The sequence below is a fragment of the Porphyromonas somerae DSM 23386 genome, assembly GCF_000372405.1.
In the GTDB taxonomy this organism is placed as follows: domain Bacteria; phylum Bacteroidota; class Bacteroidia; order Bacteroidales; family Porphyromonadaceae; genus Porphyromonas_A; species Porphyromonas_A somerae.
Map to the genome: position 1 here is coordinate 1 of NZ_AQVC01000011.1, position 57,671 is coordinate 57,671.

The 57,671-nt window shown below is 42.7% G+C and carries 51 protein-coding genes (1 of these 51 running past the window's edge); 11 read left to right on the top strand and 40 right to left on the bottom strand.

Features of this window, described 5'->3' with window-relative positions:
• Nucleotides 1-527 precede the first annotated feature (527 nt).
• The 3 genes from A3GK_RS0103155 to purB all read left to right on the top strand — a co-directional run bounded on the left by A3GK_RS0103155 (nucleotide 528) and on the right by purB (nucleotide 3,624).
• The gene (locus tag A3GK_RS0103155; protein ID WP_018028036.1) at nucleotides 528-740 is read left to right on the top strand and encodes a hypothetical protein; all 213 of its coding nucleotides are present in this window, start codon (nucleotides 528-530) and stop codon (nucleotides 738-740) included.
• Between the two features lie 337 nt (nucleotides 741-1,077).
• The gene (locus tag A3GK_RS0103160) at nucleotides 1,078-2,262 is read left to right on the top strand and encodes a MalY/PatB family protein (protein WP_018028037.1); all 1,185 of its coding nucleotides are present in this window, start codon (nucleotides 1,078-1,080) and stop codon (nucleotides 2,260-2,262) included.
• A 15-nt stretch (nucleotides 2,263-2,277) separates the two neighbouring features.
• Nucleotides 2,278-3,624 carry an adenylosuccinate lyase gene (gene purB, locus A3GK_RS0103165; protein ID WP_018028038.1) on the top strand — a complete coding sequence of 449 codons (1,347 nt, stop codon included), beginning with the start codon at nucleotides 2,278-2,280 and terminating at the stop codon, nucleotides 3,622-3,624.
• A 71-nt stretch (nucleotides 3,625-3,695) separates the two neighbouring features.
• Here the strand turns inward: purB and tpiA are convergent, their stop codons facing one another.
• From tpiA to pepE, 4 genes are read right to left on the bottom strand one after another with little or no spacing between them, the layout of a single operon-like run.
• Nucleotides 3,696-4,451 (bottom strand): triose-phosphate isomerase, encoded by a 756-nt coding sequence (tpiA, locus tag A3GK_RS0103170; protein ID WP_026161680.1) that lies wholly within the window; start codon nucleotides 4,449-4,451, stop codon nucleotides 3,696-3,698.
• Nucleotides 4,452-4,453: 2 nt separating this feature from the next.
• Complete coding sequence (locus tag A3GK_RS0103175; RefSeq protein WP_018028040.1) at nucleotides 4,454-5,713, bottom strand: BT_3928 family protein; 1,260 nt, start codon at nucleotides 5,711-5,713, stop codon at nucleotides 4,454-4,456.
• Entirely contained in the window at nucleotides 5,700-6,263 is a 564-nt protein-coding gene (locus tag A3GK_RS0103180) for a DUF1599 domain-containing protein (RefSeq protein ID WP_018028041.1), read from the bottom strand. The genes A3GK_RS0103175 and A3GK_RS0103180 overlap by 14 nt, the downstream gene beginning before the upstream one ends.
• Before the next feature lies 1 nt (nucleotide 6,264).
• Nucleotides 6,265-6,975 (bottom strand): dipeptidase PepE, encoded by a 711-nt coding sequence (gene pepE / locus A3GK_RS0103185; protein ID WP_018028042.1) that lies wholly within the window; start codon nucleotides 6,973-6,975, stop codon nucleotides 6,265-6,267.
• Nucleotides 6,976-7,597: 622 nt separating this feature from the next.
• On the opposite strand from pepE, the gene A3GK_RS10965 reads away from it, so the two are divergent.
• The gene (locus A3GK_RS10965) at nucleotides 7,598-8,116 is read left to right on the top strand and encodes a helix-turn-helix domain-containing protein (RefSeq protein WP_018028043.1); all 519 of its coding nucleotides are present in this window, start codon (nucleotides 7,598-7,600) and stop codon (nucleotides 8,114-8,116) included.
• 708 nt (nucleotides 8,117-8,824) lie between these two features.
• Here the strand turns inward: A3GK_RS10965 and A3GK_RS0103195 are convergent.
• The 18 genes from A3GK_RS0103195 to A3GK_RS0103285 form a co-directional block, all read right to left on the bottom strand.
• On the bottom strand, nucleotides 8,825-10,159 hold the full coding sequence (locus A3GK_RS0103195; RefSeq protein WP_018028044.1) for an MATE family efflux transporter: 1,335 nt from the start codon (nucleotides 10,157-10,159) through the stop codon (nucleotides 8,825-8,827).
• A gap of 82 nt (nucleotides 10,160-10,241) precedes the next feature.
• A complete protein-coding gene (locus A3GK_RS0103200) occupies nucleotides 10,242-12,872 on the bottom strand; it encodes a valine--tRNA ligase (RefSeq protein ID WP_018028045.1) in 2,631 nt (876 codons plus the stop codon).
• Nucleotides 12,873-12,907: 35 nt separating this feature from the next.
• Nucleotides 12,908-13,774 carry a hypothetical protein gene (locus A3GK_RS0103205; protein ID WP_018028046.1) on the bottom strand — a complete coding sequence of 289 codons (867 nt, stop codon included), beginning with the start codon at nucleotides 13,772-13,774 and terminating at the stop codon, nucleotides 12,908-12,910.
• The gene (locus A3GK_RS0103210) at nucleotides 13,771-14,775 is read right to left on the bottom strand and encodes a glycosyltransferase family 2 protein (RefSeq protein WP_018028047.1); all 1,005 of its coding nucleotides are present in this window, start codon (nucleotides 14,773-14,775) and stop codon (nucleotides 13,771-13,773) included. The genes A3GK_RS0103205 and A3GK_RS0103210 overlap by 4 nt, the downstream gene beginning before the upstream one ends.
• Nucleotides 14,772-15,704, bottom strand: coding sequence for a lysophospholipid acyltransferase family protein (locus A3GK_RS0103215; protein ID WP_040575915.1), 933 nt, complete (start codon nucleotides 15,702-15,704; stop codon nucleotides 14,772-14,774). Before A3GK_RS0103215 ends, A3GK_RS0103210 begins: the two co-directional genes overlap by 4 nt.
• Nucleotides 15,688-17,049 carry a tRNA (N(6)-L-threonylcarbamoyladenosine(37)-C(2))-methylthiotransferase MtaB gene (gene mtaB, locus A3GK_RS0103220; RefSeq protein WP_018028049.1) on the bottom strand — a complete coding sequence of 454 codons (1,362 nt, stop codon included), beginning with the start codon at nucleotides 17,047-17,049 and terminating at the stop codon, nucleotides 15,688-15,690. Before mtaB ends, A3GK_RS0103215 begins: the two co-directional genes overlap by 17 nt.
• Nucleotides 17,050-17,092: 43 nt before the next feature.
• Nucleotides 17,093-17,359: a hypothetical protein gene (locus tag A3GK_RS10345; RefSeq protein WP_018028050.1), complete on the bottom strand. Its 267-nt coding sequence runs from the start codon at nucleotides 17,357-17,359 to the stop codon at nucleotides 17,093-17,095.
• Entirely contained in the window at nucleotides 17,340-19,043 is a 1,704-nt protein-coding gene (locus A3GK_RS0103230) for an MATE family efflux transporter (protein WP_018028051.1), read from the bottom strand. The genes A3GK_RS10345 and A3GK_RS0103230 overlap by 20 nt, the downstream gene beginning before the upstream one ends.
• Entirely contained in the window at nucleotides 19,036-20,271 is a 1,236-nt protein-coding gene (locus A3GK_RS0103235; protein WP_018028052.1) for an S-adenosylmethionine:tRNA ribosyltransferase-isomerase, read from the bottom strand. The genes A3GK_RS0103230 and A3GK_RS0103235 overlap by 8 nt, the downstream gene beginning before the upstream one ends.
• Before the next feature lie 117 nt (nucleotides 20,272-20,388).
• Nucleotides 20,389-20,736 carry a 50S ribosomal protein L20 gene (rplT, locus tag A3GK_RS0103240; RefSeq protein ID WP_018028053.1) on the bottom strand — a complete coding sequence of 116 codons (348 nt, stop codon included), beginning with the start codon at nucleotides 20,734-20,736 and terminating at the stop codon, nucleotides 20,389-20,391.
• 109 nt (nucleotides 20,737-20,845) lie between these two features.
• Nucleotides 20,846-21,043: a 50S ribosomal protein L35 gene (gene rpmI, locus A3GK_RS0103245; RefSeq protein WP_018028054.1), complete on the bottom strand. Its 198-nt coding sequence runs from the start codon at nucleotides 21,041-21,043 to the stop codon at nucleotides 20,846-20,848.
• 90 nt (nucleotides 21,044-21,133) lie between these two features.
• Complete coding sequence (infC, locus tag A3GK_RS0103250) at nucleotides 21,134-21,706, bottom strand: translation initiation factor IF-3 (RefSeq protein WP_018028055.1); 573 nt, start codon at nucleotides 21,704-21,706, stop codon at nucleotides 21,134-21,136.
• 54 nt (nucleotides 21,707-21,760) lie between these two features.
• A complete protein-coding gene (gene thrS, locus A3GK_RS0103255) occupies nucleotides 21,761-23,734 on the bottom strand; it encodes a threonine--tRNA ligase (RefSeq protein WP_026161681.1) in 1,974 nt (657 codons plus the stop codon).
• A gap of 251 nt (nucleotides 23,735-23,985) precedes the next feature.
• Complete coding sequence (locus tag A3GK_RS0103260) at nucleotides 23,986-25,017, bottom strand: nucleotide-binding protein (protein ID WP_018028057.1); 1,032 nt, start codon at nucleotides 25,015-25,017, stop codon at nucleotides 23,986-23,988.
• 564 nt (nucleotides 25,018-25,581) lie between these two features.
• A complete protein-coding gene (locus A3GK_RS0103270; protein ID WP_018028059.1) occupies nucleotides 25,582-26,364 on the bottom strand; it encodes a nucleotidyl transferase AbiEii/AbiGii toxin family protein in 783 nt (260 codons plus the stop codon).
• A gap of 38 nt (nucleotides 26,365-26,402) precedes the next feature.
• Entirely contained in the window at nucleotides 26,403-27,020 is a 618-nt protein-coding gene (locus tag A3GK_RS0103275; protein WP_018028060.1) for a type IV toxin-antitoxin system AbiEi family antitoxin domain-containing protein, read from the bottom strand.
• Nucleotides 27,021-27,408: 388 nt separating this feature from the next.
• On the bottom strand, nucleotides 27,409-28,152 hold the full coding sequence (locus A3GK_RS0103280) for a nucleotidyl transferase AbiEii/AbiGii toxin family protein (RefSeq protein WP_018028061.1): 744 nt from the start codon (nucleotides 28,150-28,152) through the stop codon (nucleotides 27,409-27,411).
• Nucleotides 28,149-28,715 (bottom strand): type IV toxin-antitoxin system AbiEi family antitoxin domain-containing protein, encoded by a 567-nt coding sequence (locus A3GK_RS0103285; RefSeq protein WP_018028062.1) that lies wholly within the window; start codon nucleotides 28,713-28,715, stop codon nucleotides 28,149-28,151. The genes A3GK_RS0103280 and A3GK_RS0103285 overlap by 4 nt, the downstream gene beginning before the upstream one ends.
• A 253-nt stretch (nucleotides 28,716-28,968) precedes the next feature.
• On the opposite strand from A3GK_RS0103285, the gene A3GK_RS0103290 reads away from it, so the two are divergent.
• Genes A3GK_RS0103290 through gcvT form a run of 6 tightly spaced genes read left to right on the top strand, consistent with a single transcriptional unit; the run spans nucleotide 28,969 to nucleotide 36,112 of the window.
• Nucleotides 28,969-30,270, top strand: a complete 1,302-nt coding sequence (locus A3GK_RS0103290) for a pseudouridine synthase (protein WP_018028063.1) — start codon at nucleotides 28,969-28,971, stop codon at nucleotides 30,268-30,270.
• Between the two features lie 18 nt (nucleotides 30,271-30,288).
• Nucleotides 30,289-31,686, top strand: coding sequence for an asparagine--tRNA ligase (asnS, locus tag A3GK_RS0103295; RefSeq protein ID WP_018028064.1), 1,398 nt, complete (start codon nucleotides 30,289-30,291; stop codon nucleotides 31,684-31,686).
• 11 nt (nucleotides 31,687-31,697) lie between these two features.
• Nucleotides 31,698-32,372, top strand: a complete 675-nt coding sequence (locus A3GK_RS10970; protein ID WP_018028065.1) for a DUF4827 family protein — start codon at nucleotides 31,698-31,700, stop codon at nucleotides 32,370-32,372.
• 6 nt (nucleotides 32,373-32,378) lie between these two features.
• The gene (gene glmM, locus A3GK_RS0103305) at nucleotides 32,379-33,761 is read left to right on the top strand and encodes a phosphoglucosamine mutase (RefSeq protein WP_018028066.1); all 1,383 of its coding nucleotides are present in this window, start codon (nucleotides 32,379-32,381) and stop codon (nucleotides 33,759-33,761) included.
• Between the two features lie 2 nt (nucleotides 33,762-33,763).
• The gene (pepT, locus tag A3GK_RS10355; protein ID WP_018028067.1) at nucleotides 33,764-35,008 is read left to right on the top strand and encodes a peptidase T; all 1,245 of its coding nucleotides are present in this window, start codon (nucleotides 33,764-33,766) and stop codon (nucleotides 35,006-35,008) included.
• Nucleotides 35,009-35,017: 9 nt separating this feature from the next.
• Complete coding sequence (gcvT, locus tag A3GK_RS0103315; protein WP_018028068.1) at nucleotides 35,018-36,112, top strand: glycine cleavage system aminomethyltransferase GcvT; 1,095 nt, start codon at nucleotides 35,018-35,020, stop codon at nucleotides 36,110-36,112.
• An 84-nt stretch (nucleotides 36,113-36,196) separates the two neighbouring features.
• On the opposite strand, the gene A3GK_RS0103320 is transcribed toward gcvT, so the two are convergent.
• Nucleotides 36,197-37,582 carry a TIGR00341 family protein gene (locus tag A3GK_RS0103320; RefSeq protein WP_018028069.1) on the bottom strand — a complete coding sequence of 462 codons (1,386 nt, stop codon included), beginning with the start codon at nucleotides 37,580-37,582 and terminating at the stop codon, nucleotides 36,197-36,199.
• Nucleotides 37,583-37,893: 311 nt separating this feature from the next.
• Between A3GK_RS0103320 and msrB the strand changes: the two genes are divergently transcribed.
• The gene (gene msrB / locus A3GK_RS10360; protein ID WP_051052302.1) at nucleotides 37,894-38,907 is read left to right on the top strand and encodes a peptide-methionine (R)-S-oxide reductase MsrB; all 1,014 of its coding nucleotides are present in this window, start codon (nucleotides 37,894-37,896) and stop codon (nucleotides 38,905-38,907) included.
• A 6-nt stretch (nucleotides 38,908-38,913) separates the two neighbouring features.
• Here msrB and A3GK_RS0103330 read toward each other — a convergent pair whose 3' ends face one another.
• The 17 genes from A3GK_RS0103330 to A3GK_RS0103410 form a co-directional block, all read right to left on the bottom strand.
• Nucleotides 38,914-40,764 carry an ABC transporter ATP-binding protein gene (locus A3GK_RS0103330; RefSeq protein WP_018028071.1) on the bottom strand — a complete coding sequence of 617 codons (1,851 nt, stop codon included), beginning with the start codon at nucleotides 40,762-40,764 and terminating at the stop codon, nucleotides 38,914-38,916.
• Between the two features lie 186 nt (nucleotides 40,765-40,950).
• The gene (gene rplI / locus A3GK_RS0103335; protein WP_018028072.1) at nucleotides 40,951-41,505 is read right to left on the bottom strand and encodes a 50S ribosomal protein L9; all 555 of its coding nucleotides are present in this window, start codon (nucleotides 41,503-41,505) and stop codon (nucleotides 40,951-40,953) included.
• Between the two features lie 48 nt (nucleotides 41,506-41,553).
• Nucleotides 41,554-41,832 (bottom strand): 30S ribosomal protein S18, encoded by a 279-nt coding sequence (gene rpsR / locus A3GK_RS0103340; RefSeq protein ID WP_018028073.1) that lies wholly within the window; start codon nucleotides 41,830-41,832, stop codon nucleotides 41,554-41,556.
• A 20-nt stretch (nucleotides 41,833-41,852) separates the two neighbouring features.
• The gene (rpsF, locus tag A3GK_RS0103345) at nucleotides 41,853-42,233 is read right to left on the bottom strand and encodes a 30S ribosomal protein S6 (RefSeq protein WP_018028074.1); all 381 of its coding nucleotides are present in this window, start codon (nucleotides 42,231-42,233) and stop codon (nucleotides 41,853-41,855) included.
• 89 nt (nucleotides 42,234-42,322) lie between these two features.
• Nucleotides 42,323-43,147, bottom strand: a complete 825-nt coding sequence (locus A3GK_RS0103350; protein WP_018028075.1) for a patatin-like phospholipase family protein — start codon at nucleotides 43,145-43,147, stop codon at nucleotides 42,323-42,325.
• Nucleotide 43,148: 1 nt separating this feature from the next.
• Nucleotides 43,149-44,372, bottom strand: coding sequence for an aminotransferase class V-fold PLP-dependent enzyme (locus A3GK_RS0103355; RefSeq protein WP_018028076.1), 1,224 nt, complete (start codon nucleotides 44,370-44,372; stop codon nucleotides 43,149-43,151).
• A 10-nt stretch (nucleotides 44,373-44,382) separates the two neighbouring features.
• The gene (locus A3GK_RS0103360; protein WP_018028077.1) at nucleotides 44,383-45,102 is read right to left on the bottom strand and encodes an RsmE family RNA methyltransferase; all 720 of its coding nucleotides are present in this window, start codon (nucleotides 45,100-45,102) and stop codon (nucleotides 44,383-44,385) included.
• Nucleotides 45,092-45,727, bottom strand: coding sequence for a hypothetical protein (locus A3GK_RS0103365; protein WP_018028078.1), 636 nt, complete (start codon nucleotides 45,725-45,727; stop codon nucleotides 45,092-45,094). Before A3GK_RS0103365 ends, A3GK_RS0103360 begins: the two co-directional genes overlap by 11 nt.
• Nucleotides 45,728-45,826: 99 nt before the next feature.
• Nucleotides 45,827-46,531 carry a hypothetical protein gene (locus A3GK_RS0103370; RefSeq protein ID WP_018028079.1) on the bottom strand — a complete coding sequence of 235 codons (705 nt, stop codon included), beginning with the start codon at nucleotides 46,529-46,531 and terminating at the stop codon, nucleotides 45,827-45,829.
• A 121-nt stretch (nucleotides 46,532-46,652) separates the two neighbouring features.
• Nucleotides 46,653-47,525: a sigma-70 family RNA polymerase sigma factor gene (locus tag A3GK_RS0103375; protein WP_018028080.1), complete on the bottom strand. Its 873-nt coding sequence runs from the start codon at nucleotides 47,523-47,525 to the stop codon at nucleotides 46,653-46,655.
• A 226-nt stretch (nucleotides 47,526-47,751) separates the two neighbouring features.
• A complete protein-coding gene (locus A3GK_RS0103380; protein WP_018028081.1) occupies nucleotides 47,752-50,982 on the bottom strand; it encodes a S41 family peptidase in 3,231 nt (1,076 codons plus the stop codon).
• A 95-nt stretch (nucleotides 50,983-51,077) separates the two neighbouring features.
• Complete coding sequence (cbiB, locus tag A3GK_RS0103385; RefSeq protein WP_018028082.1) at nucleotides 51,078-52,031, bottom strand: adenosylcobinamide-phosphate synthase CbiB; 954 nt, start codon at nucleotides 52,029-52,031, stop codon at nucleotides 51,078-51,080.
• Nucleotides 52,025-53,059 carry a threonine-phosphate decarboxylase gene (locus A3GK_RS0103390; RefSeq protein ID WP_018028083.1) on the bottom strand — a complete coding sequence of 345 codons (1,035 nt, stop codon included), beginning with the start codon at nucleotides 53,057-53,059 and terminating at the stop codon, nucleotides 52,025-52,027. The genes cbiB and A3GK_RS0103390 overlap by 7 nt, the downstream gene beginning before the upstream one ends.
• Nucleotides 53,049-53,918: a cobyric acid synthase gene (locus tag A3GK_RS0103395; protein WP_155799421.1), complete on the bottom strand. Its 870-nt coding sequence runs from the start codon at nucleotides 53,916-53,918 to the stop codon at nucleotides 53,049-53,051. The genes A3GK_RS0103390 and A3GK_RS0103395 overlap by 11 nt, the downstream gene beginning before the upstream one ends.
• 25 nt (nucleotides 53,919-53,943) lie before the next feature.
• The gene (locus A3GK_RS0103400; RefSeq protein ID WP_018028085.1) at nucleotides 53,944-54,750 is read right to left on the bottom strand and encodes a 5'-nucleotidase, lipoprotein e(P4) family; all 807 of its coding nucleotides are present in this window, start codon (nucleotides 54,748-54,750) and stop codon (nucleotides 53,944-53,946) included.
• 9 nt (nucleotides 54,751-54,759) lie between these two features.
• Nucleotides 54,760-56,607: a TonB-dependent receptor gene (locus A3GK_RS0103405; RefSeq protein WP_018028086.1), complete on the bottom strand. Its 1,848-nt coding sequence runs from the start codon at nucleotides 56,605-56,607 to the stop codon at nucleotides 54,760-54,762.
• A 9-nt stretch (nucleotides 56,608-56,616) separates the two neighbouring features.
• A protein-coding gene (locus A3GK_RS0103410) for a tetratricopeptide repeat protein (RefSeq protein ID WP_162138131.1) crosses the window boundary here: on the bottom strand, nucleotides 56,617-57,671 show its 3' portion. It continues 1,960 nt past the right edge of the window; the window shows 1,055 of its 3,015 coding nt (coding positions 1,961-3,015); its start codon lies off the right edge, out of view — the gene reads right to left on this strand; its stop codon occupies nucleotides 56,617-56,619.

A 57,671-nucleotide genomic window follows, 5' to 3' on the forward strand; every position in this document is an offset into this window, starting at 1 on the left:
TACCTCCGAATAAGAGTATCCACCACCAGAACTACTTCTTACTCCCAGCTCTTTATCGCACAGCTCAAGAATCTTTTTGTACTCCTTGGACTGTAAAATGAAATTTAATCCGCCAAAACGCTGTGCTCTCTCAGAAATTACTTGTATATTTGCCATACCCTAACGGGGTGTTAGATATTGTTATTCAGTTATTTATGTCAAGATAAAGATAACAATTTCTAACGACAAAGGGTGAGAAATCGCAAGAAATCTCACCCTTCTTTTTTACCCCTCACTCGACTTGCGGAATCTAGGTCTTAGGCACAATCACTAATGGATAGTTGAAAGATCGGATGGTGTGGATATTGGTGAGGTGAAGTCGAGTATTAATGTGTAATCGAACAGTCGTGGAGATGTGAGCTTGGGGAGATTTGCAGTGATATGGGGCTTAAAGTTGGTTCTATTAGATTAAGAGAAAGAAAGAATGACGATTATTCAACAATTGGGGCTGTAGTCTAAAACACATTGTATCTTGCTGATTTAAAAGTGTGATTGATTATTTTGAAGCAGTAGCAAAAGGGTTTACTGCTATAAGAAGGGGCAAGATTAAAGCAAATGGCAAGCCTACATATCTTTTAGAGATGTCAGATGGTAAAAGCAAGACCTTGTTTGTTGAGTTATCTGACAATGGTGGATATTATGAGGTTAACAGTGCTGGTGTATTTAGACCAGAATACGCAAAAAACAAAGAACTGATTTGAACCGAACCCGCCGTTGGTAACAGCGTAACTATCGACACTGCTGAGTCTGACACACAATCAAAGGGTAGTAATGCCATTAACGGGAATGCTCCACAAATCGGTTCTTCTGAAAGCAAAGGTAGTGATAATGTAGGAGATGTACAAGTAGAATTTAGGGATAAAGAGACTGGCGAGCTGATGTGTGAGAAAAAAAGAGATTTGAACCAAAAAAGGTGGGTGAATAGGTGTTATCTGAAAATAATTGGTCTTCTAACAGCTTATGCAACCTTAAATCTATTGTGGGTCAATAATTATTGGTAATTTTGAAGCAACTAGTTATGACTTATAGATATTAGAGATGCCACAGTTTAGTTTTGATCAACCGATTGAGCGAAAGGGTACCAATAGCGCGAAGTATGACGGCTTTGGTACCTTTCAAAGCGACTATGATTCAGTCATTCCGCTATGGATCGCTGATATGGATTTTGCAACACCACCTTTTGTTGCCGAGGCGATCAAGAAGCGTCTGGAGCATCCGATTCTTGGCTATGGTACTATTCCCAACTACTATTATGAATCTATATGCAATTGGTTTCAACTAAAATATGGATTCAAACCCGCCGATAATGAGATTAAGTATATCCCAGGCATTGTCTCTGGGATTTATAAGTTGCTTGAATGCTTAACGGATAAAGGTGATCAAATACTCATCACCCCACCAGTTTACTATCCTTTTGCACAGGTAATCATCAATAGTGGACGGAAAGTGGTAGAGGCACCTTTGCAGTTACACAATGAGAGATATGAATTGGATTGGGATAAGCTGGAGTGGGGCATGCAAGAGGCAAAAGTATTCCTGCTCTGTCATCCCCATAACCCTGGTGGTAGGGTTTGGCGCCATGAAGAACTGGAAAGGATTGCAGATTTGGCCATTAAATACGATACGATAGTCCTTAGTGACGAGATTCATGCAGACCTTACGTATAAAGAATTTGTGCATATTCCTTTTCCATCTGTCTCTGAAGCTGCTAGCAAAGTAGGCATTTCGCTTATGGCTCCTTCTAAAGCTTTTAATATGCCTGGGGTTGTTGGGTCTCATCTATATATTATGGATGAAATATTAAGAGATAGGGTCTATTCATATATTGATAATAATGGACTTGGTATTGGTGATTGCTTTACTTATGATGCAATAGCTGCGGCTTATAAACAAGGAGCTGAGTGGCTTGATGAATGTACTGAGTATATTCAAGGTAACGTAGCATATGTACAAGACTACTTAGCCAGGCATATACCGAAGATTAAAATGATAGTACCTGAGGCCTCTTTCCTTATTTTCTTGGACTGTAGGGGATTAGGATTATCTAGCACTGAAGGACTCAATGAGTTTTTTATTAAGCGGGCTGGGCTTTTCTTAAATGATGGAGCTATGTTTGGTACAGGAGGAGACTATTTTATGAGATTGAATATTGGTTGTCCTCGCCAATTGCTTACGCAAGTGATGGAACGACTTAAAAGTGCTGTAGAGAAATTAAATGTATAATAATATAAGGGAATTATGAATTCACTAAAAGCAATATCGCCAATTGATGGACGATATAGAAAGCAGGTTAATGAGCTAGAGAATTACTTCTCAGAGTATGCCTTAATGAAGTATCGTATTAAGGTGGAGGTGGAGTACTTAATAGCTTTATCAAATGAGCTACCTGAAAGACTATCTTTACTACAACAAGATGAGATTAGAGATGAATTGCGAAAGCTATACGAAGGCTTTTCTACTGAGGATGGGCAGCGTGTAAAGGAAATTGAGTCTGTCACAAACCACGACGTAAAAGCAATTGAGTATTTCATTAAGGAACGACTTAGTGATGAAAAGTATGCCCCTGTACTAGAGTTTGTACACTTTGGGCTTACCTCACAAGATATCAATAATACTTCACAGCCAATGATGCTTCGAGATGCTCTTGAAGATGTTTGGTGTCCAATGTTGGAGGAGATTATTGCCGAACTTACTGAGAAGGCAAATGAATGGAGAGAGATACCAATGCTGGCTCGTACTCATGGGCAACCTGCTTCTCCCACAACACTTGGCAAAGAGATTTACGTATATGTTTATCGTCTTTCTGAGCAATTAAAACTACTTCAGTCTGTACCACAAAGTGTCAAGTTTGGTGGAGCTACAGGAAATATGAATGCCCATCACATTGCTTATCCTGAGATTGATTGGCGGCAGTTTGCCCATACCTTTGCAGAAGAGTACCTGGGCATGGAGCTAGAGGAGTATACCACACAAATCTCAAATTACGACAATCTCGCAGCATTGCTGGATAGCATCAAGAGGATTTGTGTGATACTTATTGATTTTGCAAGGGATATGTGGACCTATATCTCTGAAGAGTATTTCAAGCAAAAGATAAAAGAGGGTGAAGTAGGCTCTTCTGCAATGCCTCACAAGGTGAACCCTATAGACTTTGAGAATGCTGAGGGTAATCTAGGAATAGCCATTGCCTATTGTGAGCATTTGGCTCATAAGCTACCAATATCACGCCTTCAGAGAGACCTCACAGATAGCACCGTGATGCGAAATATCGGAATGCCTATTGCTCACAGTTTGATCGCTTTTAATAGTCTTAAGAAAGGAATAAATAAGCTATTATTGCACGAGGAGTCTATACTTGAGGATCTAGATAATGCACTCCCTGTAGTGGCAGAAGCGCTTCAGACCATTTTGCGTAGAGAGGGGTATCCTAATCCTTACGAAGCTCTTAAGGGGCTTACAAGGAATAATGAGGTGCTCACACGTGAAAAGCTGGATCGTTTCATAGATAATCTTGATATCTCTGACGAGCTCAAGAAGGAAATGAAGCAAATTACGCCACGAAGTTATACTGGAGTATATTGCTAATTAATCATATTAAAAGAGGGTTTGGAGATGTCTCTCCAAACCCTCTTTTTGTTAGTTATAAGATGGGGTGATTAAAACCCTTCAATTACTGGTAGGAACTTCTCTGCTGAGAGTGAGGCTCCACCAATAAGTCCACCATCTACATCAGGTTTGCTAAATAACTCCTTAGCATTGCCACCATTGGCACTTCCGCCATACAGAATGGTAGTATTATCAGCAATAGACTTGCCATACTTATCTGCTATTACCTTACGAATATCTGCATGGATCTCTTGGGCTTGATCACTCGTGGCAGTTTTGCCAGTGCCAATGGCCCAAACAGGTTCGTATGCCAATACAATATTCTTGAAATCACTTTCAGATAGATCAAATAAAGCCTCTTTTACCTGACGCTCTACCACCTCAAAGTGTTTACCCGCCTCACGCTCTTCGAGTACCTCTCCAATACAAAATATTGGCTTTAGCTGATTAGCTAGAGCAAGCTCTACTTTCTTCTTAAGAATAGCAGAAGTCTCATGGTAGTATTGCCTGCGCTCGCTATGCCCAAGGATTACATAAGTGGCACCAGTAGAGGCAACCATTTCAGCAGATACCTCACCAGTAAATGCGCCTTTTGACTCGCTAGCACAGTTCTCAGCAGCTACCTTGATAGGGCTACCAGCTACAGCCTTTGCTACCTCGCTAAGGTGGGTAAATGGTACGCCTAGAATCACCTCGCAGTTAAGGTTTTTACCTTCAATAGAGCTACGCACATCTTTGGCTAGCTGAATGCCCTCAGGGAGTGAGGTGTTCATTTTCCAGTTGCCGGCAACAATGTTTTTTCTCATAATCATTTCTCTTTCTTACGTTTTACAATATTTATCCTTCTAATAATTCCACCACAGAGGGTGATAAGTATATATAAAGCTGATAGTATCCCAATAAAACCAAACTTATCAAATCTGCTATATATCGGATGGTCTTGGCTAGGTAAATTACTTCTAATACCTTCTTTATTTAATGCAGATTTAAAGTCACTACCTGATAGTTTGTCTACAATTTTTCCTGCTTTAATCAGCAAAACCCCTGGATTGCTACGCACAATAGTAATTGCAGTGGTTTTATCCAGAAAAAAGATTTCAGCAAACCTCTTCTCAAGCTTTGTATACCTTGGATCGCTCCAGATATCAGCTGTATTGCCCATAGCAAGGAGTAGGGGGTATGGAGACTTTTCAACCATCTCTTCAAGCATTTTGAGTTGAACCGCTGTTATATCAGGGGAAATAACTAAAATAGCTTCGCTCTCTTGATAAGCCAAGTCCTCCATCGCATTACTGCCATCTTCTCTAGTGAGTACAAAGTCAGCACCTGGAGGCCTAGTTGCCTCTTTGATAACTTCAATCTCGTCCCTCACAAAGATCCAAGTGGAGTCTAAGCCATTGAGTTCATCAATTCCGAATACCTTTTCAACGCCATCTTTTTGGTAGACAAAGTTGTAGATGTATTCTCCTTCCGATCCACCAGTAGTGGTCAGTTCCATAAGGTCGCTTCCAACCTTATATGGCCGGAAGTCTATAATGGGAAGGTGTTTGATGTTTACAAGGTTAAAGCCGAGAAAAACAATTACTCCTGCAATTAGGGCATAGTTGTTGCCCTTCACATCTAACCATTGGTACCAATGGTCTGTATTGAAATAGAGATAGATAATAAATGAAAGGAGTACTACATTTTTCCAGAAGGTCGCTTTGTTGCTAATGATGATGGCATCGCCAAAACAACCACAGTCTATGACAGGATTGAAAATATAGATATAGAGGGTGAGCAGAGTCATAGCACCCATTAATGCGAGTGCTACAAACTTCGTCTTTGTAGGTCTAAATCCTAAGAGAAGAGCAATGCCAAGTGCACTCTCAAAAAGATTAAGCGCTACAGAAAAGACAAGGTCTACACTAGGATTGGAATGGATGCCGAAGCTGCTAAAGTACTCTCCAATTTTTATTGCGGTACCCACTGGGTCTATACCTTTCATAAGTCCAGAAAAGACAAAGACCAAGCCCACTATAATCTGAAGAGTGGTAGTCAATATTTTTTTTGACTTAATCCATTGCATCACATCCTTCACTAATTTTTATTAGAGCGAAAATGGCGTAATTGATCATGTCAAGGTAGTTGGCATCAATACCTTCGCTCACTTTTGTAGCTCCTTGATTATTTTCTATCTGCTTAGTCCTAAATATCTTTTGAAGGATGATATCGGTAATGCTGGAGATACGCATACTACGCCACGCCTCACCATAGTCATGGTTTTTGGAAAACATCAGTTCTTTAGCCTTAGCAGCATACTCACCATACCACTGAAGGAGTAGATCCTTATCTTCAGTAGGTTGGTCAGTATATCCTTTTTCTAGCTGAACCAATCCCATAATCGCATAGTTAACGATCCCTATAAACTCATATTTAAGAGCCTCTCCGACCTTGTTTTCCCTCTTTTCCTGCACAGATCTTATCCTTTGAGCTTTAATATAGATTTGATCTGTGATAGCAGTAGGGCGCATTACACGCCAAGAAGCACCATAATCCTTGAATTTGTGGATAAAAAGCGTCTTGCAATTTGAAAGCACCCCTTCAAATTGTTCCTCCGTCTTTTTGTAATCTGCCATTTTATTCCATTAAAAATTGAATGTCATCCGCTGTGCTATACTCAGTAATCTGTTTACCCTTTTTGAATACACGAAGTGTCCTAACGCCAATAAGCTTTATCTTGCCATTTTCCACTAAAAAACGACAGCCTTCCCTCAACCCTGCTACATACATTGTGGGATTGGCTTCAATATATTCAAGAATACGGACCTCTCGTGTCTCACCTCCGTGATCAGAAGGGTGGGTATCAAGGTAGTGAGGATTAATCTGGAATGGAACTAAATTGAGGACATTAAAGCTCAATGGCTCTACAATCGGCATATCATTCGTAGTACAGATAGTAGGGCATGCGACATTGCTACCAGCACTCCAACCTACATAGGGAGCACCACCATCTATTACCTTTTTTCTAATCGCTTCTATAAGACCTTGCTCTTGCATCATCTTTGCAAGCTGAAAAGTATTACCTCCGCCTACCATTATGGCACCAGCTTCTTCTACAGCTTTAATAGGGTCATCAAAGGTATGAACGCCTTTGACCTCAACACCTACGCCCGACAAAGCTTTATTGACCTTATCAACATAGGCATCAAAGCTAAAGGTCACTCCTGCGAAAGGGATGAAAACCACATTCTTCTTCTGATTGCCAAGAAATGTTGCGATATCTTGTGCTGGCTTCTCTAGATACTGTTCACCAGGGGAAGCAGAATTGCTGATTAATAAGAGTCTCATAATTAAAGCATATTTATGGATTAAACATTCTTCTACAAAGATAACAATTTCTTTGCCCTCTTCAAATGCCTAAGTCACTTGCCGCAAATAAACAAGATAAATTCACATTGTAAATAAATATATGTGTGAATAAATCCATTTTCATTCACATCTGAAATCTATTGAGTATATAATTATGAATGAAAGTCCCATTGTTAATTTATCGTATAGATAACCATTTCTTTACCCGAGCTAGAAATTAAGCAATTTAAGCCAATGCGAAAACACGCGTTATTTCACTTCTACCCGATTAAGAACAAATGTATAACTATATGATTTCCAATATATTTTCAATATTATATACAACTATTCTAAGACGTATATGAATACAAAAACCAATGTAATGCGAACGCATCAATGACGGGGCCGCCTAAATCCCACAAGCACTTAATTGCTAATCTATTATAAATATAACATATATTCATTATAGGCTTTAGCAGTTGCATTAAGCTGAAGTGGTCGATTTCATATTTATCTGGGTTGTTTATTTGATATATTTAGTTTAACTTTGCAGTGAATTCACAATTCACATTATACACATTTCAAGTGTATTTATATTGTAAATCTCAATTCACAATACTCTATGGATGAGAGAGAGGAAAAATTAGTAGAGCAGGGGAGAAGAGTAGAGTCCATTATCAATGATGAAGGACTTACTCAAGCTGAATTTTCAGAATTAACTGGGATAAAAACTTCTACGTTAAATCACGTCATTAAGGGGCGAAATAATATTAGTCCAATGGTGATGTATCAAATTCTCTCTGCATTTCCCATTTATAATGAGGAGTGGATTCGTAGTGGTCAAGGAGAACGAACTAAAGATATTAATTCAACGAGTAATACTAATGTTGCTTCAGGAGAAGCTCTTTCGCATGATAACCTTTCCCAGCCCTCTTTCGTCGGGTCGAATTCTCAGCGAACTCTATTTAGTGCTAATTCTGAGCCATTAAGAAATAATACTGCGGAGCCTAATCAGGATAATTCAACTTCTACTACTATTGATAAACAGACAGTAATGTCTGAGGTGAAAAGAAGTATCACCAAAATAATCGTTTATTACGATGATAATACATTCGAAACCTTTACTCATTCCACTGAGTAAGCTATATATCCTACTAATCATATTTCTTCTTCCTATATTAATATGCAATTAAGAATTGAAATTAATTGGGGGTATATAATTACTTATGCAAGTAGGGTAAAAGTTGAGATGCAACTAAGTAATCGGCGAGTTGCAACTAAGCATTTGACGAGTTGCATCTCGCCGATTGCTTAGTTGCAGCTCAACTGACGCTTATATAAAGCATTGGGTTTCAGTATGTTAGGAAGAGAGTTTCAGAAGCCCTCTTTTAGCTACTTTTTTCACTTATTTTCAGTTGGAAAAGTTCAGGAAAGTTACAGTGTTCTTTGTTTGGGAAAATAGATTTGGCGCTGGTATCGCTCCAGAAAATAGGAGCCTCCATGGTTGTATCTCTTATAAGTAACACCAGACATATTAACGTTCCATTGAGCATTCTCTACTGAGAAATAAAAGTCTATTACAGAAATAGGTCTTCTGCGCTAAAAGAGATATTATGCCTCTGTTATTCTTGCAGATAAAGATATAGATAGTGCTTAAATAGGGCAATTATATGGAACATTCCATCTCCTTCCTGCTGTTATTATAATAGGTGTTATGTTAAGTAGACTATTGTCAATTATTTGTGGAGCCTACAATTCCAGGCAATTAAAAGGAGATGAACGACCACATATTCTTAGTGAATAACCCTAAAAGAGTATAAGGAATGCTCTTAGATGTGTGTTGTTATGATTATTTCTCTATAAGTCGCTTCATAGACTTATAGCTCATTAGTGTAATGGAAAGGAAGTAGATGATTTCAACTGTAAAGCACATTGCCACTGTGCCATTAAGCAAGTAGACAACTGTAGCGCCATAAATCAGATAGAAAGATGCATTGAGCATCTCTATCTGGAATACCCTACGCGTATTACCACTTGAGCTAACCGCATTGAAAAACATATTACCTGCTGATGCTATTAATGCAGCTGTGGCAAGCACCCTCAGGGTTGGTACAGAGGATTGGATTAAGTCCGTATTGTCTGTAAAAATACGCAATGGTATCTCAGGGAAAAGCTGTACGAATGTAAAGAAGATCAGCATGGTGCCAAATGAAAGCTTTATAGCTCTCAATAAATAGCTCCATAGCTCATCTATCATACCAGCACCAACAATATGACCGACTGTAGTGCGAACTGCTGTGCCATACGAATTGAGTGGTATAAAGAAAAGCACGTACAGCTGTCTTGTGATAGATGCCACTGCCAGCTGACGCTCTCCCAAACTTTCAATCATAAAGAAGAAGATTGCCCATGCGGCTTGGCTCACAAAGGCCTGTAGCATAAGGTAATAGCTAAGCCCAAATAGTTGCTTTGAGAGGCCTTTGTCCCATACCATCAGATTTGCCTTATTAAGGCCAAAGAAGTTTCCATCTAGTCTCCACAATGTATACAAGAAATAGAAGACAAGCGAAGAAAATTCCGCTATCACACTTGCTAGAGCAGCACCTTTAACCCCCATTTCTGGGAGGCCAAAATTGCCAAAAATAAGACCGTAATCAAGGGTAATATTGACTATGGACATTACCACTGAATTAAGGGTCAATACCTTAGTACGTGATATGCCAACGAAAAAAGAACGAAAGGTAGAGGCAAGAAAGGCAAATGGAAAGCCAAAGCTACGATAAGTCCAATAGTCTACAGCACTATTAGCCACATTCTCGCTACTTAGTAGCGAGTTGAAGAGCTTTGGACCGAGTGAGAAGCCTAGTGCCATGACAAGTAATGCGGCAAGTAACAATAGTCTGATACTCTGCCCTAAAACCCTTCCTATCTGGTTAAACTTCTTGGCACCGTATCGGTGGCTAATCATTATCTGAGTGCCGCTTGCTAGCCCCCACCCCACAGTATATATGCTAAAGTAAACAAGGCTTCCCATAGCAGTTCCACCAAGCTCTACTTCACCAACCCTAGATACGAATGCAGTGTCAATCACTCCAATCAGATTTTGGGCAATTAGTGAAATAAAGACTGGCCAAGATAGCCTAAGAATCTCCTTCGTTGATAGGTCTATTTTCCCTTCTATCATATTACTTTAGCAAAAAGAGGGGCTAAATACCAATAATATGGTATTCTGCCCTACTCTTCTCCTCATTTATAAAGCTACAAACTTATTCCAAGCTATCAAGTCTCGTTTGAATAGTCTGAAGCTTTGTAATTGCATCTTGCTCTTTTTTGCGTTCCATGGCAACAACAGCCTCTGGAGCCTTATCGACAAACTTAGGGTTATTAAGCTTGCTCTGTACACCTTTGAGGAACTTTTGCAGGTGCTCCTGGTCTGCCTTCAGCTTTTCGATTTCTGCTGCTACATCGACAAGTCCTGCTACAGGTATCCCAAAGAGAGATGTTTCAATCTGGAATGTAACCATTTCTGCATCTTCACGTGGCTGTTGATGTTGGTAGCTAGTGATATTAGCAAGTTTGGTAATAACAGCCTTTGAAACGTTGGAAAGATTAGCCTCTGTATGTAGCTCTAACTCTTCCTTTGGAGATAGATTTTTCTTGGCTCTCAAATTACGTATTTGTGTAATTATGGAGCGATCTCTCTCCATCTGTGCTATAACCTTATCATCGAAGGACTGTAGCTCTCTTACCTGGCTTACCATAATGCTCTCTCCCTCCTGTCGCTCTGCTATCGCTTGCCATAGCTCCTCAGTGATAAATGGCATGAATGGATGTAGCAGCTTCAGAAGTTCTTCGAAAAAACGATTCGTTGCCATGATGGTAGCTCTATCTATTGGAGCACCATAAGGGGGCTTAATCAGCTCAAGATAAGTCCCAGAGAAGTCGTCACGAATTAGCTTATACATCAATAAAGCAGCATCATTGATACGATACTTCTTAAAGTGATCAGCAAGAATAGTCTCTTCTTTCCTAAGAAGTTGTTCGAACCAATCAATCGCAGCTTTCTGGGCCTCATCTTGAGCGATAGTATCACTTATTTCCCAGCCTTGGATTAGACGGAATGAATTCCATAACTTATTACTGAAGTTACGTCCTTGCTCTACCAATCCTTCATCAAATAATATATCGTTACCAGCCGAAGCCGCCGTCATAAGTCCCATACGTACTCCATCGGCCCCATACTTATCAATTAGCTCTAGTGGGTCAGGACTATTACCAAGAGACTTACTCATTTTACGCCTCAAGTTATCCCGCACTATCCCAGTAAGGAAGACATTCTTAAATGGCTTTTCTCCCCTATACTCATAGCCAGCAATAATCATCCTAGCTACCCAGAAGAATAGGATATCAGGACCTGTTACGAGGTCAGAAGTTGGGTAGTAATAATCCAACTCTGCATTATGCTTCTCCAGAGGGTCACCAAAGAGGGAAATAGGCCACAGCCAAGATGAGAACCAAGTGTCAAGTGTATCGGGGTCTTGAGTCAAATCCTTGATTTCAAGGCTTAGATCTCCAGTCTGTTTCCTTGCTTCCTCCAGTGCTATTTCGGGAGTTTCTCCTACCACTATAGTGCCGTCAGGAAGGAAGTAAGCGGGGATCCTATGCCCCCAATAAAGCTGACGAGAGATGTTCCAGTCCCTTACATTTTCCATCCAAGAGGCATACACTCCCTTGAAGCGATCTGGTACCAACTGCACATCGTCCTCCATTACAGCTCGATATGCAGGTGCAGCCAATTCCTTCATCTTGAGGAACCATTGCATAGAGAGCTTTGGCTCTATAGGCACATGAGTACGCTCAGAAAGTCCCACCTTATTGGTGTAGTTCTCTATTTTTTCTACTAATCCAAGGCCCTGCAACTCCTCTATGAAGCTATTGCGCACCTCCATACGATCTTCGCCTTCGTACTTGCCACCTAAGTGGTTGAGAGTACCATCGTCATTAAATATATCTAGCTCAGGAAGGTTGTACTTCTGACCTAGCATATAGTCATTGACATCGTGACTAGGAGTCACTTTAAGACATCCCGTACCAAACTCTCTATCTACATATTCATCGTGAATAATGGGGATGGAACGCCCTACCCCTGGCACTATTACCTTCTTGCCCTCAAGCCACTTATAACGCTCGTCCTCTGGGTGAACGCAGACGGCAGTATCTCCAAAAATAGTTTCGGGCCGTGTCGTGGCTACTACAATGTACTTATCTGCCTCACCCTCAACAAAGTAGCGAACATAGTATAGCTTGCTCTCCGTCTCGTGATAAATAATCTCCTCATCAGAAATAGCTGTTTTAGCCTTTGGATCCCAATTAATCATTCGGACACCACGGTAGATAAGTCCCTTGCGATAAAGGTCGCAGAAAACGTTTATCACCGCTTTGCTACGTGTCTCATCCATGGTAAAGGCCAAGCGATCCCAATCGCATGAGGTACCGACCTTTTTGAGTTGCTCAATGATAATTCCGCCATGCTCATGGGTCCACTCCCATACATGCTTTAAGAACTCCTCACGAGAGAGGTCACTCTTTTTGATCCCTTTACTAGCTAGGCGTTCCACAACTTTTGCTTCCGTCGCAATAGAAGCGTGATCAGTACCAGGTACCCAGCAAGCATTGTAGCCAGTCATTCTTGCCCGGCGAATCAATATATCTTGGATAGTATTATTAAGCATATGACCCATGTGCAACACACCTGTGACATTTGGTGGTGGCATCACAATTGTGTAGGGTGGTCGGTTATCTGGCTTAGAGGAGAAGAGCTTGTATCTCATCCAATAGTCGTACCACTTCGATTCTACCTCTGATGGGTCATATTTTGCGCTTAATTCCTTATTCATATGTTTATAGCTATTTGATGTTCAGTTGGACAAAGTTACCTTATTTTTTCCGCACTATTTAGATTCAGACTATTTTGGAGCCGTTTTTCATGCTTATTCAGTGAAATGTAAATCTCTTTCATCTCCTCCAATGCAGCTACATACTTGTAGCTATTGGTGATGGCTACCCTAGCCTCTTGATTTAGATCAAAGCGTACCATTGCTTTTCCTTTTTCATTGCAAAACTCTACACCTAGCCTAGAGTTATCTGGAGCTAGGGCTACAAATTGCCCTAAAGGCATTCCCCTTTTCCCCGCAAAAGTAAGTCGTTCATAATGGCGACCGAGGTTGCTATACCTATAATTCAGCCCCCCATCGTACTGTAGCGTGTCGCTAAGTATATAAGTGTCATTGGCACGGTCAGAGATGCGAATGAAGACTATATTTAACTGGGTAGTACTTGAAGCTGATGCAATTAGCTCAAGAGTGCCATCATTCGCTACATAAGCGTCGATAAAAGGCGACTCTGGTGTCTTTGAGGCTGGGTCGTACCCTCTAAATCGAAGTATGTTTTCATCGGGCATATCTTTAGCCGGAATGAGTCTAAATTGTTGATATAGACTATCGGTATAGGCTTCAAGAAGACTAAGACGTTCTACAGAAGCAAGAGAGTCTCTGCGACTCAGTTCGAGCCTAACATTCCTAGACTTTTCTAGGGCTTTACGTCGGCACTCAACCTCATTCGGATATACCACTTTCACACTATCCAGCCACTCTAAAGCACTGTCTAGTGCATCAATATTAATAAGGCTATCCGCCGTAGCAATCATCTGCTCAGCTCCCTTTTTAGTCTTGCTTTGGCAGCCCACTATGAGGATTGAGAAAAGTAGGGTACTACAGATGAGTATTGATATTTTTTTCATGCTTTCAGTTGGTCAAAAGTTTTCTCGTGATGTATGTGGTAACGTATCAGCAGTGATCTTTTATAGAGCTTTTGAAAGGCTACTTCTCGGGCCTCACTATCACCAGAGACGGTTTTTCCCATACGACGATAGGCTCGAAGTGCTTTCACAACAGCTTTAGCATCCCCCCATTTACCTTGTACCATAAAAGTGCCCATAGCAACTAGATCCAACAACCACCTCGCAGAGAGTATCCAAATGCGTTTACTATCTGGGAGGTTCTTATAGAGCATCTTTCGGTTGTTACGAAAATTGAGAAATGTTTTACGAGGATCAGTGCTACTTAGCGAAGCGCCACCATAGTGATACACTGTACTTTCAGGTACTACAAATAGTCGATGCCCTGCAATGTGCCATCGCCAACATAGGTCTATTTCCTCTTGGTGAGCAAAAAACGAAGCATCAAAACCTCCGGCATCAATATAGGCTTTCCTGCGAACTAACATTGCTGCCCCACTCGTCCAAAAGACCTCTTTAGGCTCTAAGCCGTATTGCCCGTGATCCTCCTCAAGTGTCTCAAAAATACGTCCCCTACAAAATGGATACCCGAGGTAATCCAAATACCCACCTTCAGCCCCCGAATATTCATAGCTTTGAGGAGCTCTATCCCATCTTATCTTTGGCTGTACTGCCACCACATCCCTGTGGGTTTCCATGAAGTGGTAGAGGGGTTTGAGCCAGCCTGGAGATACTCGCACATCATTATTGAGTAGTAGTACATAATTATGTTCCAAGCGAGCTATTGCTTCGTTGTAACCTCTAGCAAAACCATAGTTTTCTCCTAATTCAATTACCTTTACGCCAAGACTTTTAGCATAAGCCACAGAGGCGTCGCTACTACCATTATCTGCTAGTATAATATCAGCAAGATCTAGAGGGGTATGCTGTACTAAATCAGGCAAATACCGCTCCAATAATGGTTGTGCATTCCATGAAAGTACTACTATGGCTATCTCTTTCATGCCATTTCTATATCTTTATGTGGGAAGCGCTCTTTAACTAGCTCTGGAGTCACCTTCCACCGTTTGTGCGACCAAAGCCATAGCTCAGGCTTTCTTCTGATGGTCTTTTCTAGTAGCTGCATAAAGTCTTTTGATAGTTGATGTTTATGGAGCTGACTAGCATCTCTTGTCATTTCTACAAGCTTAAGTCGGTATTTCCCAAGTTTCGGACGCTCCACATCTACATACACTACCGCTGCTCCTAGCATCTTCGCAAGACGATCCATACCAGTGACCACTGCTGTGTATTGGTTAAGAAAGTCAACGAAAAGCTCTGCTCCTTCAATGCCTGGAGCTTGATCAGCCACCATTATATAGGTCTTATTGCTTTTATCGTTTCGCTGGTGAAGGATAATCTTTGCTGCATCCCACTTGTCCATCAATTGAGCGCCAAATTTGCTTCTAAGCTTTGATAGAACATAGTGCCAAGCACCTTTCTGTCGCACAAAAGCAACGTTGAATTCGGTCACTGGTAGTAGCAATTGGCATCCAGTATACCACTCCCAATTACCGTAATGGCCGAGTAAGAAAAAGATGCGCTTATTCTCTTTGTGCAGTTCTTCAATCAGCTCGGGATTCTCAATACACACGTGACGTCTAAACCGACGCTCTCCAAATGCAGCTAGCATCACCGTCTCTACTCCCACATTGCATAAGTGATGATAGAAAGCACGCTCAAGTTTTCGGAGCTCAGATTTACTCTTTTCGGGAAAAGAATTTGCTAGATTGGTTTGTACAACTTTCCTCCGATAGCCAATCACGTATTGAAGTAGATACGAGATGCACCAACTCATACCATAGTGCCACCAACTAGGTAAATATCCGATTAGTCGTAATAGGGAATACAATAGCTTCCCTCGCCAAATTTCCCCTTTACTCAGTTCTTTCATCGTCTATAAATGAGCCACTAACTACACAGTCGCCCTCAATTATATCGTGTAACTTCACCTCCACAAGGCGCCCTTCTATATTTGATCGGAAAGGAAGAAGCACGCGAACATAGTTACCAGTATATCCATAGAGCCACTGACCATCAGCACCAGATGCGTGATGCTCCACCAATACCCTTCCCTGAGTACCAAGTTGTGATTGAACGAAGGCAACATGTTTTTTATCGCTCAGCTCCAACAATCTTTGGCTTCTTTGGTGCTTGACTTCGGGAGGAACTATCGGCTGGATCTTTAACGCATCAGTATCAGGGCGCTCACTATACGAAAAGACATGTAACTTGCTGACTGGTAATTCGCCGATAAAATTGAGCCCATCCTCAAAATACTCATCCAACTCGCCACGCATTCCTACAATCACATCTACCCCTATGAAAGCATCAGGCATTATCTCCTTAATAAGCATCACCTTGTGCTTGAAAAGCGATCGATTGTACCGGCGACGCATAAGCTTCAACACCTCATCGCTACCACTTTGGAGCGGAATGTGAAAGTGAGGAGCAAACCTCTTAGAGTGTGCCACAAAGCGAATGATTTCATCCGTAATTAGATTAGGTTCAATGCTGGATATTCTATAGCGATCAATCCCTTCTACTTCGTCTAAAGCGCGTAAAAGGTCAATAAACTGCTCCCCAGTGCTACGTCCAAAGTCCCCGACATTTACACCTACAAGAACTATTTCACGGCCTCCACTGCGTGCTACTCCTCGAGCCAATTCTACTAGTTCCTCGATCGTCCCATTCCGGCTTTTTCCACGAGCTTTAGGAATAGTACAATAGCTACATCTATAATCGCAACCATCCTGTACCTTTAAGAAGTGACGGGTGCGGCCTTCACTTGATATAGAGGCCTCAAATGAATCGACCTCCTCAATAGGGGTATGTACTAAGTGACCATCTACTCCCCTACTCTCAAGCCCTTCAATATATTCTAGTAAACGCCCTTTATCTCGAGCACCTATAATCAAATCGACTCCCTCCAGACTTAAAAATGCCTCTGGGTTAAGCTGAGCGTAGCAACCAGTAACTACTATGCGTGCACCTGGATGCTCTCTATGAAGGCGCCTAACTAGTTGACGCCCTTTCTTTTCGGCAACCTCTGTAACACTGCAAGTATTTACCAAGCATATATCTGCCACCTCTCCTGAGTCAGCAACCTTCATGCCTTTTTCAATCAAAGCACGAGACAAGTGACTCGACTCAGAAAAGTTAAGTTTACACCCCAACGTTTCAAATACAAAACGCTTGCCTATGAGGTTTCCTTTATCTCCTACATTATCTATCATCATACGTAATGCAAAGATAACACTTTTTGGCTATAGAAGAGGTTGTTCAAAGGAAGAAGAAAAGAGTGTAAAGGACCATGGAGACAACCATCATAAATATAAACATCAGTAGATAGGTAGTGTCATCAAAAACCATTTTGCCTTTCTGTCTTAATCCCATCATGTGTAGAGGCATCATAAAAGGTATGCATAATGCCATGTTCTGCAAGAAATAACTCTCAAAGAAGAAATGATTGGCAATGTGCAGTGAAAGTGCTAAAAGCAAGTAGCTACAAGTGTAGCCATAAACTCGTCTAGTAGTTTTCTTGTCCATGATGAGTTGATTCAATTTCGTTATATCCGATCTGAAAGTAATCTCTATTAAAGTCTTTGTTTCGAAGTATTTGGCTATCCATAAGCACCACATCAATATCCAGAGCTACATCACCAGAGGGCTCTTTCTTCCTCCCAAATTGAGATTCAATTTGCTTTGTCTTTGCAATCATCTCATCTAGTGTAAGGGAGCTTTCCACTCGTAGCACACTATTTAGGTACTTTCTTGACGAGTACTCTGATACATCATCGGTGATGTAAAAGCTAGAGAACTGACTGCTTGGAAATTCAGTTGAGAGATAATTCTTTATCTTTTCTTCCGAATCCAAATAGGTGGTCCCTACCGAGAGCGTATAGACATACTCAAAGGGCTTACCTAGCCCAACCATCTTCCGAGACATAAGGATTTGGCACCCACCTCTCGCCAATAAGTACATAACAAAGGCTGCCCAAAGATTATGATTGACATCTGTAAATGGTAGCGTAAAATAGAGAGCAAAAAATACCGCAACAGCAAACAACATACTTAGGAGCATTTCGCGAGTCGCAGTAATCCCTACAAATACACCATCGTATAAGAAGGCGAGGAAACCCAAAACAGGCAATAGGTAGACCCAAATCAAATAGTTATGAGCAATATTGATCACCTCTTCCTTATCAGTTAAAAAGGTAAGAAAAGGCTCCGAAATAATGAAATACAGCAAGCTAGTTATTAATGCAAATGTAGCGCCCCATACTATCAGCAATTTAACCGACTTTGTAAGCAAGTGCCTATTTTTCATCCCATAATAGTGTCCTACAATTGCTTCACCTGCAAATGCAAAGCCATCAACAAAATTATTGAAGAAGGTAAAGGCCTGGTATAGAAGCGCATTGGCAGCTAATATCAAGGCCCCTTGGGTAGACCCCGCATAGGTAAAAAAGGCCGAAATCAATGAGATGAGTATAGTACGCAGAAATATGTGGAGATTGGTGCCAAAGTATCTGCGTAGCCCCACCTTTAGCTCTTCTATCTTTCTCGGTAGCGAGACACGATTTTTCTTAAAATAGAGCAGATAGGCTCCGATCAGCAGTGATGTAGCACCAAGCCATTGTGCCACAAGGGTACCAGTAGCAATGCCGGTGATGCCTTTTCCCCCCAATATCACCAAGCAGGCACTAATGGCGATATTAGTGACATTGGTCATAATACTAACCGCCATCGGATACCAGGTGTTCTGCATGCCAATAAGCCAACCATTGAGGGCTAATGTGCATAATACGGCTGGTGCTCCCCATACAACTATATCATAATAGATCGTGGCGTATGAAATAAGCCCACCCTCTGGCTTAAGAATCAATAAAGTGAGATTTAATATCGGCTGCTGCAATAGCAAGATAAATACCCCACCCATCAAAGCAATCAATAGCGATTGGGTGAGGTTCCGACCCATAGCAAGGTGATTGCCAGCTCCATGAGACTGTGCGGTCAAGCCTGTAGTACCCATTCTGAGGAACGAAAAATTCCAATATATGAGATTGAACATAGTGGTAGCTATGGCTATGGCACCTATGGCATAGGCATCTTCCAAGTGTCCTGAGAGCGTGAGGTCTACAATCCCTAGAAGAGGTACTGTGAGATTACTCAGTATATTAGGCAGAGCGAGTTTAAGTATTCGCCTATTTATCGCACTGGTTTCAGACATTTGAGCTTACCTGTCTTTTCTTGAGCAATGAGCCATCTCCATAGCTTAGAAAGCGATAATCATTACGCAAAGCAAAGTCATATATCTTGAGCCAATCGCTCCCTATGAATGCAGCTACCAATAATAGCAGAGTGCTATTGGGCTGGTGAAAATTGGTAATCAAATAATCAACCAGCTTATAGGCGTATCCAGGAACAATGATTAATTGGGACTGCCCAAACAATCGATCAACACCGTTGGCCTCCAGGTAGTCTATCAAGGCTTTTATCGCCTCCTCAGTTGTAGCAGAGGTTGTTGTTTCGTAGGGTATCCATTGAGGTACACTGAGGGGATCATTTGCCGACTCTATAACCTGAATACCCATATAGTACAAACTCTCTAAAGTGCGGGTGCTAGTCGTGCCTACCGACACTATAGGCCTTTTTTCGAGGAGTGCATTATAAATAGACTGGAGAGATGAGAGCCGTACTTCAATCACCTCAGTATGCATCTCGTGCCCTCCCATTGTAGCACTCTTCACGGGCAAAAAAGTACCCGCACCTACGTGCAGAGTTATTGGGATCTGCTCTACCCCCTTCTCCTTGAGCCTTGAAAGCAGCTCTTCTGTAAAATGAAGGCCAGCCGTAGGTGCTGCCACACTACCCTCTTCACGAGCATAGACCGTTTGGTAATCCCTCAGGTCACTCTCCTCTGTATCTCTATTAAGGTACGGTGGAATAGGTAGCTCCCCCAAGTGCTCAAGGAGCTCTCCGAAGGTCATCTCATTGGACCATTCAAATCGAATTAAAGAGCCACTGCTGCAATGACCGTCCACTCTACTTACCCTTAATAGGGTACCATCTGCAAGAGGCTGGTACAGGTACTCTTCCTTCCATTTACGTGACTGCCCCACCAGGCAATGCCAGATGACCTCATGTTTTGTGCTTAGTGACAACTCATAGAGCGATGGAGAGTACGGCTCAAGGCAAAAGACCTCTATCCGAGCACCAGTTTGACGGAAAAAAGTCAATCGAGCTCTAATAACCTTGGTGGTATTCATTACCAATACCGAATTGCTAGGCAATAGACTAGTCAAGTCGGTAAAGTCATAACTCTCTATATTGCCCTCGGCATAATAGAGCATCTTGGCATGGTCCCTCTCCTCCAATGGATATTTTGCAATCCTTTCTGGTGGGAGGTTGTACGTATAATCTTCAATTCGTATCTCTTGCGGATTCATCATTTCCATATTTTATTTACAAAGCTAATTAAAAGCTTTGACTACTTAGGATATTAAAGCCTCAAAATAGCAAAGAGGTACTGATCTAGTCAATACCTCTTCTGCCTTAATATACAAAAGTAAGCCTTATGAGCGAGCTTGCTCTACGATGGCCTTGAAAGCTTCAGGGTGATTCATTGCTAGGTCAGCGAGAACCTTGCGATTGATATCTATACCCTTAGCCTTAAGCATACCCATAAACTTAGAGTAAGATAGACCTTCCTCTCTAGCAGCTGCATTGATACGCTGGATCCATAGTGAGCGGAAATTACGCTTCTTGGTCTTGCGGTCACGATAGGCATACTGAAGGCCTTTCTCCCATGTGTTCTTGGCTACAGTCCATACATTCTTACGTGCACCATAGTAGCCACGGGTTTGCTTTAAAATCTTTTTCCTCTTCGCTCTTGAAGCGACGTGATTTACTGATCTTGGCATTGTTCTAAAAATCTTTGAGCGTGAGCGGCATCACCTACATTGGTAAGGCTCTTGTAAAGGGCAATCACACTCTGTTAAAAAAATCTCTTTTCTCTGCTTAAAAACTTACTCAACCTATACCGAGAAGCTTCTTCACACCACGCACATCAGACTTGTGTACAAGTCCAGCGTTAGTGAGGTTACGCTTCTGCTTCTTGGTTTTGTGAGCCAAAATATGGCTCTTGTAAGCATGCTTGCGCTTGATTTTACCTGATCCGGTGAGAGAAAATCTCTTCTTAGCACCGGGATTAGTCTTCATCTTAGGCATTCCAGTCAATTATTAATTAGTTATCAAATAAGTCTACCTTCGGCAGTAAAGAAGAGTTGCATCCCTTCTCACCACCTCTGATAGAAGTTGTTACTTTTTCTTGCTAGCTCCCTTTAGAGGTGAAAACATCATAATCATCCTTTTCCCCTCAAGTTTAGGCATCTGATCCACCTTGCCATACTCTTCAAGGTCTTGCGCGAATCTTAGGAGAAGCAATTCTCCTTGATCCTTAAAGACAATAGAGCGACCTCTAAAGAATACATAGGCTTTCACCTTATTACCCTCTTCAAGGAATCCCTTTGCATGACGTAGCTTAAATTCGTAATCGTGATCATCGGTCTGAGGACCAAATCGCACCTCTTTTACTACAATCTTCGTCTGCTTAGCTTTCTGCTCCTTAGCTTTCTTCCTCTTCTGATATAGATACTTTTGGTAGTCAAGTATCTTACAAACTGGTGGTTCAGCATTAGGCGAGATCTCTACCAAATCCAGCTCTTGCTCATCCGCAATTCTACGAGCCTCTTGTATGGAGTAGATTCCCTGCTCAACATTGTCACCAACAAGCCTTACTTCACGAGCTCTAATCTGCTCATTGATCTTCTCTTGTGGCTCATCGGCCTTATTATATGGGCCCCTCGGATTTCGTCTATTAATATTCCCCATTCAGTTTGTAGTCAATCAGTCGTTTATTTATGCTAGTTTGTTTATTGTTATTACTTATTTTTCCTCTGTAGCTTGTTGCTCATAGCGCCAAGCATTCATCTGTGCGTCAACTTCCTTCAACACACGGTCTGCAAAGATACCAATTTTTTCGGAACCTTGATCACCTTGTCCCTGAATTCTCACAGATACAGTACCCTCCTCAGCCTCTTTTTCGCCTACGATTAGGAGGTATGGAATACGTTTTAGCTCATTGTCGCGTATTTTCCTGCCTATTTTCTCGGCTCTATCGTCTACTAAAGCTCGAATGTCATGCAGTGCTAGCTCTCTCAATACCTTGAATGCATAATCATTAAAGCGCTCTGAGATAGGAAGGATAGCCACCTGATCTGGAGCCAACCACAATGGGAACTTACCACCAGTGTGCTCAATCAAAACAGCTACAAAACGCTCCATAGAGCCAAAGGGTGCTCTGTGAATCATTACCGGACGGTGCTTTTGATTATCCTCGCCCGTGTACTCAAGTTCAAAACGTTCAGGTAGATTGTAATCTACTTGAATGGTACCTAGCTGCCAGCGACGACCAAGCGCATCCTTCACCATAAAGTCGAGCTTAGGACCATAAAAGGCGGCCTCGCCATACTCTATATGAGTCTTTAGCCCCGTCTCATTACAAGCTTCAATAATCGCTTGCTCAGCCTTATCCCAATTCTCATCCGAACCAATATACTTCTCCTTGTTATTAGGATCTCTCAGCGAGATTTGAGCTTCAAACTGATTGAAGTCAAGAGCTTTAAAGATGATAAAGATAATATCCATCACCTTGATAAACTCCTCCTTAATCTGATCTGGACGGCAGAAAAGGTGCGCATCATCCTGAGTAAATCCACGCACGCGAGTGAGACCATGGAGCTCCCCACTCTGCTCGTATCTATATACCGTTCCAAACTCTGCCAAGCGTACAGGGAGATCGCGGTACGACCTTGGTTTGGTCTTATATATCTCGCAGTGGTGAGGGCAGTTCATTGGCTTGAGCATAAATAGCTCACCCTCTTGTGGCGTCTCAATAGGCCGGAAGGCATCATCCTTGTACTTAGCATAGTGCCCAGAGGTTTTATACAGGTTGATATTCCCGATATGTGGTGTCATCACCTGCTCATAACCATATTGCTTTTGGATTTTTCTTAAAAACTCCTCTAGCTGAAGCCTTAGCTGTGTACCACGAGGTAGCCATAGGGGCAATCCTGCACCTACATTTTGTGAAAAGGCAAATAGCTCCAGATCCTTACCTATCTTTCGGTGGTCACGCTCCTTAGCCTGCTCCAAAAGGGCTAGATACTCGTCCAGCATCTTCTTCTTAGGGAAGGTGATGCCATAGATTCTAGTCAGCTGTGGTCGCTTCACATCTCCTCTCCAGTAAGCACCAGCTACGGTGAGGAGCTTGATAGCTTTAATACTCGAGGTATCGGGGAGGTGAGGCCCTCTACAAAGGTCGGTAAAGCCACCCTGAGTGTAGGTAGTAATGGTACCATCATCCAAGTCGGTGATCAGCTCCACTTTGTATTGGTCGCCTTTCTTATTCCAGTAATCAAGTGCATCTTGTTTTGAAATATTCTTCCTCACAAGTGTTTCTTTCCTAGATACCAGCTCTCGCATCTTCTCCTCAATGGCAGGAAGGTCAGACTCTTTTATCTGTACCCCCTCACCTGGGTCTACATCGTAGTAAAAGCCATTTTCAATGGCGGGTCCAATACCAAACTTAATCCCAGGATAAAGCTCCTGAAGGGCCTCTGCCATCAAGTGCGCACTGGTATGCCAAAAGGCATGCTTGGCTTCGTCATCCTCCCACTTATGAAGCCGGAGCGAAGCATCTGTCTCAATAGGACGAGTGAGATCCACGATTTTATCGTTAACCGTCGCAGCTAGCACCTCCTTAGCGAGCCTAGGACTAATATCCTCAGCCACTTGTAGCGCAGTCACCCCACTCTCATACTCCTTTTTCGAACCATCAGGCAGAGTTATTGTAATCATATCCTTACTCATGATAATATCTGTATTACGGTATATCCTAATCTTTAATCACACAAAGATAGTATAAATATTGCAATCTCATCATTGATAATCGAATGTAAATTGGCTTATTGGACAATTCATGATGTCTGAAGGTAAGAAATAATGCCATTAGAGGGAGAGGGTAACCATCCGCAAGACTAGAATCGAGCATGAAAGCATCGATCCTTCATACTCGATTCTAGACAGCAAGAGATCGCTTGCCCTAAATATCAAACTGCATCAGATGGCTTTCTCCCGAATAGCTTTTCGATCTCATCGGCAGACATAGAGCAAAGACGTTGGTAGGTCTCCCAAATCTCTTTGTATTTCGCTGAGAGATGTGGAACCGACAAATGCCTACCACTCATACCTATTTCATCAAGTTGTTGCTTGAGATCCTCTACAATGGTTTGATGTAGAATAGTAGCATCTTGAATGACATGTGGTTCTACCACTTTTCTATCAACAATACCAGCACTAATGAAGATCTCTTCCGCAACTTGGTGAATATTGGTCTCTTCCATATATGGATTAGATGGTTGTAAGTAAACAGAAAGGAAGAAGTCCTTATTTCCCTTTGACACACAGCTAAGATCTCGAGCTACTCCAGAGAAGTATCGTACCATGTTTTCTAGAGTCACGATATTGGCCTTCTTAGCTTCGTCTTCAAGCCAAGATTTAAGGCTAAAGTCACAAGTTAGATCATTAAAATGATTGAATAGTAAAAAGAGCGAGTTAAGTCTTGAGAACTCAAGACCACCCTTCTCATTCGTCTTTAGCTTGTTTAGCTTGGCATTCATTTTCTCAATCCAATGGAAGGTCGACGGTATGTTAACCGAGTCTGCGATAGTGGGTAGGATGACACAGTCCATTTTCGTCAGATAAGTGAGGGCCTCCTCATTGTCTAGAGAGTCATTAAAGTCATAGATATAGACATCACATTCAGGATAGGCTTTCTCTATAGCTTCAGGCATCATCTCCTTTTCAAATCCTATTTGCATATTGATAATAGGGGGTGCAACTCTCTTGCTAACATCCAATCCGTGAGCTCCAAATATTTCTTTTGCTAGCTCTTTATTCTTTTCAATAAAATCCTCTTCCCACTGCTTTTGGGCTGAGATAGGATGTTGATAAAAGTCACAATCAACAAAACACACCTTCTTGCCGTAGGTTTCACGAAGAATAGTACCGAGTACTACGGATAATGTGGTTTTACCAGTGCCACCCCTGGACCCAGCTAGGGCAATTCTTTTCTTTTCCATAATAAAACACTTTTGTAATTACTAATAACACTTCAAGGCATAACAATCTAAGTAGCGTTAGCATAGGGAATTTAGCCTTACCATCAGAGATCGTTAAGCTCAATATGTATTTGCCTATTTGGGTCACTACTTGACAGAAGCGCAAGCAGTTTGAAACATCAGCCGTACCACTCATCACCAGATGGTGATACGGATTGTGCATTCATTACTTTCTAAAAGCAGGAATAGCACAATAATCATCTAACTATCCGACTGGCACACACTTACTCAAAGCGATTAAAACCAATCTTCAAAAATACGGCACAAAATAAGTTGGATAAGAAAGCCCATAGAAATGGTCTCTTCATCAAGCTTAATGCCAAAAAAACACAATAATTTTTAATGAGGGTGGAGCTTTTACTCCCATACACCTCAGGTCGACCCATTGCAAATCTAAGAATATTTTCTGACAATTGTATCGTATTTTCAAAGAAAAGTGCATATCCTGCCATACGGACCTTCAATATCAGCGATTATATCTATCCAAATGATATTCACTGGGGGTTGAGGCTACCTTGGACCGACTTATTCTTCTTTTATGCGCTCCAATTCAAGAGAAACCATCTCTTTGAATTGTAATAACCTCGCTGCATACTCCCCATAAAGAAGCGTGTGAGAGCAATCTTTGATTTTAAGCTCAATGTCTACATTGGATAGCGTTTTCTCTATAGCAGTCCACATCTCAAACTCTGAAGTCATACCAAGCTTTTGCCTTAAATAATTACTATCAGGTCTTGCAAGTCCTAAGAGAAACGTCAAATCATAAAGATCTGCTCCTCTTTCCTCATTGATAAAAGCGGCAACTTTCATTGCACATAATATCTTTATAGGTGGCAAACAAACTGGGAAAATGAAACCCGCCCGAGAGATGAATTGATACTCTTCTCGATAATCTACACCTTTTTTATGAGCTTCTACCCGTATATGGATATCTTCCCCATCATCTCGGAGCTGTGGAAAAATGATATCTCGTCCATACAAATTTAGAGAAGTGTTATCCAGGTTATCTGAAACCACATTTAATCCATTACCCTCTAAATATCTAAGGATATCATCTGCCAATTCATTGAACTCTTTTTTGGTAAGAGATTTGAAATGAAATTCAAGTTTCTCAGCAAATCTATTATTATTATAGACGAGACGTAATGCTGTCTCACCAACTAGGATCAATCTATCACTGTATTTATGCCGAGATATGAAGTCTAATATCTCTATTTCCAAATACTCCCTATGAACGTGATGGTTAAAAACGGGAGCTACAGGGATAAAACTCCCCAATAGTCTTCTTATATTATCAATCCTCAGCATAATAACACACACCTAAGATCAATTCATCTCAATACTATTTAGCAATACACCTGTAGCAATATTCGCAGTCGATCATCCAAACTACTGATGCCAAAACGCTCTGAATAAGAGAATAAGATCTCACGATCCACCACATCATTCATGATATAGTCATCAAATCTTAATTCTACAAAGTCTTCCTCTGTATTGTAATAAGGATTCAAGTACAAGAAGTCCAACAATGCCTTTTCAATAGAAGCTAAATTGTAGGCTTGTTTGCCATTATTCATCATAAACCGCTCATACCCCCAGAATAGCTTTGGACTAATCGTTTGATAAGCGAAGGAAGAGACTTCATTGCTAAAAGTCATGGTCTTAAGTGTACTGACAGCGGTAGTACTAAATATACCTTCGGGTATTAGACCATAAAGCGATAGTGCTGTCTGTAAGCTGACATATGACGGTCTGTAGATAAATTGAGATAAGAAATAGTTATACCTTCCACCACTTAAGCACTCTCTAAATGCGTAATAGCCATTTCTAAGCTTGATGATATAACCTTTCTTACACCAACGGTAAATGTTGGCCATATTGAATTCAGGAAGCACCATCATTACTTGCCTAGTAGTGAATGCAACCCCACCAATAAAGAGCTCTCTAAATTGTATATAGTTCATACCCTTGCTAAAGAAGCAAATGTAAACAAAATATTAGTAATTACTAAGGTAAAAAGCGAAAATTTCCAGGGGTTACACATTTTAGGACAAAGGACTTCTCTAGGCACCTCCATAAATTTCCCATGCTGGTAGGGTAAAAGTTGAGATGCAACTAAGCAATCGGCGAGATGCAACTCGGCAAATGCTTAGTTGCATCTCGCCGATTGCTTAGTTGCATCTCGGTTGAAGCTTATACTAGAGTATTGAATTTCAGTTGTTTGTGAAGTGGCCTCTAGGACCCTCTTTTAGCTGGATTGCTCACCTTATTTCGTAGCTTGAAACTTCTGGAAAGCGAAGTACCCATCTTCAAAATTCGCAAGTTTGACTCTTTATGCTCTGATTATGATCGTCATTCCGAGTACTTCACTCCAAGTGAGATGCCGCGACGAAACCGCTTCTTTAGCTTTTCAGCGCCAACCCGCATTTGAAGCGAGGCAATTGCCTCAGGTAATAAAGAGGTATTCGCCCACTTCGCTTTTTCAGGCAACAATAATGGCTCTAAGGAAGACATTAATTGGTCATTAGTGAGTTTTTCTAAAATAGAGATATCAAGGGAGAGCTGCTCTACCAAACTACGCCCCACCCACTTCATTACGATATCACCATTGGGCATGATATATTTTTCTCCAAGAAACCAGATATCAAATATCTCTTTTCCAGCTACATTATCTCCCTTTCCTAATGCAATTAACTTGTGAGTATAAATATCGGATAGGCTCATCACATTTAGAGAAAAGCCATCTAAGCAGAGCAAATCAGTCTCTTCTCTCCAATATTGATTTGAGATCTCAACCTCTAAGGGCCAACCCTCTTCACCATACTCTAAAACAACTTTCGCCCCAAATGGATCTAAAACCTTCTCACAGATGGTTCCATACATACTGACTATTTTAAGCAAACGCTTAAAAACAAGTAGTTCCTGCTTTCTATCAACTAGCGTAAATTCCAAATTCAATGAGAATCGTGATAGATCATAAAAGAACATCAACGAAGTGCCACCTTTAAATATCAGTAGTGGAGACAACTCCTTATCTAAAGCTATATCTTTAAGGATATTGTATAAACAGGAATAGTGGGTGTCCATCATTCTCATAGCGATAGGATAGTTGAAACTCGTTTTGTTAATGCTTTATTATCATAAATAGGGAGTAAGTCAAGCACCTTATCCTTATCTATGGGAGAAATATTTTCATAAGTTCTCCATTTATCCACATAGCATAAGTCTAGAAATGCACGCTCCAAACTGGCAATTGTATAGTTTGGATTGATAACCTTACCCTTTTTATTAATTAATATAGAGTTAGATAGCTTTCTGAATATAAAAACATTTTCAGACGGAGCAAATATCAATTTTGGTTGGTATGAGGCGAGAGTGATAGCGTTGTCATATTGAAAAATAATTCCATGCATCCTAAGAACTGTCTCCATAGATATGTAGGAAGGTATTTGGATCTTATTAGCGAACTCAAATATTTCATACCTAGGCAGTGCATAAATGCCGTATCTTAACCTCAAAAGATCACCACTAAGCACTAGACGGGACAAACGACCAGGCAAGGATGAAGCGGGGATCACTCCTTGTGTGAGAAGCCTTACTTCCTGAGTGGTAAATACAGTCTTTCTAGAACTATATAAAATTCCTATTAGTGTTTTCATAGGGGTAAAGGTAAGTTAGAAATGCCAAATATCCAAATTTCAGCTCATATTTTGAGCATATTGCCCCCACCTACTTATTTGGTATAACATACTCTACAACCCTAATGGAGCACAACTCACAAAAATATTATACTCCCTACTCCATTCTTGCAAAAGCATTTGATTGGCATAGTCTAATCTTTTCTGTAACTTTGTGGACCTTGCAGGAGCGAGGTTGATAAAATTAATAGGACTAGTAACAATTACAATTTGTATGGAATGGAGAGATAAGCTATCCCAAGAGCCACTTGAGAGAAGTAGCGGAGAGGATAGCAAGAGGAATAGATACCGCCGTGAGGCAGGAGATAACTCCATGAAGAGCCCTCTTGGCACTTCAAGACAATATAGCAACTCGGATGGATCGGAGGAATCAAGCCCCTTCCGTGGCTCACAGGTGCGGAGACGACGTCGTATAAGCGAAATGGATAATAACAAGATCTCTAGTAATAGAAGTCGCTTTTCGAATGACGCCCCCCAACTTAGTGATAGGCAGTATGGCGCGGAGTACGCAAGCAACTTAGCTGAGAATAGGAGCCAAAGGAGCTTTTATAAAGAGCAATACTCACAGGTGCGAGAAGCGAAGCGACAAATCTACGCTGAGGGGAGGGTAAGAGTGAGTGGGGGAGGGTATGGTGAAGGATTCTCTCGTGGCAATAACTATAACAACTCCAAAAACAGGGCAAGGGTCAGCCGACAAGGAGCTAGCGGAAGGTCCCCAGCTCCATCACGTGGGGCTCGCTCCATGAGAAAAAGCGAGCTTCAGCCACCAGTGTACGATCAGGATCCAATTGATATATCAGAGGAGATAAGGCTCAATAAGTTTCTCTCCAATGCTGGGGTATGCTCTAGGCGGGAGGCCGACGAGCTGATCAAGGTGGGGGCTGTCCTGGTGAATGGAGCACCCGTGACAGAGCTAGGCACCAAAATCACGGCTCGAGACCTTGTAGAGGTGAATGGGCGTGAAGTACGGCCGGAGCAAAAAGTTTACCTACTTCTGAATAAGCCACGGAATTGCGTCACCACCACGGATGATCCTCAGGAGCGTCTCACAGTGACCCACTTAGTAAGGAAGGCATGCAAGGAGCGCATTTATCCCGTAGGGCGTTTGGATAGAAACACTACAGGAGTACTCCTTCTCACGAATGATGGGGACCTCGCAGCACAACTAGTCCACCCTTCGCATAAAAAGAAGAAGATCTACCATGTGTGGCTGGATAGAGAGGTGGCGGCAGAGGATATGCAAAAGCTGGCCGATGGCGTAGAGCTAGAGGATGGCGAAATGCATGCTGATGCCATTAGCTATGTCACTGAAGACGATTTATCGCAGGTGGGCATAGAGATTCACTCTGGACGTAATCGGATCGTTCGCCGCTTGTTTGAGCACCTTGGGTATCACGTAAAGAAGCTAGATAGGGTCTACTTCGCTGGACTCACCAAGAAAAATCTAGGTAGGGGCAAGTGGCGCTACCTAACTCAAGATGAGGTGAATAACCTTAAGAGTGGAGCATTTGAATAAAATTAATTTGTAGAAGTGATGGAACGCAGTAAGATTGTAGATATACTCATTGCCCCAAAATTGGGGAATGATGTAAATATAAAGGGATGGGTAAGGACCAAAAGAGGCTCTAAGGGGCTTAGCTTTGTGGCGATCAATGATGGTAGCTGTATTCATAATATGCAGGTGGTGGTGGATCACAGCCTATTTGATGCCGAAATGCTAAAGGATATCACCACAGGAGCGGCGGTAAGTATTATCGGGAAACTCACAGAATCTCAAGGCCGTGGGCAGAGTGTGGAGATACAGGCTTCGGCTATTGAGATATACGGTAAAGCAGACCCTAATAGCTACCCACTCCAAAAGAAGGGGCATAGCATGGAGTTCCTTCGTGAGATTGCTCACCTACGCCCTCGCACCAATACCTTTGGAGCGGTATTTAGGATCCGGCACAATATGGCCTATGCCATCCACAAGTTTTTCCACGATAGGGGTTTCTTTTATTTCCATACACCACTGATCACCGCATCGGACGCAGAGGGGGCTGGTGCTATGTTTGAGGTAACAACTCTGGACTTGAATAACCCTCCCCGTACCAAAGAGGGAGGCGTTGATTATAGCCAAGACTTCTTTGGAAGGCGCACCAATCTGACGGTATCAGGTCAGCTGGAGGGAGAGCTAGCTGCCACTGCTCTGGGTGCCATCTATACCTTTGGCCCTACCTTTAGAGCGGAAAACTCCAATACGCCTAGGCACCTTGCGGAGTTTTGGATGATTGAGCCAGAGGTGGCTTTTTACGAGATAAAGGAGAATATGGACCTCGCCGAAGAATTTATCAAGTACCTGGTGCAATGGGCTCTTGATAATTGCAAGGATGACCTAGCCTTCCTGAATGAGCGGATTGATAAGGGGCTTATTGAGCGACTAGAGTCGGTAGTTAAAAAAGACTTCATACGCCTCTCATATACTGAGGGGATCAAGATACTGGAGAAAGCGGTAGCTGATGGGCATAAGTTTGAGTACCCTGTCTATTGGGGTGTGGACCTAGCTTCGGAGCATGAGCGGTATCTAGTGGAGAATCACTTCCAATGCCCTGTGATTCTGACCGACTACCCTACTGAGATTAAGGCTTTCTATATGAAGCAGAATGAGGATGGCAAAACGGTCCGTGCTATGGATGTGCTTTTCCCAAAGATTGGTGAGATTATTGGAGGTTCGCAAAGAGAGGAGAGCCTTGAGAAGCTCATCAGTCGCTGTAAGGAGGTAGGGATTCCTCTCTCTGAGATGGATTGGTACCTAGATACTAGGCGGTTTGGTAGTGTGCCCCACTCTGGATTTGGGCTTGGCTTTGAGCGACTACTACTATTTGTGACGGGAATGGGTAATATTCGTGATGTGATCCCCTTCCCTCGCACTCCCAACAATGCTAACTTTTAATCCATCGGCGTATGAAAAAGAAAGTCTTATATATTTCCCTACTGCTTCTCGCCATCCTAACTACTACAGGTTGTAGAAACAAGCGCATCTCCTATACCGATATGATAAAAAGGGAGCATAAGGAGATCCAAGCTTTTATGGACAAGAAGGGGTTTAAGGTGATTAAGGACCTCCCTAGTGACCTCAAGATGGCACCCAACGAGTTCGTGGAGCTAAAGAATGAGGTGGGTGAAGGGATAGGAGTATGGATAAACGTGATCGAGGCTGGGAAGGCCGAGGATATGGCAGTAAGTGGTGTAACTCCCATATTGGCTAGATTTTCTTATCAGGCGATAGGCGACCGAATGAAAAGCGGGCCTACCTTCTTTAACAATATTGGCTCTACACAAAGTAGTGAGCCCGGCGTCACCTTTATTTATCAAGCTGATATTAATATGGAGTATTTTCGTGGTGGCATCCAGCCAGCACCCAACTCCACGAGAGGTGAAGAGAGCATGCAGCCTTTTGCATGTAATGCTATGATGTTGGCACTTAAGTATGTGCCCATCGGATCTACAATTCAGATGATTGCCTCATTTAGAGAGGGGCCAGCCTTCACGTTCCAAAGTAGTTCGTTTTTCAAAAACGATAATGATATTGGTATCGCACTTTACTACGACCAGCTCAAGTTCAATAGAAAACAGTGATCAATTATGAGTCTAATTACATCAATATCTGGCATTAGAGGTACGATAGGAGGAGACCAAGAGAATGGTCTCAACCCGATTAATATAGCTCAGTTTACTGCTGCCTACGCGCAGTTTATTCGCCACAATAGTCCGCTCAAAAGTGGTAAGATAGTGGTAGGGCGTGATGCCCGCATCTCGGGTAATCAGGTGAGGCACGTGGTTATTGGCACATTAATGGGTATGGGATTTGATGTGGTGGACATCGGTTTGGCCACCACACCTACCACCGAACTAGCGGTTACATACGAGCAAGCCGATGGTGGTATCATCATTACAGCGAGTCACAACCCCAAGGAGTGGAATGCTCTGAAGCTACTCAACCATCAAGGTGAGTTTTTGAATGCTGAGGAAGGTGCCAAGGTGCTTTCGCTAGCAAAGTCGAATAACCTTCAATTTGCGAGTGTTGGGGAAATTGGAAAGGTTTCTGAGGAGTGCTATACCGATCGGCATATTCAAGAGGTTCTTTCCCTTCCTGAAGTGGATGTAGAAGCAATAAGAAAGGCAGGGTTTACGGTAGCTGTCGACACCATTAATTCGGTTGGTGGAATTGTGATCCCCAAGCTACTGGAGTCGCTTGGCGTAAAAGAATATCATATAGTACACGGTGAACCAACTGGTGATTTTGCCCATAATCCTGAGCCATTGCCACACAATCTACAAGATCTCTCCAAGTTGGTGGTAGAGAAGAAGGCATGCGTAGGCTTTTCAGTCGACCCAGATGTTGATCGACTAGCTATATACAATGAAGATGGTACACCCTTTGGCGAAGAGTATACACTGGTGAGCGTATCGGACTACCTATTATCGCTCTACCCAGGGCACAATACGGTCTCCAATCTTAGCTCCACACGTGCACTCCGAGATGTAACTGTGAAGCATGGAGGCAAATACTATGCTGCCGCAGTTGGCGAAGTTAATGTCACTACAAAGATGAAAGAGGTAGATGCGCTTATTGGTGGAGAAGGAAATGGTGGAGTGATCTACCCAAAGTCGCATTACGGTAGAGATGCCCTTGTGGGGATTGCACTTTTCCTCACAATGTTGGCGAAAAGAGGGGCAAAGCCTACGGAGATCTTAAGTACCCTTCCAAAGTACTTTATGATTAAGAAAAAAGCGGAGCTAACCCCTACCCTACAAGTGGATATAATCCTCAAAGAGATAGAGGACGAATACAGGGAGAAGGCAGAGGTGACTACCATTGATGGAGTGAAGCTAGACTTCCCCGACAAGTGGGTTCACCTTCGGAAAAGCAATACGGAACCTATAGTACGCATCTATGCCGAGGCCAAAACAGAGGAGGAGGCAGAAAACATTGCGAACGAAATAATCACTAAAATTCAAAAATAGTTATGAGACACCCAGTAGTAGATAGATTTTTAAGATACATCGCTATTGATACTAAATCGGATCCTGAATCAACAACTACACCTAGTACAAAGATTCAATGGGATCTAGCCCATGAGCTCCAAAAAGACCTAGAAGAAATGGGGCTAAAGGACATTTCTCTTGATGATAACTGCTATCTAATGGCAACTCTTCCAGCTAATTGCGATTGGGATCAGCCAACGATTGGATTTATTGCACACATGGATAGCGCTCCAGATATGAGTGGTAAGGATATCAAGCCACACTTTGTACAGTATGAGGGGGGCGATATTGTCTTAGACCCAAATGAAGATATTCGGATTTCCCTGAAAACGTTCCCTGAACTTGAGAAGTACAAGGGTCAGGAGATCATCGTAACTGATGGACACACCCTTCTTGCAGCAGATGATAAAGCGGGTATTGCTTCTATCTTAGAGGCTATTCAGTACTTGATTGATCACCCTGAGATTCCTCACGGAACCATAAAGGTGGGCTTTACTCCCGATGAGGAGATCGGTAGAGGAGCTGATAAATTTGATGTAAAGAAGTTTGGTGCCGACTTCGCCTATACCATTGATGGCGGTGAAATAGGCGAGCTACAGTATGAAAACTTCAATGCAGCGGGGGCTAAAGTAACTTTCAAGGGGCTAAATGTGCACCCAGGAAGTGCTAAAGACAAAATGATAAATGCTCAGCTACTAGCTATGGAGTACAATAGCTACCTGCCACAAGCACTGCCTAGCAACACCGATGGCTATGATGGGTTCTATCACCTAGTAGGCATGAGTGGTACGGTGGAGGAGGCTGAATTGCACTACATCCTTCGAGATCATGACCGAGAGCAGTTTGAGCTCAAGAAAAGTTGTATCAAGGAGGTAGCAAAGCGCATCAACGAACTATATGGAGAGGGCTCCTGCATTGCAGAGGTTACCGACCAATACTTTAATATGAAGGAGGTTATTGCCGATAAAATGTATATCGTAAACCACGCAGCAGAAGCGATGAAGGCTTCTGGCGTAGAGCCTATAATTGAGCCTATCCGTGGTGGTACAGATGGTTCGAAACTCTCCTTTATGGGATTGCCATGCCCCAATATTTTTGCTGGTGGGCACAACTTCCATGGTCGTTACGAATACCTACCAGTACCTTCCCTAGTCAAGGCAATGGAGGTGATCGTGAAGATCGCTACTACTAAAGTGACAAAATTGAGATTTACTAATACTTTATAAAACAACATTATGGAACTAAAGAAAACACCCTTTACAGACATCCACATTGAGTTGGGTGCCAAGATGAGTGAATTTGCAGGCTACAATATGCCTATTCAGTACGAAGGGATCAACCCTGAGCATCTCAATGTGATTGAAAATGTAGGCGTCTTTGATGTCTCTCACATGGGTGCGATCGTAATAAGTGGACCAAAGGCACTTGAATTTATCCAAACCATCAGTAGTAATGACGCTACAAAGTTGGAGCCTGGCAAGGCACAATACACTTATATGCCAAATGGTAATGGTGGTATTGTAGATGACTTTATCATGTATCTTCTAGATGGTGGTAGGTATATGTGTGCTGTGAATGCTGCTAATATCGAAAAGGACTTCAACTGGATGAAAAAGCACCAGATTGAGGGCGTAACCATCGAAAATGAATCTGAGAGAGTAAGCATCTTGGCCGTACAAGGGCCTAAGGCAAAGCAAACCATTCAGAAGTGTGTGGATATTGACCTGAATACCATTGCTTACTACCACTATGCCTATGGAAAGTTTGCGGGGATAGATTGTATCATCTCCAATACTGGCTACACTGGTGCAGGAGGCTTTGAGCTTTACTTCAAAGATATAAAGGATGCCCACAAAGTATGGGATACTCTTTTTGAAGCAGGTAAAGAGTTTGGCATCAAGCCCACCGGACTTGGAGCACGCGATACACTACGATTAGAAATGGGCTTCTGCCTATATGGCAACGACATCGACGACACCACCAATCCACTAGAGGCAGGTCTAGGATGGGTCACTAAGTTCGTTGAGGGCAAGGAGAAAATGCCAAGCCGTGACCTACTCCTTAAGACAAAGGAAGAGGGAATCAAGAATCGTCTCATTGGGTTTGAGCTGAAGGAGAAAGGTGTTCCTCGCCATGGATATGAGATCCAGAATGCAGCTGGCGAGGTAATTGGCCGAGTTACTTCTGGAACGCAATCGCCTGTACTAGGCAAGGGAATTGGCCTAGGATATGTACAGGTGGCCTATAAAGAGCCAGGAACTGAAATCTTCATACACATCCGTAAGAAAGCAGTACCTGCAGAGGTTATCAAGCTCCCATTCCGAAAATAACATCTCAAGACCTTTGTAATAAAATAGGAGGAAAACAAGATTTTGTTTTCCTCCTATTTTATTACAGCTAAAGCCTCCATCACACTACTGTTTTTCTCGCTCAATAGTAATAATAGGCTTATCAAACCTAAGTGATAGCCAACTACGGATTAACTTCTCACGCTCATCACTGATTCTCTTATCCGTAAATAGCTTGATATAAGGAATGGTATCTACTACTTGTGTACTAACCATTGAGGAATCCTTCATAATGGAATCGGTATGGAAAGAGTATAATTCCCCAAATTGGCTATACGTAATTTCATCAAAAAGCTGCCGAATCTCGTGAGTGACGGCTTCGGCTTGAAAATAAAAGGCTTGTTGATTGCGGAGTGCCATATTGAGAGAGTCATTTTTTAGTTGCAGATATCTTGAGTAGCTCTTATCGGAGTCACTTTGCATATCCTTCAATATCGAAAGCCTAAGATTTTCGATATTCGATTTATCTGAACCTTGCTTGATAGATAGTATGGTATTCTTCAGACCATAAGATGGAAGTAGATCTTGAAGTCGCTGAATTTCGTCGGGTGAAATCTCCTCCCCTATGATATTGACATTGAAGTAATCTACAGAGTCGGTCTTAGTATTATTGTACGAGAGTACGAATGAATTATCAAAGATCATCTCCTCCTTAATAAATTTGTCCTGCTGAATCTCTTGGAACGTATCCTGCACAAATCGGTATGCCAAAATCACACTTGGAACTATGGTACATACCACGATTACTAGCACAAGATTATTTAGTCGCTTTCCTCTTACCTTATCCACGTAGGTAACTCTGCGATACTTAAGAAGTCTGATCACAATGAATGTAGAGAGGCCAATAAATACAGTATTGATAATGAAAAGATAGAAAGCACCAAAGAAATAATTCAGTTGCCACGTAGCCAACCCGTAACCAGCACTACAGAGTGGAGGCATCAGAGCTGTGGCAATCGCAACACCCGGAATAACTTGCCCTTTTGACTTACTAGTGCCTGCTATAATACCTGCGGTACCGCCAAATAGTGCGATTAGTACATCGTAAGCAGTGGGCTGTGTTCGTGCCAAAATCTCACTAGACGCCACACTGATAGGGCTGATCAAGAAGTAAATAGTAGAAGTGATAACACTGATGGCCACTGCCATCCCAAGATTCTTGACGCTTCGTCCAACGAGGTTAAAGTCTGTAATTCCTAATCCTAGTCCGAAACCGATAATCGGACCCATCAAAGGGGAGATAAGCATGGCACCGATGATCACTGCAGTGGAATTCATATTCAGCCCCAAAGAGGCAATCAGAATCGCACAGATAAGGATGAACATTTTAGTGCCTTTGAACTCCACATCTGACTTGAGGGCATCAATAATCACCGTCTCATTTTCCTTTTCATGACGCATATCAAAAAATGAAGCGATAAACTGCCAAAGAGATTGACCCGACCTTTCCATATTATCTTGAAATAAGTATAATCATGTGGCTCTGGAGTAATAAAATGAATAGAATTAATTGATTCCTTTCTGAAGTCTATTTTCCCTATCATTAACTAACGCAGATACCTTTCCTACAATTATCTATTGCAAAGATAATAAATATTAGAGACCGTTGCACCAAGTGCGGAGAAGAGAATATAGGTCTGCTGTACAGATAGACATTTTCTCGCAAAAAATCAGTAAATTGCGTTCGTGTAGGTTCCATTCTAAAGACAAAAGATTATTGGAGCTTATAGTTGTCTATATCAAGAATAAATGAACAAAAAGTTATGAACGAAACAATACTGGTAATATATCTAGCGGGGGGATGTTTTTGGGGAGTAGAACACTATATGAAGTTACTGCCAGGTGTGGTGGAAACAGAAGTGGGATATGCCAATACTATTGTAGAAAAACCATCATATGAGGAGGTCTGTACGGGCAAGACTGAAGCGGCTGAAACAGTGAAGGTCTCTTATGATAGCAGTAAGGTGTCGCTATCGTTTTTACTAGACCATTTCTTTCAAATCATCGACCCAACCACTCTTAACCAGCAAGGGAATGATAGAGGAACTCAGTATCGCACTGGGGTTTACTATACTGATGCTGCTGATAGGCCCATTATTATGAATGCTTTTGCAAGACTACAGAGCAAGTATTCTAAGGTATTGATGGTGGAAGTAAAACCTCTAAAGAATTTCTTCAAGGCTGAAACCTATCACCAAGATTACTTGAGTAATCGACCAGGTGGATATTGCCATGTGCCAATAGAAATGTTTGGTCTTGCTAAGAATGCAGTGGTACCGAAAGAATCAATAGCATCAGACAATGCTATTCGATCTGCCGAGAGGAAAAGATTGTCGGAAAGCAAAGATGAGCTAAAACAGAGGCTCTCACCCATCCAATATCTAGTAACTCAAAATGAGGCAACAGAGCGTCCATTTACCAACGAGTATAATGACACAAAAGAGGATGGGATTTATGTAGATATTGTCTCTGGTGAACCTCTTTTCTGCTCAAAGGATAAGTATGATGCAGGGTGTGGTTGGCCATCTTTCACGAAACCGATCAATACACAAGGTATCAACAAGAAGTCTGACTTCAAACTGGGCTATGAACGCATAGAAGTAAGAAGTAGCTCAGCAGATAGCCACCTCGGCCATGTATTTGAAGATGGACCAAAGGAGCAGGGTGGCTATAGATATTGCATCAATAGTGCGGCAATAAGGTTAATCCCAAAAGCCAATATGAAGAGTGAAGGCTATGGAGACTACCTCTATCTATTTGAGGATAGCACCGATTGATAGGTGTTACTTAAATGATTGTAGCGAAACGAGAGATGCATACCTACCATTCTTATCCATCAACTCTTGATGCGTTCCTTCTTCCACGATTGAGCCATCCTCTAGCACCACGATCTTATCCGCATTGGTAATAGTGGATAGTCTGTGAGCGATCACAATGGTAGTACGCCCCTTCATTAAGCGTTCAAGAGCTTCTTGCACTAGTCTTTCAGAAGCGGTATCTAGTGCAGAGGTGGCCTCATCTAGAATAAGTATTTCAGGGTCTTTTAGTACAGCTCTGGCAATGCTAAGCCTTTGACGTTGACCGCCACTAAGTTTTCCGCCTCGGTCTCCGATATTGGTGTCGTAACCTTCTGGAAGCTCTGCAATAAATTCCTCTGCATTGGCTATCCTTGCAGCTCTTTGCACTTCATCAAGAGTGGTCTTTGCGCCAAAGGCGATATTATTGTAAATCGTATCATTGAAGAGAATAGCCTCTTGATTTACATTGCCCATAAGTCTTCTTAGGTCAAGCATACGTACATTACGAATGTCTGTATCGTCAATGTACACTCCACCCTTTTGCACATCATAGAAGCGAGGTAGCAAGTCCACTAAGGTACTCTTCCCTGATCCACTAGCCCCTACGATGGCCACTGTTTGTCCCTTTTTAATGCTAAGATTGATATCCTTCAACACCCAAGTATCTTCATATTTGAAAGAAACATTCTTAAAGGAAATAGAATGATGAAAAGCGATATCTATTGGCTCCTTGGGGTCAGTAATATCATTCTGTGCTAGTAGAATCATATCTACTCGCTCTAGGCTAGCAAAGCCCCTTCTGATAGCATAGCTACTTCTTGAAAAGTCTTTGGCTGGATTAATGATACTATAGAAAATGACTAAATAGTAAATGAATGTACTGGCATCTAATCCACCCGTTTGGTCTAATATCAATGATCCACCATACCAAAGTACAATAGAAATCGTAACTGTACCTAGGAATTCACTCATAGGATGCGCCATCTGCTGCCTTTTAGACACTCGCATTGAGGTGTTTCTGAAGGTGTCATTGTAGCTAGAAAAACGCTTTCGAATCATCTCTTCGGCGTGAAAAGCTTTGATAATACGCAATCCACTCAGCGTCTCCTCGATCATACTAATCAGCATACCCCATTGCTCTTGAGCTAGAAGAGAGGTCATCTTGAGCTTCTTACCCACTTGTCCCATCACGTAACCCGCAATTGGAAGTACAATAAGAACAAATAAGGTTAATTCAGGACTAATGGCCACCATGGCTGCAAGTGAGATCAATATCATCAGAGGATTTTTGATCAGGGACTCTAGTGAACTGATGATAGAAGACTCTATATTATTTACATCACCCGTCACTCTAGCAATGATGTCTCCCTTTCGCTCATCACTAAAAAAGCCCAAAGGAAGCTCCATAATCTTATCATTGATACTATTTCGGATATCTCTTACCACACCGGTTTGAACAGGGATCATGCAGTAAAAACCCATATAAGCCGATGCCACCTTAAGAAAAGTAATCACAGAAAGATAAACGCCCAATATAATTAAGGTATTCGAAGCACCGTACTCCGTAATAAGCTGGGTAATATAGTAGAAGAAATTATTCTTGACAACTGTACCCAAACGAGATAACCCTCCCTCACTCCACAACTGTATGGTATCCCAAGAAATGAATTGATAAATCGTCTTATCGATTTTGAATAGGATATTCAAAATGGGCATAATTAGAGAGAACGCGAGGAGGTTCAATATAGGCGTTAAGATATTAAAGAATATATTACCGACTATATACCACTTATAGGGTGGTATAAATCTCTTGAGTGTCCGGAAAAGCTCTTTCATAAATACCTGATAATTAATTTCGGCATAAAAGGAGGATGTGGCATAAAGCTACACCCTCAAAGATTTGCTTGAAAATGTACTTCGGCAAAGATACCTATTCTATACCATAACAGAAAAGCTACCACATAGAAAACCTCGTGGTTGACTATGTAGTAGCTTTATTAGTTCCGAGAATCGAGTCTCGTATTATTCCTCAGTAGTCGCCTGCTCTACCTCAGCACTCTCTTCCTTAGTGGTTTCCTCTACCTCCTCAGAAGTCTCAGCCTTTCCAGTCTTAGGCTCTGCCTTAACAATAGGGGTATCTGACACAATAGTCAGTGGCACCTCTACAGTTACGTCCTTGTGCAAACGAACCCTAGCAATATACTCACCCACCTCCTTAATACTAGGAACTTGGAGCATCTTACGATTGATCTCAGTAAAGCCAAGCTTTTCTAGTTCATCTGCAACCATTGAAGCAGATACTGAACCATAAATACGGCCCACATTACTTGTCTTAACCTCAATAGTTAGAGAGGTTCCTTCAATCTTATCAGCTATCTTTTGAGCATTAGCAAGTTCAGCTTCAAGTTTGCGAGCCTGCTGTCTTTGATTCTCTTGTAGGATCTTGATCGCAGACTCTGATGCGATTACTGCCTTTCCTTGTGGGATTAGAAAGTTTCTACCATACCCAGCCTTTACATCAACGATCTCGCCCTTAAAGCCTAGATTTGGCATATCTTCTTTCAAAATAATCTTCATATTCTGTCTCCTTAAGTTATTATTATTCTTTGCTATTTATTAGTAACCCTATGCCATCATATCTGTCACGTATGGCAGAAGTGCCAAGTGACGAGCACGCTTAACAGCTTGTGCTACACGACGCTGCATTTTAAGAGAGTTACCGGTCAAACGACGTGGATATATCTTACCCTGCTCATTGAGGAATTTCTTAAGGAACTCAGGATCCTTATAGTCTACGAACTTAATCCCAGCCTTTTTAAAGCGACAATACTTCTTACGATTTCGCTCTATAGAGAGTGGTGTAAGATAACGCACCTCTGACTTACCTTTACCTTTTTTCGCCATAATCTTTACTTTCGTCTACTTTAATTGTTTTCTTCCGATACTGTACTGCTTGCCTCTTCACTCTTTACAGGCTCTTTGCGGTTGCGACGACGCTTCTCAGCATACTCTAGTGCATACTTCTCCTGCTTGAATGTAAGGAAACGAATCACCCTATCATCACGACGATAGTTTACCTCTAGCGTCTCAATAAAAGAGGGCTCGCTCTTAAACTCTAAGAATACATAAAACCCAGTAGACTTTGCTTGGATAGGATAAGCAAGCTTACGCATACCCCACTCCTCACGATTCACTAGCTCACCACCATTATCGGTAATCAAGCCAACGAACTTATCTACCGCTTCCTTTGTCTGGTCTGCAGACAAATCGGGAGTTAAAATGAAAACGGTCTCGTAGTTGTTCATCATAAATTATTAATCTATTATTTTGTGAAAATAAAATCCGACTGCAAAGGTAATCATTTTCAGTTGAATAGACAAACCAATCGCTCTATTTATTTACAAACAGATTCGGTTGAAGACTTCTGCATTAACTGTTGATATACACTTGAATCACTTATAATAGCCGATGCTGTCTCTTGTCCTTGATTAACGATATCGTCAATTGCCTTTAATTCAAACATCTTGTAGTCTTTAAGACCTTTCATGTCAATCAAAATGTCTGCCAACTCAATATCCTCTTTCATATTGGCTTTTGAGATAATTTCAAAATATCTCATCGCCGAGCTCTTAATACTTGATGGGGATTCAAAAGGACTTAGTTGGTACAAGTTAATGCCCACGACACACTCCGTCTCTTCTCTGATTACAGAGACTGGGAAGTTTTTCAGCACTCCACCATCTACATATTCAACCCCCTTTATTTTAAGTGGCTGAAAGACGATAGGTACTGTACAAGAAGCCACGACCGCCGAAACCAAGTCATCACCATCTCTAAAGGCTGTTATCTCTGCTGTCTCCCAATTCGTAGCAACGGCGACAAATGGGATTTGTAATTGCTCAAAGCTCTTAGCACGGAGGTTCTTTTTTAGCATTCTTGCTACCCCACTTGGCTTTAGTATGCCTCCTGAAAATAGACTTAGTTCGGCAAAGTCCATTAGCTTATGTCCTCTAAAAAGATCTGCTATCTCCTCAGGTGCAAAACCATCGGCATACAAGACTCCTGCCAATGCACCTGCACTAGTTCCAGCTATAATATCTGGCTTAATTCCATACTTCTCAAATACTTTGAAAGCGCCAAGGTGAGCAAATCCCTTAGCCCCACCCCCTCCGAGTGCGTATCCAAGACGATATTTCTTTTGATTCTGACTCTCGTCCATATTACCCTAATATGATTAGTGACTTTTTCACAGCTTTAATAAAACTATCTACTTCTTGCTTGGTATTGTAAAGTCCGAAACTAACCCGAGCAGTTCCTTCAATACCAAAACGTTGCATCAATGGCTGGGCACAATGATGACCAGTCCGAATAGCAACACCTTGTTGATCAAGCAAAACTCCCAAATCGTACGGATGTACTCCCTCCACTAAGAAACTGATTACAGCCTCTTTGTCGGCAGAAGTACCATAAATCTTCAACCCATCAATATGGAGCATCTGCTCCGTTGCATGCGAAAGCAACATAGATTCATAGGCTTGGATTTTATCTAATCCAATATTTGATACATAATTGATACTTTCGGCAAGTGCCACACTATTGATAAAGTCTGGGGTACCAGCTTCATACTTATAAGGCAACTCATTATAGGTAGTCTTTTCCCAACTCACGTGCTGTATCATTTCACCTCCACCATGGTAAGGAGGAAGCTTTTCAAGCCATTCTCGCTTTCCGTAAAGCACACCTATTCCAGTAGGACCATATATTTTATGGCCACTAAAAGCCAAGAAGTCAACGTCTAAGTCAGTAACGTCTACCTTACGATGGGCAATAGCTTGTGCTGCGTCTAAAAGCACTGGCACACCATTGGAGTGTGCAAGAGCAATAATCTCTTTTACAGGATTAACCGTCCCTAATACATTTGAAGCGTAGCAAATGGAGACCAACTTAGTACGGTCGGTAAACATTGACTTCATAGTCTCCATATCTAATTCACCATTATCAAAACAAGGAACGACCTTAATCTTTATTCCTCGCGCCTCAGCTTGAAGTTGCCAAGGGACTATATTTGAATGATGCTCCATAGCACTAAGTATCACTTCATCGCCAGCTTGCATTTGAGACGAACAAAAAATACTCGCAACCATGTTGATGCCTTCAGTAGTCCCCCTTGTAAATAATACTTCTGCTGCCTCCCTAGCATTGATAAACCTTGCTATCACTTCTCGAGCATTCTCATGAGCCATTGTTGCTTGCTGGCTGAGCGTATGCACGCCCCTATGTATATTGGCATTACGAGTGGTATAAGCAAGATACTCTGCATCTAGCATCTGCTTTGGCTTTTGTGTCGTTGCCGCATTATCTAGATATATCAATGGATATTTGTCGTGTATCTTTATATCTAAAGCTGGAAAGTCAGCTCTTATCTTTTCAATATTATAGGACATAAGATATTGATTAATTTAAAATATGATGAAGGATCCCCACATAGATCCCTGCAGTTTCGGTTCGTAGTCTTTCACTACCTAGAGATACAGTCTTAAAGCCATGACTGAGAGTTAGTGCAACCTCTTCACTTGTAAAATCTCCTTCCGGACCAATAAGGAAACTACTATCCACACCTGAGACAAAGGTCTCTTTCAGCTCTCTTTTCTCAAATGTATCTGCACAATAACCTATATAACGACCCTCATAGGTAAGTTGCGAAAGGTAATCCTTTAGTGTAGGGAAAAGGTTGAGCTCTACCGTTCTGATCTTTTCGGACTGCTTCATTGCTGCAACCATTATTCGCTCTAGACGCTCCATATTGACGCGTCTTCGAATGGTATGCTCCGTAACCACCAGCGAAAAGCGAGTTATTCCTATCTCTGTGAGCTTTTCAAGAGCCCACTCTATTCGATCTATATTTTTTGTGGGTGCAATAGCTACCTCTAGCTTTGGACACATTGGAGGTGTAGTCTCGACAAGCACCAGGTCGGTTATATTCTGGCCTTTAAGTGAATTATTGGATATTTTGGCACTATATAAGTTCCCCAGACCATCAGTAATCAATACATTTTCCCCCACCTCAAGACGTAGAACCCTAAAGGCATGCTTTGCTTCATCATGTGGTAACGCTAAAGAGCTACTGATATCTGGAGCATAAAAATAGGGTAGATCACCAATATTACTTTTCATCGCCTTCTTTTTGCTCAATTATTTCAGCAAATCTCTTTGCCCACTCATACTTCTCCATCTCTACCACCTTCTCCTTGATCTCCTTTAACTCTTGTATTGAAAGGGAGGACTTCAATTCCTCATCTGTTAGCCTCGATAAAAACTCATGATTAGCCTCCTCTTGATCAATCATTAGCTGCAACACGGCCGACTTACTTAGTCGAATAGGAGCACTATGGCTAAGTTGTTTTTGGATATCATCTAGAGATACCACAGGTGAGTCTTTTTCCAAGAGAGCATCCTCTGCCATTACAGGCAATTGATGTAATACTGCATGCATCACCGCTAGGTATATAGGTACTCTGCAGTAACTAACTTCGCCCATATCAGAAAGGGTATAAAACCACCCTTCTCTCTCCCCGCCTTCACCAGTTCGAATGATCACTTTATGCAAGAATATTCCTGTAGCAGATTGGTACTCATCCAACGCATCTATTCGAAGGTCGAGTTTAAGCATCCTTGCTTGTAGCAATAGTTTGTAGGAGCCCACCAATGAAGGTGGAATAGAGATACTCAATCGGCGATCATCTTCGTTATTATTAGGACAAAACACCAAGTCTATTCCTACCATTTGTCCATTGACCATATACCCTTGGACATTACGAAAATGAACGCGGGTGAGGGACGATGTCTCCAAACATTCCTCACGTTTAAATACCTCTTTCCAATCTCTATCAATCACGATTTAGCTGTTTTTAAGTACAGAAATCCATTCATAGTTTTCAGAGTCTACTGCCACCTCAAGTAGATTCTGAATAAGCTCATCACTCATAGAAGCAAGCATCTTAATAAGATGCAACACAAGAGGGTCGTCAGGTTTTACACCATTAGAAATTTGCGACTTAAGCTCATTGTAGTAGGACTGCAATGGAGAAACATCTGAAGGTAAAAGAGAGTCCTTTTGTTTCACATCAAAATAACTAGCCGCTTTACTGAGAAGCTTATAGTCTATTAAGATATCCAACCGCTGCTCCAGCGCAGTCATCAAACCATTAGGCATAGAAGTCTTAAAGCTACCACGTGTACCATTCTCACCCACATAATAAAGATCGGACTTAATGGAGTATCTCCCCTCGTATATATGGAGTGCCGTCAACTTGGTATCAGAAATTAGCTCAAAGTAATAAGTCAGATTAGGGAGATCTACATTGCTAGAATAGAGGCTATTTATCTTAGAGAAAAAAATAGGACTCAATTCAGAAGGAATGGCAACAGGATAAATCATTTCATTACCATTTGGCAATTTATATTTATCCGAATCAATAGGAGATAAGAGTGCCACCATCACATCAGGGGATTGTGTAGCACTTCCTATTCCACGAAGAGTGAGAGCAACCATCTCAATTCCTTCTTCATGATTTTCTGGTAATTCAACTCCCATTTCCTTCATTATTGATAGCTAGACCTACTAGGTCAAATCACTTATATTTATCTTCACTTCTACTAATGAGGTCTCGAATTTGGTGTACCAATCTCGAGACCCATTAATCACGACAAATGCAAAGCTTCTACTATCCAAGATAGCTTCTCAGTTGCGTTTCATCAGCATTCTTACGTAATTGGCGTATTGCCTTTTCACGTATCTGCCTTACTCTTTCACGGCTCAATCCTACTGCAGATCCGATCTCATCGAGGCTCATTTCCTGCTCACCACCTAAGCCGTATGTATGGATCAAAACATATTGCTCCCTCTCAGAAAGACACTGCATAGCCGAGCGAATCTCATTGACTAAACTCTCATCAATAAGCCCGCCATCAACATCTCTAGCATCTTCATCTTGCAAGACATCTAAAAGGGTATTAGACTCGCCGTCATCAAAAGTTTTATCAACAGAAACTTCACCCTTATCGATTTGGATAATATCAATCACCTTATCCACCTCCATATCGAGCTCATCTGCCAATTCTTCTGGCGAGGGAAGTCTCTGATGAAGTTGCTCAAATCTATCTCTTGCAGCTTTCAGCTTCGTCACATTTCCTACTTGATTCTGTGGAAGGCGAACAATACGCCCTTGGTCTCCCAAAGCCTTTAGAATACTCTGTCGTATCCACCAAACTGCATAGGTAATGAACTTAAAACCACGTGAGCCATCAAAACCTTGAGCTGCACGTATCATACCGAGATTACCCTCATTGATAAGGTCAATAAGAGGTAGACCCAAATCCTGATATTGCTTTGCCACACTAATCACAAATCGGAGATTGGCACGCACCAGTTTATCCACAGCAGCTTCCGAATTTTCGTCATTCCGCTGTATTTGCATCGCTAATTCAGCCTCCTGCTCAGGGGTAATCATCTCCTCCTTAGCAACCTCCTTCATATAGCGATTCATCACTGCGTCGTCCCTACTCGTGATCGACTTCTCAATCTTTAATTGTCTCATACGTACTCCTATATATTCAAAAAAGTGTGCAAATTTACCTATTTATTCACAGATACTCAATATACCTATGATACAGTACAAGATGCGTGCCAAGAACAATCTGTCCACATCATCAATTGAATAACAAGACCTACCGCCATTTTGTTCGCTTCAGAATAATGATATAAAAGGTGTTACCTATCAACTCATCAAGGTAACACCTTTTATATCTCATTAATTAGTTTAGTTACTTGAGTAGTTCCTTTACAGCAGCTTCAATCTGAGTATCTTTTCCATCTAGGACCTTCTTGAAGTCTAGGTTCACCTTTACATCAGGCTGCAATTCAAAGTTCTCTAGATAATAGCCTTCGGAAGTCTTGTAGCCCACAGCTGGAATTCCAAAGTATAGTGATGGGTCTAATAGCGTTACCCAATTCACACTGGTCATCGTTCCAGGCACAGGCATTCCCACAAGTTTACCTAATCCCATATGCTTATATACCCATGGCGATCCGTGAGCATTTGAGTAGTCAGCCTCACACATCACCATAACCGAAGGCTTAGTCCACCTCTTACTTGGCATATCGCAATAGTACTCACCTTGAATCTCTTGAGTTAGGTACTTAGTGCCCGAAAGGAATACCTCCAAATCCTCGTGTAGTCTTCCACCACCATTGTAGCGGATATCTACTACAAGGCCATCAGTCTGGTAATACTTACCCATAGCATCGGAGTAAACTCGCCTAAAGCTTTCATCGTCCATAGAGGCGATATGCACATAACCCAGCTTACCACCCGACAGACGCTTCACCTCCTCAGCACGTTGCTTGATCCAACGCTCATATAGAAGGCCATTAAGGCGTCCACTAGAGATAGGCTTTACCACCTCCTCATAAGTCTTTCCACTCTTTGGAGAGTAGAAAGTAAAGAGTACATTCTTACCACTCTTACCAGCAAGAAGAGGGAAGAAGTCTACATTGGCACCAATCTCCACACCATCAATCTTAGCTAGATAGTCTCCTGCACGCACCTCACTCTTGTGCGTATCAAATGGACCACCAGCTACTACTTCCTCAATGAGTAGCCCCTCATCAGTAGCTCGAGTAAGATCAAAGAATAGCCCAGTCTCAGCTACCCTTTCGGCAGAGCTAAATTTACCATAACCACTACCAGTGTGTGAAACATTTAACTCACCCAGTAGCTCTGATAGCATCTCAGAGAAGTCATAGTTATTATTGATGTGTGGCAAGAACTTACGGTATTCATCCGTCATAAACTCCCAATCCACACCGTGCATATCCTTAACGTAGAATCGCTCTGCCTCCTCTTTCTTAACGAAGTCAAACATAAATTCTCTTTCCGCCTTAGCATTGAGATTCATCTCTGCTCTGATAGAGACAGACTCCAACTTCTCGCTACTCAAAGACATCTTTTGTACCCCTCCAGTGCTGATAAAGAAGAGATTCTCCTCCTTTGCATCAGGCTCAAAAGAGACATAAGAGCCATCAAGCTTCTTCAGAAGTTTGGTATCACCTTTTCGCAGATCCTTTACCCATAGGTCATATCCACCCTCAAAAGCAGCCATATAGTAGAGTTTTTTGCCATCTTTAGTGATATAGGCGTCACCTAAGTCGCTAGAAGCAGGGGTCAGTCTCACGATACGATCTTGGATATTCTCAAGCTCCACTAGGATTTCATCACTCTTGCTCTCCTTGTCCTTAGTCTCATCCTTATCTGCATCCTTTTCAGCCTTCTTCTCCTCGTCAAGTAGAAGCTCATAATCCTCCTCATTGAGTTTGTACTTATCATAAGCAGCACGGTTCAGGAATACGATCATCACATCATTCATTGAACCCCAACTAGCGTGGTTACGCATACCATATTGTTCCGAAGCATAGATAATCGCATTTCCACCCATCACAAATCGAGGGTTCATATCAAAATACCCACTCTGCGTGATATTAGTCATGTCACCTGTAGCCACATTCAATAGAATAATATCACAGAAAGGCTCGTGATGATTATCAGAGAGCTCCATAGCTATCCAACGACCATCTGGCGACCAAGTATAGTTGATTCCACCAGTTTTATCGGCCGTATATCTACCATCATATACCACTCTTGAGCTCTTCTTCTCCACATCATAGACCGCCAACGTCTTGCGATCCTTCACATAAGCCACATATTTACCATCAGGCGAAAAAGTAGGATGCATCTTTTCAGACTTTTCACCAGGGATCAAAAGCTCCTCTTTTACAAGAGTAGCATTGGCAAAGTTAGGATCCTCCTTACGAGCCATCTTAGCGATATAAATATCACTTTTACCCCCTCGTTGCGACTCATAAACTACACTTCTATTGTCGCTACCAAAAGTGACACTTCTCTCCATTTCTGGAGTGTCAGTAATCCGCTTAGTAGTTGAGTAGTCGGCACTCGTTACAAATACCTCACCACGAATAACGTAAGCAAGCATTTTGCCATCAGGCGAAACCGAAGCCGAAGTAATGCCACGCATAAAGGTGGATTTAGTGATCTCCTCCTCGTCCACGTCGCTCATTATCTGGATAGCCACCTTTTGAGGTTGACTACCCTCCTTCATTGTATAAATGCGTCCGTCATAACCGAAGCAAAGCGTTCCATCTCCACCTACAGAGAGAAAACGCACTGGGTGTGTTTTGAAATGTGTCAAAGACACCGCATCTTTCTCGTTACTACTATTCAAAGGCTGCTTAAACACATTAAAGGTCCCTTCACGTTCACTCAAGAAATAAAAACTATTCCCCTTAGGAGCAAATACAGGGTTACGATCCTCACCTTTCCAAGTTGCAAGAGGCTTATATTGCTTGCTCTTGAAGTCGTAAAGCACGATATCTCTCGTCACCGAAGAGGTGTGGTGCTTACGCCATACATTTTCAAACCCCTTAATATCCTCATAAATCAACTGACGTCCATCGGCACTAATAGCCCCCATACTTACAGGAGTTGCCATCACCATAATAGAGCGACCTCCCTCCACAGGCACCTTGTACACCTCATTTAGGCGAGCCGTAGGGAAAAGTGCGCTACTTGCGGGATCCTGAATATGAGCAGTATAATAGATATACTTACCATCAGGCGAAAATGCTAGGATCGACTCCGATGTAGAGTGAGTCGTCACCCTTTTAGCCGCACCTCCATTGGCATTCATCACATAAATATCCCTACTCCCATAGTACCTATCACTTACGAAAGCAATTTTCGAACCATCAGGGCTCCACATAGGAGTGGTATCATAAGCTTCGTGTGTAGTCAATCTAGTGGCTACACCTCCAGTGGTAGGCACCTTGTAAATATCCCCCTTGTACGCAAAAGCGATTTCTTTGCCATTTGGCGATATGGATGGATATCTCATCCATAGTGGTTCATCATTTGCAATTGCTGCTCCAGCCATTCCGATAAGTGCAAAAGCAACAAAATAGATTCTTCTAATAATCCTCATATAGGCTATGAATTTTTGTTAGTTAAATTACTAGTTACAAACTTAATCATTTTTTCCCTAACCGTCTTGGATTCTAAGTAGATAATACTTAGCCATCAAAACAAAGCAAAAATCAAAAACGGAGCAGAGATTATTAATAACAGTAACACCTCCACTTTACGATTCGTTTGGAGTGCAAATTTCAAATCTCTATCCGTCAGTGGGTGCGTTGAAGAGCCTATCGTAGGCTTCTCCACCATTCGCCCACCATAGGCGTGCGTTCCACCAAATTGACACCCCAGCATCAACGCAAGAGCCGCCTCGGGATATCCCGAGTTCGGACTTGTATGCTTGCGCCCCTCCTCAAATACCTTGGTACGCAGATCCCACCGCCTATTCGCCACAAGCATAAGCAAAGCAGTAATCCTTGCAGGAATCCAATTGGCCACATCATCAATCTTAGCGGCCACGTATCCAAACTCCCCATATCGCTCATTCTTGTACCCAATCATCGAGTCCAAAGTATTGATCATCTTATAGGCCACAATTCCAGGCACGCCAAAGATCAAAAACCAAAAGAGTGGAGCGACCACTCCATCCGAAAGGTTTTCGGATAAAGTCTCTAATGCTGCCACTTTGCACTCTTCCTCAGTGAGCGAATCAGTATCCCTTCCTACGATGCGAGAGAGTTGCTCTCTACCAGCAGGAAGAGAGATGGCAAGCTGTCGAAACACCTCCTCTACCTCCTCTATTAACGTGGTCCCAGCTAGGCAATAGTAGACCAAAATAGCCCCCACCACCACAGAAAGCCACGATGGCAAGAAATAAATCAAGAGAAAAGAGAGCAGTGCCACCGCGAGAATCAGCGATAGTGCCACCATCGCCCCATTCCTACGCCGGTGCTCGCCGTGATTATACTTTCCCTCCGCCCACGAAATCACCTTACCAAAACCCACAATCAGGTGAGGCAACCGCTCTGGGTCACCTAATAGGCGATCCAGTAGCCACCCTAGCCATAGCATGATCATCCGTGCCAAAAACAGAGCTTGTAGTGAGTAATAGGTCAGCATAGCATATTATTCAAATCATTGAGAGCCGTTATCAGCTTCTCATTTTGCTCTCTACTCTGTGTTGCCAAACGAATATGATAGGGAGAGAGCGTGGGAAAATTAGAGGCATCACGAATCAATATTCCATGGTGAAATACCAACCAATCCTTCACTTCCGCAGCGGTCAAAAGCTTCAGTTTAGCAAGGAAATAGTGCGTATCTGTAGGATAAACCTCCACGCCACCTAACCGAAGAAGTTGCTCCACCAACCACCTCCGCTCCTCAAGAAGAGTTTCCAAGTGAAAGGAACGCCCATATCCCAGCAGATAGTGCCCCGTCTCCACTGCCATAGCATTGACACTCCACGGCAATTTCAACGCCACCAGTTGCTCCAACAAAGCAGGAGCGGCAATGAGGTACCCTAGCCTTAGCCCCGGTATTGCATACGACTTAGTAAGGGAGTGAATTAAGAAACAATTGGGTAGATCCACCACCTCCATCGGTAAGAGCACCCGTTTTGGAGTAAACGCTAGGTAAGACTGGTCAATCACAAAAGTGACCGAGGGGTTACTTCTCATCAAATTCAGTAACTGCTCGTGATCATACGTAAGACCGGTAGGGTTATTAGGATTACAAAGCCACACCACACTATTAGGGGCAAACTCCATCTTTCCCGACATTACCTCGTTAGTTCCGATCTCTATGATTGTATGACCATAGAGCTGTGCACTATGGCGATATTCCGAAAAGGTAGGCTGTGGAATATAAGAGCGTCGCCCTGCAAAAAGGTGGGCAATCATATAAATCGCTTCGGTAGCTCCACTCGTCACCAACACAGACTCCTCAGGCACTCTAAACGAGCCAGCAATTTTATACTCCAAAGAGTAGACACGTGGCTCAGGATAACGATGAAGAACCTCCTTTCTTGAAGTAAGATAGCACCACAACCCCTCATCTTCAGGAAGGTGTGGCACATTAGAGCTAAAGTCAGCAACAATCTCTACCCCTGGATATCTATATCGGTCATCTCCGTGGTCATTAAGCTTCATATCTCAATATCTTGTATAGAAGCTCCACATCAATATGACTTCTCAGATGGCTCGCAAGTTGGTCAAAAGTATCTTCCAACTTCTCAATATCCTTATTAGTGTAGTCGCTCTTATGCGCACTTTTATCGCTCAAGGTATCCTCGCTAGGGAGCTCCACTCCCTCCATATAAGGGATCACTCCAAGAACAGGCACGCCACAAAGCTCCTCAATCATCTTCGTTGCTGGCGCAAAAATAGAGAGGTCGCCCCGAAACTTATTGATCAGGACCCCCTTAATCAGCTTACGGTGCTCCGGACGCTGAAGCATCACAGAGCCATACACCGAAGCAAAGACTCCACCACGCTCAATATCTGCCACTAAAATTACTGCCGCATCGGCATGCTCCGCCATCGGCATATTCACAAAGTCGGTACCAAGTAGATTGAGCTCACTCACACTCCCCGCCCCTTCGAGCACAATAGGATTGTACCGAGTTTTCAGCTTATCAAAAGCTTCCCAAGCATGACTTTGAAGCTCCCTTCTCCCTTCACTTTGGCGAAAGTAGTCTCTTGCATGTTGCTCACCTACCTCTTTGCCTAAGCAGTAGATATGGGCATTTGTTACACTCGAAGGCATCATCAACACAGGATTGAGCAAAGCCTCTGGCTCCACACCGGCCGCCACAGCTTGCAACGCCTGTGCCACACTGATGCGATCTCCATTCGGTGCAGTATAGTAGTAGGGTGCCATATTCTGAGCCTTAAATGGGGCAGGCCGAAATCCATCTTCCCGTAGCAGACGGCACAGAGCTGCCACAATCATACTCTTCCCCACATCACTCCCCGTACCAGCTATCATTATGGGACGCATTTTTTCCATACCTTTACGTTTTATGGTCCTCAGTTTAATATCCTTTTGCGCGTTTCTTGATCACTTCAACTTGAGCTTTTGGGTCAAGTCTTCGCCCCTCAAATAATGCCGTCTCCCATTCACCGTAATTGGGGTTAGGAAGCACAATATAGATAGTTCCAAAAATGCTCATATCGTCACAAGCCACCTTACTTCTCTGCTTCTCATTCAAAGCGTTGTAACCAGGGAAGTCGGTCAGTTGGTCGCCCATATAGATCACCACATCAAAGTCCCTAAGCACCTGCTCCCTACGCAAATCTTTATTGCTAGTATCGCCTTTAAGTAGCAAGTGATCATTATCTGCAAAAGGGAAATCGTACTTCTGTAGGTTGAGCAGAGTCCCCTCTCGCTCATTAAAGTTGCGGTTAGTGATATAAAATATCTCTACCCCTTCACCCGCTGCATACTTAAGGAAAGCAGGAGCACCTGGCACTGTGTCAGCCACAGCCATTGCACACCACTCAGTCCACTCTGCAGGATCAAAAAGTTCCCCTTTTAGCCCCTGGTGAACCGCATTGGGAGAGTTGTCCAAGATGGTCTCATCAATATCCGTAATGATCGCCAATGGCTTATCCCCCTCTTGCGACATAGCAAGTGCCTGATCCAGATAGAGTCTAGCTCCATTAAAAGCTTGATAGCAGAGTGCTTCATACTCTGCCGACCGTTGCATCCAAGCAGCGGTGTATATTTTGGCAAAAGGGAGCTCACTCTCCACCACACGCTTCTGAGTGCCACACCCACATAAGAGTAGCAGCAAAGGAGTCAGAGCAACAATTCCAAACGAAGTCAATCTATTTTTCATACTCTACGATTAAAATTTAAGCGTTAAAGCAAGCATCCCAGTAATTCCCTGACGCTCATAGCCCAACCATCGGCTTTGCTTTTGATGCAAAAGATTCTGACCAATGATAGAAACCCCTACATTGCGGTGTGCGTCATAAGTAACTCTAGCTCCGAGATTCAGACAATTGTAATGATCCTCCACCTTACTTTTCGTAACCACCCCCTCTACATCATCGATCTGAGGCACAAGGTACTTAATACCAGTCAAGGCTTGGAAGTCTACATGTAGCGTCAGCTTATCCATCAGCAGGTAGTTGGCATCGATTCCTAGTTCCATCGTAGGTAACCCAAAGCCTACCGTTGGCTTCTCCTCTAGTGTGCTCTGATACCTATTCACCTTCACCTTGGCTCCAAGATCCAAACCAATCGGTGAGAGATAGCGTGCCTCTGCCTTAACGAATACTTGCCCTACACCACCACGATTGACCTTAGTAAATAATGGGGTAAACAGCCCCTCTTGCTGGCCACTATTTAACGCCATAAATGTGGTATTATAGAGTGAGTAGTCCCAATCAGAGAAGTCACTAAAGTGCGTATATCCTCCATTAACATCAAGTGAGAAGCCATTGATATTCCCCAACTGAACCCCCACCAATGCTCTGTACTGAGCTATGTCAAAGCCATTGTACACAGCCTCTGCAGAGAACCATCTATTCTCCTTGTAGAGTTCTCTAAGCCCATGGAATCTAGCCCCACCATCGGCAAGAAGATAGAGCGAAAATAGCTCGTGTGCTCTATAGCGGAACTCCACATCGGGCACCACCAATAGCTTGCGGCTACCACGATTGACAAATTGCACCTTGGCACCCGCCGATAGGTGTAGGTTAGGAGCACTGTACCCCACATGAGGCGCCAATGAGATCTGTTGCATCGGTGAATGAACGTCCAAGAGCGTATGTAGCGCTGAGATAGCAATCAATTGATATCTACCATCCACACCAAAGCCCCAGTCGCTTCCGGCAAATTTATAGTCTAGGTTTGCCACTAAATCCAGTCCTAGCTCCGACACCTTCTCAGGCTTTGTCCTCTCTTCACCTAGTGGGAGCACTAGCCTATTTTGCTCATAGAGCATCGAGGCATTATCCTTGCCCGTATAGCTCACCTTTCCACGAATACCATACTGCCACCGGCTAGCCAAGGCAATAGGTGCAGGGCTAAGGGAGAAATTAATTTCCGCCCCACCCATCTGATACATCGGATAGGTAGCATCTAATAGCGATGCAAAGGGCTCCTTACGTGGAGAAAATAGTCCATAAAACGTATTGGCATGATGAAATAGCTCCACTCCACCCCCTACAGTACGCTCTTCAAGTGCGTGATTGTAGTTGATCCCTATGCGGGTGTCGTGTGTCTCATCAATCTTTTTTATACCGATAGATGAATACTCCCCTCTCACATACCTAGATAGATGTTCTGCCGATAGCATCAGCGTACCAGCCTCACTTGTCTTGGTGAGGAAGGCCAACTCGGCACCACCGATACCTGGATAACCTCCAAATAGTCGCGCGTGGAACTTTTGCTTCACCGCTTCAGGAGCCAGAGGATTATCCAAGGGCTCAAATAGCTTGGGCGTCACATTCATAGCAATCGCATAGGTATTGCGGGCAAAGCGAATCGGTTTCAGCTTCTTAGGGACACTTCCCTCCAGAGGATTAAAAAAGACCTTCTCAGCCTCCTGCCCCACAGGTTGGTACTCTCTCTGTAGTACCATCTCTCTCTTCAGCGTATCAGCAGCAAAAGGGTTGGCGAGTGCCTCTCCTCCAGCAAGTAGTAGAGCTCCAGTTAGGAGCCACGGACGGATATATTTCATCATCATCTATTGATTCTATTTTAATATTCCCAAGCGGGTATCAATCATCTTAAGTATTCCATCATTGCGATTGGAATAGCTCCCCTTCACACTCTCAAGATAGAGTTTTGCACTCTCCTTATCGCCCAGCTTATCGTAGCAGTCCGATAGGAGGATAAAGGCCCTCGCTAGCCAGTATGCATCCGTAATACCTCTAGTGGTCACTTGCTCCATCTCCTTCTTGGCAGCTTGATAATTACCTTGATCGTAGAGGTCTAGCGCCAAGATGGTACGAGCGATGGCATGGCCACCAAAATCCTTATGCTTCATCACCAGCTTTGCATAGCGAAGGGCTTGCGACTTTTGATTGTCGAGAGCCGTCAATTTTGCTGCAGAGAGGTAAACCTTTGCCGCTGCTTCATCGCTTACCGATAGAGTGCCATTAGCCACCTGATTCGCTAAGCTCACTGCGAAGTCGATGCTACCACTCGTTTCGGCACGCTCGGCAGAAGAGATGACCCACGTACTACGACCAGCTTTGTCGCCCACGCTAAGTGCCAACGACAGATAGGCTTCTGCCGCCCTACCCGGCTCATTGAGTTTATCGTAGCTAGAGGCCAAAAGGCGATAGCTATCCTCTGCCAATTTGCCTTGGAACGTCTTCACACGACCGCTCAGCATTGTTACCACATCGCTATACTGACGGGCTTGATACTTCAGAAGTGCCTGGCTGTAAGTGGCTTTATCCACAAAAGCCCCTCGTGGATAGCTCTTTATGTAAGACTCTAGCGCCTCAATGCCCTCTGCATTGGCACCACGAGCCACTACACCTTCGGCAGCAAGGTAAGCGAGGGAATCGAGCTCCGTCAAAGAGAGCTGCTCCGACACCCCAGTCTCTTGCACTAGTCGGCTATAACTATCCACCCTATTGAGCTGGATACTGATGCTTTTTAAGTCCTGAAGGGCACTCTTTGCCTCGCCACTCTGCGGATAGTTTCGTACTACACGCTCGTAAGCCTTTACCGCATCGTCCAAACGGCTCTCCCCATAGTAGGTAAGAGCCAATTGTAGAGCTACTTTAGGTGCAAATG

Coding starts and splice junctions, on each gene's coding strand:
- A3GK_RS0103160 (WP_018028037.1), top strand. CDS start 1,078: ATGCCACAGTTTAGTTTTGATCAACCGATTGAGCGAAAGGGTACCAAT.
- purB (WP_018028038.1), top strand. CDS start 2,278: ATGAATTCACTAAAAGCAATATCGCCAATTGATGGACGATATAGAAAG.
- tpiA (WP_026161680.1), bottom strand. CDS start 4,451: ATGAGAAAAAACATTGTTGCCGGCAACTGGAAAATGAACACCTCACTC.
- A3GK_RS0103175 (WP_018028040.1), bottom strand. CDS start 5,713: ATGCAATGGATTAAGTCAAAAAAAATATTGACTACCACTCTTCAGATT.
- A3GK_RS0103180 (WP_018028041.1), bottom strand. CDS start 6,263: ATGGCAGATTACAAAAAGACGGAGGAACAATTTGAAGGGGTGCTTTCA.
- pepE (WP_018028042.1), bottom strand. CDS start 6,975: ATGAGACTCTTATTAATCAGCAATTCTGCTTCCCCTGGTGAACAGTAT.
- A3GK_RS10965 (WP_018028043.1), top strand. CDS start 7,598: ATGGATGAGAGAGAGGAAAAATTAGTAGAGCAGGGGAGAAGAGTAGAG.
- A3GK_RS0103195 (WP_018028044.1), bottom strand. CDS start 10,159: ATGATAGAAGGGAAAATAGACCTATCAACGAAGGAGATTCTTAGGCTA.
- A3GK_RS0103200 (WP_018028045.1), bottom strand. CDS start 12,872: ATGAATAAGGAATTAAGCGCAAAATATGACCCATCAGAGGTAGAATCG.
- A3GK_RS0103205 (WP_018028046.1), bottom strand. CDS start 13,774: ATGAAAAAAATATCAATACTCATCTGTAGTACCCTACTTTTCTCAATC.
- A3GK_RS0103210 (WP_018028047.1), bottom strand. CDS start 14,775: ATGAAAGAGATAGCCATAGTAGTACTTTCATGGAATGCACAACCATTA.
- A3GK_RS0103215 (WP_040575915.1), bottom strand. CDS start 15,704: ATGAAAGAACTGAGTAAAGGGGAAATTTGGCGAGGGAAGCTATTGTAT.
- mtaB (WP_018028049.1), bottom strand. CDS start 17,049: ATGATGATAGATAATGTAGGAGATAAAGGAAACCTCATAGGCAAGCGT.
- A3GK_RS10345 (WP_018028050.1), bottom strand. CDS start 17,359: ATGGACAAGAAAACTACTAGACGAGTTTATGGCTACACTTGTAGCTAC.
- A3GK_RS0103230 (WP_018028051.1), bottom strand. CDS start 19,043: ATGTCTGAAACCAGTGCGATAAATAGGCGAATACTTAAACTCGCTCTG.
- A3GK_RS0103235 (WP_018028052.1), bottom strand. CDS start 20,271: ATGGAAATGATGAATCCGCAAGAGATACGAATTGAAGATTATACGTAC.
- rplT (WP_018028053.1), bottom strand. CDS start 20,736: ATGCCAAGATCAGTAAATCACGTCGCTTCAAGAGCGAAGAGGAAAAAG.
- rpmI (WP_018028054.1), bottom strand. CDS start 21,043: ATGCCTAAGATGAAGACTAATCCCGGTGCTAAGAAGAGATTTTCTCTC.
- infC (WP_018028055.1), bottom strand. CDS start 21,706: ATGGGGAATATTAATAGACGAAATCCGAGGGGCCCATATAATAAGGCC.
- thrS (WP_026161681.1), bottom strand. CDS start 23,734: ATGATTACAATAACTCTGCCTGATGGTTCGAAAAAGGAGTATGAGAGT.
- A3GK_RS0103260 (WP_018028057.1), bottom strand. CDS start 25,017: ATGGAAAAGAAAAGAATTGCCCTAGCTGGGTCCAGGGGTGGCACTGGT.
- A3GK_RS0103270 (WP_018028059.1), bottom strand. CDS start 26,364: ATGCTGAGGATTGATAATATAAGAAGACTATTGGGGAGTTTTATCCCT.
- A3GK_RS0103275 (WP_018028060.1), bottom strand. CDS start 27,020: ATGAACTATATACAATTTAGAGAGCTCTTTATTGGTGGGGTTGCATTC.
- A3GK_RS0103280 (WP_018028061.1), bottom strand. CDS start 28,152: ATGAGAATGATGGACACCCACTATTCCTGTTTATACAATATCCTTAAA.
- A3GK_RS0103285 (WP_018028062.1), bottom strand. CDS start 28,715: ATGAAAACACTAATAGGAATTTTATATAGTTCTAGAAAGACTGTATTT.
- A3GK_RS0103290 (WP_018028063.1), top strand. CDS start 28,969: ATGGAATGGAGAGATAAGCTATCCCAAGAGCCACTTGAGAGAAGTAGC.
- asnS (WP_018028064.1), top strand. CDS start 30,289: ATGGAACGCAGTAAGATTGTAGATATACTCATTGCCCCAAAATTGGGG.
- A3GK_RS10970 (WP_018028065.1), top strand. CDS start 31,698: ATGAAAAAGAAAGTCTTATATATTTCCCTACTGCTTCTCGCCATCCTA.
- glmM (WP_018028066.1), top strand. CDS start 32,379: ATGAGTCTAATTACATCAATATCTGGCATTAGAGGTACGATAGGAGGA.
- pepT (WP_018028067.1), top strand. CDS start 33,764: ATGAGACACCCAGTAGTAGATAGATTTTTAAGATACATCGCTATTGAT.
- gcvT (WP_018028068.1), top strand. CDS start 35,018: ATGGAACTAAAGAAAACACCCTTTACAGACATCCACATTGAGTTGGGT.
- A3GK_RS0103320 (WP_018028069.1), bottom strand. CDS start 37,582: ATGGAAAGGTCGGGTCAATCTCTTTGGCAGTTTATCGCTTCATTTTTT.
- msrB (WP_051052302.1), top strand. CDS start 37,894: ATGAACGAAACAATACTGGTAATATATCTAGCGGGGGGATGTTTTTGG.
- A3GK_RS0103330 (WP_018028071.1), bottom strand. CDS start 40,764: ATGAAAGAGCTTTTCCGGACACTCAAGAGATTTATACCACCCTATAAG.
- rplI (WP_018028072.1), bottom strand. CDS start 41,505: ATGAAGATTATTTTGAAAGAAGATATGCCAAATCTAGGCTTTAAGGGC.
- rpsR (WP_018028073.1), bottom strand. CDS start 41,832: ATGGCGAAAAAAGGTAAAGGTAAGTCAGAGGTGCGTTATCTTACACCA.
- rpsF (WP_018028074.1), bottom strand. CDS start 42,233: ATGAACAACTACGAGACCGTTTTCATTTTAACTCCCGATTTGTCTGCA.
- A3GK_RS0103350 (WP_018028075.1), bottom strand. CDS start 43,147: ATGGACGAGAGTCAGAATCAAAAGAAATATCGTCTTGGATACGCACTC.
- A3GK_RS0103355 (WP_018028076.1), bottom strand. CDS start 44,372: ATGTCCTATAATATTGAAAAGATAAGAGCTGACTTTCCAGCTTTAGAT.
- A3GK_RS0103360 (WP_018028077.1), bottom strand. CDS start 45,102: ATGAAAAGTAATATTGGTGATCTACCCTATTTTTATGCTCCAGATATC.
- A3GK_RS0103365 (WP_018028078.1), bottom strand. CDS start 45,727: ATGGTCAATGGACAAATGGTAGGAATAGACTTGGTGTTTTGTCCTAAT.
- A3GK_RS0103370 (WP_018028079.1), bottom strand. CDS start 46,531: ATGAAGGAAATGGGAGTTGAATTACCAGAAAATCATGAAGAAGGAATT.
- A3GK_RS0103375 (WP_018028080.1), bottom strand. CDS start 47,525: ATGAGACAATTAAAGATTGAGAAGTCGATCACGAGTAGGGACGACGCA.
- A3GK_RS0103380 (WP_018028081.1), bottom strand. CDS start 50,982: ATGAGGATTATTAGAAGAATCTATTTTGTTGCTTTTGCACTTATCGGA.
- cbiB (WP_018028082.1), bottom strand. CDS start 52,031: ATGCTGACCTATTACTCACTACAAGCTCTGTTTTTGGCACGGATGATC.
- A3GK_RS0103390 (WP_018028083.1), bottom strand. CDS start 53,059: ATGAAGCTTAATGACCACGGAGATGACCGATATAGATATCCAGGGGTA.
- A3GK_RS0103395 (WP_155799421.1), bottom strand. CDS start 53,918: ATGGAAAAAATGCGTCCCATAATGATAGCTGGTACGGGGAGTGATGTG.
- A3GK_RS0103400 (WP_018028085.1), bottom strand. CDS start 54,750: ATGAAAAATAGATTGACTTCGTTTGGAATTGTTGCTCTGACTCCTTTG.
- A3GK_RS0103405 (WP_018028086.1), bottom strand. CDS start 56,607: ATGATGATGAAATATATCCGTCCGTGGCTCCTAACTGGAGCTCTACTA.